Annotated in this window: 43 protein-coding genes (2 of these 43 cut by a window edge); 35 read left to right on the top strand and 8 right to left on the bottom strand. The window is 49.5% G+C overall.

The window, feature by feature from the left end; genetic code table 11:
• Positions 1 to 45, top strand: partial view of an FISUMP domain-containing protein gene (locus BUB38_RS04505; RefSeq protein WP_254794874.1) — the end only. Its footprint begins 1,347 nt before the window's first position; the window shows 45 of its 1,392 coding nt (coding positions 1,348-1,392); its start codon lies beyond the left edge, outside the window; the stop codon is at positions 43 to 45.
• A 1-nt stretch (position 46) separates the two neighbouring features.
• A complete protein-coding gene (gene epmA, locus BUB38_RS04500) occupies positions 47 to 1,027 on the top strand; it encodes an EF-P lysine aminoacylase EpmA (RefSeq protein ID WP_249269440.1) in 981 nt (326 codons plus the stop codon).
• On the opposite strand, the gene BUB38_RS04495 is transcribed toward epmA, so the two are convergent.
• Positions 1,024 to 1,530, bottom strand: a complete 507-nt coding sequence (locus BUB38_RS04495) for a TlpA family protein disulfide reductase (RefSeq protein ID WP_073157653.1) — start codon at positions 1,528 to 1,530, stop codon at positions 1,024 to 1,026. The two genes, epmA and BUB38_RS04495, sit on opposite strands and share 4 nt — an antisense overlap.
• An 87-nt stretch (positions 1,531 to 1,617) precedes the next feature.
• Between BUB38_RS04495 and BUB38_RS04490 the strand changes: the two genes are divergently transcribed.
• From BUB38_RS04490 to BUB38_RS04465, 6 genes are all read left to right on the top strand, one after another.
• Entirely contained in the window at positions 1,618 to 2,685 is a 1,068-nt protein-coding gene (locus tag BUB38_RS04490; RefSeq protein WP_073157650.1) for a type IV pilus twitching motility protein PilT, read from the top strand.
• A 6-nt stretch (positions 2,686 to 2,691) separates the two neighbouring features.
• Positions 2,692 to 3,894: a type II secretion system F family protein gene (locus tag BUB38_RS04485; protein WP_073157647.1), complete on the top strand. Its 1,203-nt coding sequence runs from the start codon at positions 2,692 to 2,694 to the stop codon at positions 3,892 to 3,894.
• Between the two features lie 175 nt (positions 3,895 to 4,069).
• Positions 4,070 to 5,233, top strand: coding sequence for a family 16 glycosylhydrolase (locus BUB38_RS04480; protein WP_073157644.1), 1,164 nt, complete (start codon positions 4,070 to 4,072; stop codon positions 5,231 to 5,233).
• Between the two features lie 146 nt (positions 5,234 to 5,379).
• Positions 5,380 to 8,022: an alanine--tRNA ligase gene (gene alaS / locus BUB38_RS04475; protein WP_083538371.1), complete on the top strand. Its 2,643-nt coding sequence runs from the start codon at positions 5,380 to 5,382 to the stop codon at positions 8,020 to 8,022.
• A 217-nt stretch (positions 8,023 to 8,239) separates the two neighbouring features.
• On the top strand, positions 8,240 to 10,216 hold the full coding sequence (locus BUB38_RS04470; protein WP_073157936.1) for a family 43 glycosylhydrolase: 1,977 nt from the start codon (positions 8,240 to 8,242) through the stop codon (positions 10,214 to 10,216).
• A gap of 93 nt (positions 10,217 to 10,309) precedes the next feature.
• The gene (locus BUB38_RS04465) at positions 10,310 to 11,065 is read left to right on the top strand and encodes a phosphoglycerol geranylgeranyltransferase (protein WP_073157638.1); all 756 of its coding nucleotides are present in this window, start codon (positions 10,310 to 10,312) and stop codon (positions 11,063 to 11,065) included.
• 91 nt (positions 11,066 to 11,156) lie between these two features.
• On the opposite strand, the gene BUB38_RS04460 is transcribed toward BUB38_RS04465, so the two are convergent.
• The gene (locus tag BUB38_RS04460; RefSeq protein WP_073157636.1) at positions 11,157 to 12,047 is read right to left on the bottom strand and encodes a LysR family transcriptional regulator; all 891 of its coding nucleotides are present in this window, start codon (positions 12,045 to 12,047) and stop codon (positions 11,157 to 11,159) included.
• A 230-nt stretch (positions 12,048 to 12,277) separates the two neighbouring features.
• Between BUB38_RS04460 and BUB38_RS04455 the strand changes: the two genes are divergently transcribed.
• From BUB38_RS04455 to BUB38_RS04420, 8 genes are all read left to right on the top strand, one after another.
• On the top strand, positions 12,278 to 12,808 hold the full coding sequence (locus tag BUB38_RS04455; RefSeq protein WP_073157633.1) for an FISUMP domain-containing protein: 531 nt from the start codon (positions 12,278 to 12,280) through the stop codon (positions 12,806 to 12,808).
• A 33-nt stretch (positions 12,809 to 12,841) separates the two neighbouring features.
• The gene (locus BUB38_RS04450) at positions 12,842 to 14,509 is read left to right on the top strand and encodes a putative transporter (RefSeq protein ID WP_073157630.1); all 1,668 of its coding nucleotides are present in this window, start codon (positions 12,842 to 12,844) and stop codon (positions 14,507 to 14,509) included.
• Positions 14,510 to 14,719: 210 nt separating this feature from the next.
• Positions 14,720 to 14,983 carry a hypothetical protein gene (locus BUB38_RS04445; protein WP_073157627.1) on the top strand — a complete coding sequence of 88 codons (264 nt, stop codon included), beginning with the start codon at positions 14,720 to 14,722 and terminating at the stop codon, positions 14,981 to 14,983.
• 12 nt (positions 14,984 to 14,995) lie between these two features.
• Positions 14,996 to 15,907, top strand: a complete 912-nt coding sequence (locus BUB38_RS04440; protein ID WP_073157624.1) for an ABC transporter ATP-binding protein — start codon at positions 14,996 to 14,998, stop codon at positions 15,905 to 15,907.
• Entirely contained in the window at positions 15,894 to 16,697 is an 804-nt protein-coding gene (locus BUB38_RS04435) for an ABC transporter permease (RefSeq protein ID WP_073157621.1), read from the top strand. Before BUB38_RS04440 ends, BUB38_RS04435 begins: the two co-directional genes overlap by 14 nt.
• A complete protein-coding gene (locus BUB38_RS04430) occupies positions 16,694 to 18,304 on the top strand; it encodes a type IV pilus twitching motility protein PilT (protein WP_083537908.1) in 1,611 nt (536 codons plus the stop codon). The genes BUB38_RS04435 and BUB38_RS04430 overlap by 4 nt, the downstream gene beginning before the upstream one ends.
• Positions 18,305 to 18,316: 12 nt before the next feature.
• Complete coding sequence (locus BUB38_RS04425) at positions 18,317 to 19,321, top strand: ATPase, T2SS/T4P/T4SS family (RefSeq protein ID WP_073157616.1); 1,005 nt, start codon at positions 18,317 to 18,319, stop codon at positions 19,319 to 19,321.
• On the top strand, positions 19,293 to 21,740 hold the full coding sequence (locus BUB38_RS04420) for a patatin-like phospholipase family protein (RefSeq protein WP_083541918.1): 2,448 nt from the start codon (positions 19,293 to 19,295) through the stop codon (positions 21,738 to 21,740). Before BUB38_RS04425 ends, BUB38_RS04420 begins: the two co-directional genes overlap by 29 nt.
• Positions 21,741 to 21,783: 43 nt before the next feature.
• On the opposite strand, the gene BUB38_RS04415 is transcribed toward BUB38_RS04420, so the two are convergent.
• Both BUB38_RS04415 and mltG read right to left on the bottom strand, forming a co-directional pair.
• Positions 21,784 to 23,109 carry an MATE family efflux transporter gene (locus BUB38_RS04415; RefSeq protein ID WP_073157610.1) on the bottom strand — a complete coding sequence of 442 codons (1,326 nt, stop codon included), beginning with the start codon at positions 23,107 to 23,109 and terminating at the stop codon, positions 21,784 to 21,786.
• 75 nt (positions 23,110 to 23,184) lie between these two features.
• On the bottom strand, positions 23,185 to 24,192 hold the full coding sequence (gene mltG / locus BUB38_RS04410; RefSeq protein WP_249269441.1) for an endolytic transglycosylase MltG: 1,008 nt from the start codon (positions 24,190 to 24,192) through the stop codon (positions 23,185 to 23,187).
• A gap of 95 nt (positions 24,193 to 24,287) precedes the next feature.
• On the opposite strand from mltG, the gene BUB38_RS04405 reads away from it, so the two are divergent.
• The 8 genes from BUB38_RS04405 to BUB38_RS04370 all read left to right on the top strand — a co-directional run bounded on the left by BUB38_RS04405 (position 24,288) and on the right by BUB38_RS04370 (position 34,566).
• Positions 24,288 to 24,725, top strand: coding sequence for a hypothetical protein (locus BUB38_RS04405; protein ID WP_073157933.1), 438 nt, complete (start codon positions 24,288 to 24,290; stop codon positions 24,723 to 24,725).
• 441 nt (positions 24,726 to 25,166) lie between these two features.
• Positions 25,167 to 28,217 (top strand): cellulase family glycosylhydrolase, encoded by a 3,051-nt coding sequence (locus BUB38_RS04400; protein ID WP_175547641.1) that lies wholly within the window; start codon positions 25,167 to 25,169, stop codon positions 28,215 to 28,217.
• A 70-nt stretch (positions 28,218 to 28,287) separates the two neighbouring features.
• Positions 28,288 to 28,989, top strand: a complete 702-nt coding sequence (locus BUB38_RS04395) for an AzlC family ABC transporter permease (protein ID WP_073157604.1) — start codon at positions 28,288 to 28,290, stop codon at positions 28,987 to 28,989.
• A complete protein-coding gene (locus BUB38_RS04390) occupies positions 28,986 to 29,303 on the top strand; it encodes an AzlD domain-containing protein (protein ID WP_073157601.1) in 318 nt (105 codons plus the stop codon). Before BUB38_RS04395 ends, BUB38_RS04390 begins: the two co-directional genes overlap by 4 nt.
• Before the next feature lie 58 nt (positions 29,304 to 29,361).
• Positions 29,362 to 30,141, top strand: coding sequence for a hypothetical protein (locus tag BUB38_RS04385; protein ID WP_073157598.1), 780 nt, complete (start codon positions 29,362 to 29,364; stop codon positions 30,139 to 30,141).
• Positions 30,142 to 30,227: 86 nt separating this feature from the next.
• A complete protein-coding gene (locus BUB38_RS04380; protein WP_073157595.1) occupies positions 30,228 to 30,713 on the top strand; it encodes a hypothetical protein in 486 nt (161 codons plus the stop codon).
• A 52-nt stretch (positions 30,714 to 30,765) separates the two neighbouring features.
• A complete protein-coding gene (locus BUB38_RS04375) occupies positions 30,766 to 31,908 on the top strand; it encodes an outer membrane beta-barrel protein (protein ID WP_073157593.1) in 1,143 nt (380 codons plus the stop codon).
• A 12-nt stretch (positions 31,909 to 31,920) separates the two neighbouring features.
• Positions 31,921 to 34,566 (top strand): fibro-slime domain-containing protein, encoded by a 2,646-nt coding sequence (locus tag BUB38_RS04370; protein WP_073157590.1) that lies wholly within the window; start codon positions 31,921 to 31,923, stop codon positions 34,564 to 34,566.
• 99 nt (positions 34,567 to 34,665) lie between these two features.
• On the opposite strand, the gene BUB38_RS04365 is transcribed toward BUB38_RS04370, so the two are convergent.
• Complete coding sequence (locus BUB38_RS04365; RefSeq protein ID WP_073157587.1) at positions 34,666 to 36,051, bottom strand: MATE family efflux transporter; 1,386 nt, start codon at positions 36,049 to 36,051, stop codon at positions 34,666 to 34,668.
• A 53-nt stretch (positions 36,052 to 36,104) separates the two neighbouring features.
• Positions 36,105 to 36,989 carry a GGDEF domain-containing protein gene (locus tag BUB38_RS04360; RefSeq protein WP_083537912.1) on the bottom strand — a complete coding sequence of 295 codons (885 nt, stop codon included), beginning with the start codon at positions 36,987 to 36,989 and terminating at the stop codon, positions 36,105 to 36,107.
• Positions 36,990 to 37,277: 288 nt separating this feature from the next.
• Between BUB38_RS04360 and BUB38_RS04355 the strand changes: the two genes are divergently transcribed.
• Positions 37,278 to 41,930 (top strand): fibro-slime domain-containing protein, encoded by a 4,653-nt coding sequence (locus BUB38_RS04355; RefSeq protein ID WP_073157585.1) that lies wholly within the window; start codon positions 37,278 to 37,280, stop codon positions 41,928 to 41,930.
• A 65-nt stretch (positions 41,931 to 41,995) separates the two neighbouring features.
• Positions 41,996 to 42,415: an SPOR domain-containing protein gene (locus BUB38_RS04350; protein WP_073157927.1), complete on the top strand. Its 420-nt coding sequence runs from the start codon at positions 41,996 to 41,998 to the stop codon at positions 42,413 to 42,415.
• 106 nt (positions 42,416 to 42,521) lie between these two features.
• On the opposite strand, the gene BUB38_RS04345 is transcribed toward BUB38_RS04350, so the two are convergent.
• Both BUB38_RS04345 and BUB38_RS04340 read right to left on the bottom strand, forming a co-directional pair.
• A complete protein-coding gene (locus BUB38_RS04345) occupies positions 42,522 to 46,634 on the bottom strand; it encodes a DUF3320 domain-containing protein (RefSeq protein WP_073157582.1) in 4,113 nt (1,370 codons plus the stop codon).
• 45 nt (positions 46,635 to 46,679) lie between these two features.
• The gene (locus tag BUB38_RS04340; protein ID WP_073157579.1) at positions 46,680 to 47,633 is read right to left on the bottom strand and encodes a glutamate--tRNA ligase family protein; all 954 of its coding nucleotides are present in this window, start codon (positions 47,631 to 47,633) and stop codon (positions 46,680 to 46,682) included.
• Positions 47,634 to 47,702: 69 nt separating this feature from the next.
• Between BUB38_RS04340 and BUB38_RS04335 the strand changes: the two genes are divergently transcribed.
• The 9 genes from BUB38_RS04335 to BUB38_RS04295 form a co-directional block, all read left to right on the top strand.
• Positions 47,703 to 49,262 (top strand): M16 family metallopeptidase, encoded by a 1,560-nt coding sequence (locus BUB38_RS04335; protein ID WP_073157925.1) that lies wholly within the window; start codon positions 47,703 to 47,705, stop codon positions 49,260 to 49,262.
• Positions 49,262 to 50,350 carry a porin family protein gene (locus BUB38_RS04330; RefSeq protein WP_073157576.1) on the top strand — a complete coding sequence of 363 codons (1,089 nt, stop codon included), beginning with the start codon at positions 49,262 to 49,264 and terminating at the stop codon, positions 50,348 to 50,350. The genes BUB38_RS04335 and BUB38_RS04330 overlap by 1 nt, the downstream gene beginning before the upstream one ends.
• A complete protein-coding gene (locus tag BUB38_RS04325) occupies positions 50,343 to 51,008 on the top strand; it encodes a TrmH family RNA methyltransferase (RefSeq protein ID WP_249269426.1) in 666 nt (221 codons plus the stop codon). The genes BUB38_RS04330 and BUB38_RS04325 overlap by 8 nt, the downstream gene beginning before the upstream one ends.
• Positions 51,009 to 51,027: 19 nt before the next feature.
• Positions 51,028 to 51,948 (top strand): MlaD family protein, encoded by a 921-nt coding sequence (locus BUB38_RS04320; RefSeq protein WP_073157563.1) that lies wholly within the window; start codon positions 51,028 to 51,030, stop codon positions 51,946 to 51,948.
• Between the two features lie 7 nt (positions 51,949 to 51,955).
• On the top strand, positions 51,956 to 52,228 hold the full coding sequence (locus BUB38_RS04315; protein ID WP_073157561.1) for an HPr family phosphocarrier protein: 273 nt from the start codon (positions 51,956 to 51,958) through the stop codon (positions 52,226 to 52,228).
• Positions 52,200 to 54,041: a phosphoenolpyruvate--protein phosphotransferase gene (gene ptsP, locus BUB38_RS04310; protein WP_073157558.1), complete on the top strand. Its 1,842-nt coding sequence runs from the start codon at positions 52,200 to 52,202 to the stop codon at positions 54,039 to 54,041. Before BUB38_RS04315 ends, ptsP begins: the two co-directional genes overlap by 29 nt.
• Positions 54,042 to 54,090: 49 nt before the next feature.
• Complete coding sequence (locus tag BUB38_RS04305; protein WP_254794873.1) at positions 54,091 to 56,418, top strand: lytic transglycosylase domain-containing protein; 2,328 nt, start codon at positions 54,091 to 54,093, stop codon at positions 56,416 to 56,418.
• A 201-nt stretch (positions 56,419 to 56,619) separates the two neighbouring features.
• Entirely contained in the window at positions 56,620 to 57,465 is an 846-nt protein-coding gene (locus BUB38_RS04300; RefSeq protein ID WP_073157552.1) for an EamA family transporter, read from the top strand.
• A gap of 95 nt (positions 57,466 to 57,560) precedes the next feature.
• Positions 57,561 to 57,671: the 5' end (the start) of a CotH kinase family protein gene (locus BUB38_RS04295; RefSeq protein WP_254794872.1), read on the top strand. 2,688 nt of this gene lie beyond the right edge of the window; only the first 111 of its 2,799 coding nucleotides appear in the window; the start codon lies at positions 57,561 to 57,563; its stop codon lies off the right edge, out of view.

Here is a 57,671-nt window from a genome sequence, read left to right as displayed (position 1 = left end):
ATGAATCCTGTTGCCGGCGGTGATGCCGCTTCTACGGAAGAATAATATGATGGATGGTAAGGCTCCCGTTTCGTTTGCTCCCACCTGTTCTCGAGAGAATTGGCTGAAACGTCAATCCCTGATGAACAAGGTCCGCGAATTCTTTACTGCTCGAGGTTCTCTTGAAGTAGAAACGCCCACTCTTTCTAACGCTGGTGGAACGGATCCCCAGCTGGATTATTTTCAGGTGGGTGCCGCTGGTGAGCCTTTGCGTTTCATGATGACTAGCCCCGAATTCCACATGAAGCGATTGCTGGCTGCCGGGTTCGGCGACATTTTCCAGATTGCAAAATCTTTCCGTAAAGATGAATTCGGAAGCCATCATAACAATGAGTTCAGTATGGTGGAATGGTACCGCGTTGGCTGGCCTCAAGAAAAACTGATGGACGAAGTGGAAGCTTTGGTAAGTGAAATTCTCGGAAAGCCCATAAACGCTCGTCGCACCCGCTGGATCGATGCCTTTAAAAATTATGCCGGCGTTGACCCTTTCTGCAAAAATCTCGGGGACTTTGCCGAGGCTTGCCGCACTCGCGAAATTCCTGTTCCCGAAATGCAGTCCATGTCCCGCGAAGACTGGTGGGATTATCTGATGGTCTTTATAATTGAACCGGCTCTTGCAAGTAACGGACCTGAATTTATTCTGGATTATCCGCCCTCTCAGGCAGCTCTCGCTCAAACCTATGTGGATTCTGAAGGACTCACCTGGGCAAAGCGTTTTGAATTGTTTGTAGATCAGGTGGAACTTTGCAATGGATATACCGAGCTGACAGACGCTGTGGAGCAACGCAGACGATTTGATGCTGACCTGGAAATCCGCAAGACCATGGGTAAGCCTCTGCCTCCGATCGACGAACATTTCTTGGCCGGTCTAGAATCAGGCATGCCTGCCTGTTCTGGCGTCGCGTTGGGCTTGGACCGTTTGTTTATGCTTGCCATGGGTAAGGAAGAAATCGCCGATGTGATTTTGTTCCCCAGCCCTGTTGCCTAGCGCAGAATTTTATCTAGTTGATATCGCATTTCTTTTTTGTCGAAAATGCCCACGTTCACTTTGACGATACTATCTTGTTGGTTGACGAGGTAGCTGACTGGAAGGACGCCTGGATTTCCCAAGGCGTTCATGATGTCGTAATTCCAGTGAATCATTGTCCAGGGGAGTTCCGCCTTCTTTTTGTATCGGGCTGCTATAGTGGGGGAGTCGTCTTCGCTGATAAGCAGAATTTTAAGCCCCCTGTTGGTGTAGTCTAGGGAAATTTCCTTGAGGCTGGGAACTTCTGCCTGGCAGGCGGGGCACCATGATGCCGTAAGGACTATAAGGGTTGCCTCTCCTTTTTGCGTCCGATAGCTTGTGATGCTGTCCTTTTGCCCGATGAGGATCCCCTTGAAGTCTGAAATTTTTGAAGGCATGGTCTGGAATGAATCATGACCGCAGGCTACCAATAAGGTGGCCAGCGAAAACATTATCATTTTTATTATGGAACCAGACTTTTTCATTCTACTATCCTTAAAATAGTGTTTTTTGGAAGAATTTTGATAAAAATAGGGTGAAAAAAACTTGCACATAATGTTATATTCTTGGATATGGCATACAATATTCAAGATCTTCTCGCTGAAATGGTGAAACGTGGTGGCTCTGACTTGCATTTGACAGCAGGAGCTCCTCCTCTTATTCGTCTGCATGGTAATCTTACGGCTATTGGTGAAACCAAGCTGAAACCGGATGAAACTATGCGAATGACCTATAGTTTGATGAACGAAGGTCAGAAGAAGTCTTTTGAACAGAACAAGGAATGCGACTTTTCCTTTGGTATTGCGAACTTGGCTCGTTTCCGTGCCAATGCGTATTTGCAGCGTGGTTGCGTGGCGATTGCCTTGCGTATTATTCCGCTGGAAATCAAGACCTTTAAGGATCTTGGCCTTCCGAAAATTCTGGCTGAATTTACGACGCGTCCCTCTGGCCTTGTGCTGGTGACCGGTGCTACGGGTTCTGGTAAGTCTACTACCCTGGCTGCAATGATCGATAAGATTAACAAGGAACGTCACGATCACATTTTGACTGTGGAAGATCCTATCGAATTTTTGCACAAGCATCAGAACTGTATGATTAACCAGCGCGAAGTGGGAAGTGATACCGTAAGCTTTGCTAGCGCACTTAAGATGGCTCTCCGTCAGGACCCTGACGTGGTGCTTATCGGCGAAATGCGTGACCTTGAAACTATTCGTGCTGCATTGACCATTGCTGAAACGGGCCATTTGGCTTTCGCAACCCTGCATACCAACTCCTGTGTGCAGACCATTAACCGTGTGGTGGATGCTTTCCCCAAGGGTGAACAGCAGACCGTTCGAACTCAGCTTTCCTTTGTGCTTCAGGGCGTTGTTTGTCAGACCTTGGTACCGAAGATTGGCGGTGGCCGTGTAATGGCATACGAAATCATGAACGTCACACCGGGTATCCGTTCACTGATTCGTGACGACAAGGTTCACCAGATTGAATCCATGATTGAAATTGGTCAGAAGTTCGGTATGAATACCATGAACATGTGTCTTTGCGACTTGGTTAAGAATCGTAAGGTGGACCGCTTTGAAGCTTTGTCTCGTTCCCCCAGCCCGGATCAGCTGGAACAGCTGTTTGTGAAGGAAGGAGTGTAGTAAGTTATGGCAGAATTCCTGTATAAGGCGACCAACAGCGCCGGTAATAAATTTGAAGGCTCCATTGAGGCGAAGGATAAGGCAGAAGCTGAAGCCCTCTTGATGCGTCGCCGCTTGATTATCGAGAGCTTGAAAAAGAAGCCCATGGAAATCAAGATCAATATTGGTTCTGGCATTAAGCCCGCCGATATTTCTCGTTTTACCCGTATGTTCTCGTCTATGAGTTCTGCCGGTCTTCCTATGCTTCAGTGCTTGAACATTTTGGAAGAACAGTGCGAAAATCCTGAATTGAAAACTGTGATCCATAAGGTGACTCAGTCGATTAACGGTGGTTCTTCCTTGGCTGATGCGCTGACGCAGCACCCTAAGGTTTTTACGACCTTGTATACCAACATGGTGGCCGCAGGTGAAGCTGGTGGTATTCTGGATGGCATTCTTGCCCGTTTGGCCGAAACTCTTGAAAACGGCGAACGTCTGAAGCGTAAGGTGAAGAAAGCCTTGACGTACCCGGTCATGTTGATCATCGTGGGTATCTTGGTGGTGATTGCACTTATGACTTTCGTGGTGCCCACCTTCGCCGCTCAGTTCGCCGCTCTTGATGCTGAACTTCCTGCTCCCACACAGGTGGTGATGAACATTTCTGACTTCTTGCGCGATAATGGTTTGCTCCTGGGTATTTTTGTGGTCATTCTCATTGTGGCTTATAAGTTGGCGATGAAAGTTCCTAAGGCGAAGTATGCCTGGGATGGTCTGATGCTTAAAATTCCTAAGCTAGGAGACCTTCAGATCAAGTCCACGACTGCAAGCTTTGCTAGAACTTTGGGCACCTTGCTTAATGCTGGTGTGTCTGTGATGGATTCTTTGAAGGTTGTGGCCTCTACTGTTTCGAATAAAGTTGTGGAACGTGCCATCGGTCGAATTTCCATCGGTATTGCTGGTGGTAAATCCATTGCGGAACCTATGGCCGAATGCAACCTGTTCCCGCCCATGGTGATTCAGATGACGGGCGTGGGTGAAAAGACCGGTAACCTTGGCGGCATGCTCCTGAAACTTGCAGACTTCTACGACGAAGAAGTGGATGCCGCAGTGGATGGCGTGGTGGGCATGATGGAACCCTTGATCATCGTGTTCCTGGGTGGTGCCGTGGGTGGCTTGCTTATTGCAATGTACATGCCCATGTTCTCTATGTCTGACTCTGTTAAGGGCTGACAAACGGGTTTTGTCAAAGCAAAAAACGCGGACGTGTTCCGCGTTTTTTTTGTTTTTAAAAGTTAGATATTTTGATTCTGTTGATACACTAAATTTATTATTGATATTCAAGTCTATTGGCTATTAGCGGCACAGAAGGGTATATTAAATCATGTAAGAAACAGCGAGGTACAACATGAAATCCAAAATCCTTCTCCCCTTCCTCACTGCAGGCGTAATGTTCTGCGCATTTACTGCATGTTCCGATGATAGCTCTAGTCCGACAGATTCGGGCGCTGTTATGAATCCCTCTGGAAACGTGGACGATCCCGCAAATCCTGGTGAAACTCCCGTAGTTCCCGGTGAAACTCCCGTAGTCCCCGGTGAAACTCCCGTGGATCCTGGCGAAACCCCTGTGGTCCCCGGTGAAACTCCCGTGGATCCTGGCGAAACCCCTGTGGTCCCTGGCGAAACTCCCGTGGTTCCTGGTGAAACCCCTGTGGTCCCTGGCGAAACTCCCGTGGTTCCTGGTGAAACTCCTGTGACTCCCGGCGAAACTCCGGTGGTTTCTGAACCTTATCGCCTGACGATTGAAAATACCTATGCAAACAACGCTTCCGTCGAAGTGGCCGATTTTGACAGCTATAATTATTACGGGGCTGAACTGACTGGAAAGGATCAGTTTACATATGGTCGTTTTGAGGCTCGAATGAAGATGGTCTCCATTCCTGGTTCTGTAAGTTCCATGTTCCTTTACTATGATCCGTCCTATATGTTGGGCGATGAACCCTGGAATGAAATTGATATTGAAGTTCTTGGTGTTAATCCCGGCATGTGGCAGGCTAACTTGATTACCCGTGAAGCGGATGTGGAAGGTGGCCGTAAGAATCCTAAGAAAACTTCCGAAACGAAGACTGGCTTTGGTTTCAACGCTACTGAAGATTTCCACCTATTTGCCATGGTCTGGACTCCGGAATATATTTCCTGGGAAATTGATAGTGTCGAGGTCCGTCGTGATGTTCTGGGAATGACTAAGGGACAGGTCGAATTTATGACTAAGGAACAGTCCTTGCGCTTCAACTTGTGGGCTTCCAAGAGTACATCCTGGGTTGGCAAGTTTACTGGCGCTGAATTGGCTGATGGTCCGGTCGCTCAGTGGATTGACTATGTTCGAGTCTATTCTTACGACACTGCAACAAAGACCTTCACTGAATCCTGGACTGACAACTTTGACGGTGAACTGGATGCCTCTCGCTGGTCTGCCGGTAACTGGGAAATGGAACACGTCATGTTGAAAAAGGAAAACTTGGTCGTGGAAGATGGATACTGCAAGCTTCTTATGACTCGCGAAGCCAAGTAAAAGCCCTTCTTGTTGAATCCTCTCTAGATAATGCCCTGCGTCGAGAAGACTCGGGGCATTTTTATATGCATCCCTAGAACAAGAGTCCTCGAATTCGTGCGCTAAAATTCTATCTTTTCCGCCGAAAAAACAATAAGGGACACAATATGCCTACTATGACTTCTGCGCAGGTGCGCGAATCTTTTATTAAGTTCTTCGAGAGCAAGGATCATCTGTTCGTCCGTAGCTCTCCCGTGGTTCCTCACGATGACCCCACCTTGATGTTCACCAATGCTGGTATGAACCAGTTCAAGGCCATCTTCCTGGGTGACAATCCCAAGGGCTGGAAGCGTGCATGCAACAGCCAGAAGTGCCTCCGCGTTTCTGGTAAGCATAACGACCTTGACGTTGTGGGTCGTGACAACTACCACCACACTTTCTTCGAAATGCTGGGCAACTGGTCCTTCGGCGACTACTACAAGAAGGAAGCTATTAGTTGGGCATGGGAACTCTTGACCGAAGTCTGGAAGCTCCCCAAGGAACGTCTCTTTGCAACTGTCTATCAGGATGATGACGAAGCATGGCAGATCTGGAAGGACGTTTCCGGTCTTCCCGATGACCGCATCATGCGCTTCGACGCTCACTCCAATTTCTGGGAAATGGGCGACACCGGTCCTTGTGGCCCCTGCTCCGAAATTCATTACGACCGCGGCGACCTTGCTACCCAGATGGAAACCTTCAAGGATCCTATCCTGGGCGTGAACGGCGAAAACGACCGCTACATCGAAATCTGGAACAATGTGTTCATGCAGTATGAACGTATCAGCGACGGCTCCCTCATTCCGCTGAAGGCAAAGAACGTTGATACCGGTATGGGTTTCGAACGTATCTGCGCTATCCTCCAGGGCAAGCGTAGCAACTACGACACCGACGTGTTCACCCCGATTATTTCCAAGGTTGCTGAACTTTCCGGCGTACCTTACACTGACGACGAAAACGGCACCCCCCACCGCGTGATTGCAGACCACATCCGCGCAGTCTCCTTCGCTATTGCTGATGGCGCTCTGCCCTCTAACGAAGGTCGTGGCTATGTGCTCCGTCGTATTCTCCGCCGCGCAAGCCGCTTTGCTCGTCTGCTCGGCCAGAAGGAAGCTTTCATCTACAAGCTGGTCCAGGTTCTTGCTGATACCATGGGCGAAGCCTTCCCCGAAATCCGTCAGCGTCAGGCTTTCGTGACCGAAGTGATCAAGAGCGAAGAAGACCGCTTCATCAAGACTCTGGATGCAGGTCTCGAACGTTTCGAAGCCATCGTTACCGAAATGGGTTCTGCCAAGGTTGTGCCGGGTGACAAGGTCTTCGTGCTTTACGATACCTACGGCTTCCCGCCGGACCTCACTGGCATCCTCGCCGAAGAAAAGGGCCTCACCATTGATGAAGCCGGTTTTGAAAAGTGCATGGAAGAACAGAAGGAACGTGCCCGCGCCAACATGAAGCAGGGCATCAACACCATGGGTACCGAAGGCTGGACCCAGTACTCCGAAGCTTCCACCAACTTTGTTGGCTACGAATTGTCCGCTTGCGAAACTAAGGTTGTCCGCTATCGCGAAGACAAGGGTGTTCTTTCCATCGTTCTGGAGACTTCTCCCTTCTACGCCGAAATGGGTGGCCAGGTTGGCGACAAGGGTATGCTGGTTTCTGCCGACTTGGAACTGAGCGTATTTGATACTGTCAAGGTGAACGACACCGCTCTCTGCCGCGCCAAGGTGGTGAAGGGTGAAGCTAACGAACAGACCATGGGTGGTGTGTTCATGGCTACCGTCGACAACGAACGTCGTATGGACATCCGTCGCAACCACTCTGCAACCCACTTGCTCCAGGCCGCTCTCCGCGAAGTGCTTGGTTCCCATGTGCAGCAGCAGGGTAGCTTGGTGACTCCGGATTCCCTCCGTTTCGACTTTACTCACTTCAACGCCATGACCGCTGAAGAAATTCAGAAGGTGGAAGACATCGTCAACGCTAAGGTCATGGAATGCTTGCCGGTGAATACCGACGTCATGGGCGTGGACGAAGCTAAGGCTTCTGGCGCTATGGCTCTCTTCGGCGAAAAGTACGGCGATACCGTACGCGTTGTGAAGATGGGTGCCGCTGGCGAAGAATTCTCCAAGGAACTTTGCGGTGGCTTGCATGTTTCCAATTCCGGTAACATCGGCATGGTAAAGATCATTAGCGAATCCAGCGTTTCTGCCGGCGTCCGCCGTATCGAAGCTGTCACTGGCCGCGGTGCTATGTCTATGCTCCGTGCTGGCGCTCAGATTGTAAATGCTCTCCGCGATCGTCTCCGTTGTAAGGATGCCGAAGTTCTGGATCGTATCCAGCAGTCCTTCGAAAAGACACAGTCCCTTGAAAAGGCTCTCCAGTCCGTGAAGCTGGAACTGGCAACAATGATCGCTGGCGACGTTCTGAATGGCGGCCTCGACGTCATGGGTGTCATGCTCTACGTTCGCGAATTCGATATGCCGGAAGATAAGTACAAGGAACTCCTGGACGGTATCCAGAACAAGCTGGACAAGGGTGCCGTGGCTGTCATTGCTAACAAGGTAAACGGTGCTGGTTCCATCGCCGTTATCGTGGGCAAGGATGTTCAGGCTAAGGGCATCAAGGCTGGCGACATGGTCCGTGATCTTGCCGCAGCATGTAACGGTAAGGGCGGTGGCCGTCCGGACCGTGCTCAGGCCGGTACCCGTGAACCTGAAAAGATTTCCGCAGCTATCAAGGACGCCAACAACTGGATCCGTGCAAAGCTGGGCTAATTAGACGAGAGAGCAGGTATGAGGGACTCCTTTGAGGTAAATAATCGCGCCGAAGGCGCCTAACTCTAGCTCAACGCTCATAACTGTTCACTCTTTACTTCCTACTAAACAAGACCTCTGCAGAAATGCGGGGGTCTGTTTTTTTTGCATAGGATTTACAGGTTAGCGATTCTTTTTTGTTTATATTTATTTGTGGATTAGGGAAAGGATGGACTATATGAGATTTGGGTACACCAAGAACGCACCTGCTTTTGCGTTGGCATTTTTATCTACAGTTTCTTCTGCCGTGGCTGCTGACTGGTATGCCAAGGAAACTCAGTGGGCCGGCCATGATCCGGACATTATCCGTTATGAAGACGGGTACGCCTTGATGACTACGGACAACCATCTGCTGATGCAGACTTCCGAAGATGCCTTGAACTGGAAAAAAGGCGAACCTGCCATGCCCCAGTTCGAGAAATGGCTTTATACCTATGCGCCAAACATGATCGATATCTGGGCGCCGGATATACATTTCATTGGTGGCGAATACCGCGTGTACTATTGCGGTTCCGAAATGGGGATCCGTTCTTCCGGTATGGGCTTTATGTCCAGCAAGGAAATCGATCCCACGAAACCTGGTTATGGTTGGACGGACCAGGGCGAGGTGATTCATACCGTAAAGAACGACGCTTATAATGCCATTGACGCGGCGGTGCTAAAGGACCTTCAAGGCAAGGTCTGGATGGCCTTTGGCTCCTGGGGTACGGGAATCCACATCATTGAACTTGACGAGAAAACAGGCAAGGTGACCAAGGGGGCGGAACAAATTAATATCGCCAACCGTGGTGGTGCCGGTGTAGAAGGGGCTAGCCTCATTGAACATAATGGCAAGTACTTCTTGTTTACGGCTTGGGATAACTGCTGCAAGACAGGTGCTAACCTTGATGGAAATTCCTACAAGACTGTTGTGAACCGCGCTAATTCCATTACGGGACCTTACCTGGACCGTTCCGGAAATCAGGCCCTGAAAGGTGGTGGAACCATTTTGCTGCAACGCTACGGACGCTATTACGGACCTGCCGGCGGCGAAGCTTTTGAAGATATTAATCGTCAGCGCTTTGTGAATCATTACTACGATAAGAACGATACTGGTCGAGCTAAGATCCAGGTTCGCGACATTGTCTATACGGAAGACAACTGGCCTGAACTCGGTCAGCCGTTTCTGGGACGTTATTTGAGTGCCGAAGCGGAACATGGAATTCTCAGCAACGTGGAAATCTCAAGCAGTTCCAAGGCTTCCAACGGCGAGTATGTTGGCTACATCAATGAACCTGACAGCCGTATTCGTCTGCCGATGATTATACCTCAGGCTGGCGATTACTTGATCCGCTATCGTTACGCCAATGACTGGACCGATGAAGGTTCCCACTTTGTGGATGTTAACGGCGTAACCCGCGAAGTGAAGCTGCCCATTACTGGAGCCTGGGGTGAATTCCCAGAAAAGTCTGTGGTCTATATTCCCGCCAAATTGAAACGTGGCAGTAACTTTGTTGAAATTACCAAGGGCAAAAGCTATGGGGAACTGGATCGACTGGACTTCCTCCGCATTATTCGCGATACCATTCCTGCAAATGGATTTGATAATGGTATTCGCCTTCGCCTAGATGAAAATGACCAGATGGCAATCAAGGATGGCGGTTACGCCATTTATGAGAATGTCATTACGGATTCTATTACAGGTCCTGCTGTTCATGTAGAAGTGAAGAATTGTGCTGGAGGATCACTTTCCATTAGAACTGAAAGCAAAAAGGGCGATGAAATTTCCAAGTGCGATCTTCCCACGTCTTGTGGGGATTCCAAGTGGGTTAGCGTAAAGTGCTCCGATTTGCCTGAGCTGAAAGGCGTGCAGGATTTCTATGTAACTGCTTCTGGATTATCTGGGGAATTGCTGGTCGGGAACATCAAATTTTCTAAGGCGGCTGAAGCCGAGGGCGATTCTCTAGAAAGAATTTCTGCTGTGAAATCCGTTGCTGGTATGCACTATGATGGAACTACACGAACCGTAGAACTTTCAAGAGATATGCGTTGGACTGTTTTTGATTTGAATGGGGTCGAGGTCCGTCGAGGCTTTAGTCGCAAGGTTGATCTGAAAAACCTTGGTCAGGGGAGCTATCTGGTTCGTGCTGGCGGTTCTTCTGTGAGAGTCCATTAAAACTCTCTAAATGGCGTGTTGCACGCGAAAGGAGTATGCTAGAAAGGTAAAAAGTTCTATATTGAACCTGTACTTTTACTTTTAAGGCGTTTTATGAAAATCGGTAAGACTGAAGCTCGTTTGAATGCAGAAATCGAAAAGCGCGGTGCGTTGTTTGCTGTGCTGCTGGATCCTGATACATCAGACGAGACTGCCTTTGTGAAGGCTGGTGCCATGGCTGCTGAAAATGGCGCAGACCTGCTGCTGGTAGGCGGCTCCTATTTGGGTAATTTCACCTTGCCGAAACAGGTGGCTGCTCTTAAGGCTAATGTGGATCTTCCCGTTGTCCTGTTCCCGGGTGGCGCTTCTCAAGTTGTTCCTGGTTTTGATGCCATGCTGTTCATGACTTTGGTTAGTGGCCGCAATCCCAACTACCTGATCGATGAACAGGTTCGTGGTGGTGCCTTGGTTCGTGCCCTGAACATGGAAGCCATTCCTACGGCTTATCAGTTGATCAATAGTGGCAAGCGTACTACAGTTGAATATATCAGCAATACCATGCCGGTACCTGCTAACAAGCCTAAGCTCAGTATGGTGAATTCCATTGCCGCAGAACTCATGGGCATGCGCTATGTCTATCTGGAAGCAGGTAGTGGCGCCGAAGAGCCCGTTCCTGTAGAACATATTGCCTACACCCGCAAGGCAACCGAAATGACCATCATTACTGGTGGCGGTATTAAGGACCCGCAAACGGCTGCTGTCCGTGTTGCTGCCGGTGCAAATATCATCGTGACGGGCACCCTGTGGGAAAAGGTCCAGGACCCGAAACTCCTTGCTGAATTCTCTGCTGCGATTCATACTAAGGGTTAACATACCTAACGTTGCAAAACGTTGTATAAAATCAAAAAGGCTCCACCAAGGTGGAGCACTTTTTTTTGGATGAGATTGTTTGAACGATTTGCTATTTCCGTTTGCGGGTCTGCTTCTGCTGAATGTATTTCGTCAAGAAGTTGTAGAATTGTTCCGTCTTGGAATTGTCCTGTTTGTTGCGTCGCAAGGAAACCACGATATCTCGCTTGAATTCGGTGTCCGTAATTTCAAGGAGCTTAATCTTTTTGTGATCCATCTTTCCCCAGGAAAGTTCTGGCCAGAATCCCACTCCGATACCTGCGGCGACAGCTTCCTTGATTGCGGTTGCGTTGTCGCTTTCAAAAGTGACATTGGCGTGGAAGCCGATTCTGTCGCAAAGCTCGTTGCAGATTTTGCGGTATTGCTTGGATCCGTAGAGTCTGATGAATTTTTCATCTTTTAGATCGAGAAGGGAAATGGAACTAAGCTTTTTGTATTGGGCTGTATTGGGAACGGCCAAGAAAATTTTTTCGGAATGGACGAAAGTCTTGTCGCTATTTGTATTATCCAGTTCCGGTTTGTAGGTGGCGTATGTCCTTACGCAAATGTCGAAAATGTTTGTTTCTTCATTTTGGATAAGGTCTACGTTTATGTCGGAATTGTTCTGCTTGTATTCAATGACGGCATTTGTAATTAATGTTGATGCCGCAAGAACGTTCAGCTTGACATTGTTGTTCTGCTTGTTGGCTGTGGCTCGCAGTTGTTCGGGCAGCTCCATCATGTTGGCGTAAAGGGGGAGCATCTTTTCGTAAAAGAATTTTCCGCTTTCTGTAAGTTTGATGTTTCTGCCGGATGTCTTGAAGAGCGCTACACCGAGCTCATCTTCCAATTTGTGTATGGCTTGGGTGAGAGCTGGCTGGACGATGCAAAGGTTTTTTGCGCTTTGAGTGACGTGCTCAGTGCGTGCCACTTCTAGAAAGTATTTAAGCTGAGTCAGTTCCATCAATAATAAATATAAAACTTATGTCTTCTATTTCCTAGGTTTTTAATTGATAATATTTAATTATTGAAATATCATAAAATTTGATGAAAGTTTTGTGTAATCATCAAAAAAAATTATCAATGTGATATGAAGAAATTATTAGTCAAACTGGAATGTTGATTCTAGATTTGGCGCCGTAAAAAGAGCTCTTAAAATTCTAATCGTCAAAAAACTCTTAAGGAGATTGATTTATGAAGCTCAGGTTTGTTGCTGCCATGGCCGTTGTAGCCTTTGCCGCCTTTACCTTCACCGCCTGCGACAAGGCCAATGCCTGCAACTATAATGAGTCTGCAAATACTCTTACTTGCCAGGAAAAAACTTACAAGACCGTAAAGACTGGTAATAAGGTCTGGATGGCAGAAAACCTGGCTCGCTTTGATTCTGATTCTAGCTTCTGCTATGGAAGCAATCATGAAAACTGCGAAAAGTATGGACGTCTCTATCCTTATGAGTCCGCCAATACAATTTGTCCCGATGGTTGGGCTTTGCCGTCTCAGGCAGATTTTGAAGGTGTTGATCTTAAAGTTCTTAATGTCTTGAATGCCGGTTATCGCTATGCTAGTAACGGTAAGTTTGCCGATGAAGGTGTCAGCGCCAGCTTCTGGACTGCAGATTCTTATGACGATGCCCGCGGAACTATGGTTCGAATCAAGGATGATTCTATCTCCTACGAACATTTCAGCAAGAGTATCGCCTACTCTGTTCGTTGCATCAAGAAGTAGCACTTAAACATTTATCAATATACAATCAAACATATGGAATGGCTAATTAATCTCTTTATCGGTACTTCTGTAGCGCAGCAGGTTGTTGTGCTCTCTTTCACCGCTGCCGTGGGCCTTATGATCGGAAAGATCAAGGTCAAGGGTGTTAGCCTGGGCGGCGCGGGAGCCCTGTTTGTCGGTATCTTGATGGGCCATGTGGGCTTGCGCATTGAACCGAATGTTCTGCACTTCATGCAGGAATTTGGCTTGATTCTTTTTGTCTACACCATTGGTATGCAGGTGGGGCCTGGTTTTATTGACTCCATCCGCCGCCACGGCCTTGTACTTAACATTTTGGCGGTAAGCGTTGTGCTTATGGGTGTGATTGTCACCCTCTGCCTTTACTTCTTTACGGATATGCATAACAACGTACCCGTGCTCATTGGAATGCTTTGTGGCGCAGTCACAAATACGCCTTCCCTAGGAGCCGCAAATTCAGCCTTTGTCGCGGCCGGGGCAGACACATCCCTGACGGGCATTGGGTACGCTGTTGCATATCCGTTTGGCGTTCTCGGAATCATTCTGGTCATGATTCTTATTCGAATCTTCTTCAGACAGGATCCGCAAAAGTCTGCAGATGATTATGCTTCTGAAATCGCAGCGACCCGCAAGGATATCGTTTCTTGCAGCCTTTCTCTGGATAACAAGAATCTGTTGGGTTCCAAGATTAAGGAAATTCCGGGAATCCGCTCCAGTGGCGTTGTTATTACCCGTCTCCTTCGCGACGGCAATGTTTCTATGCCCGACGGTAAGGTGGAATTGCAGCAGGGCGACTGCCTCCACATTGTGGGCTTCCCTGAAGCAGTTGCCGAAATGGAAAAGATTATCGGTACCCGCCTGTCGAAGCCGATTACCGAAAACGATTCCAAGTTTGAAACTCGAAGCATCCTTGTGACCAATAAGAAAGTCCTGGGCAAATCTTTGGGCGAACTGGCTCTTGAACGTTTCGGTGTGACTGCAAGCCGTGTCGTGCGTGGTGAATTCAAGTTTACGGGTCGTCTGGATCTCCGTCTGAAATTTGCCGATAAGATTCTTGTTGTCGGTCCTCGCGAAAGTATAGATGCTGCAGCAAAGCTCCTGGGTGATTCCCTGAAGGCTCTTGAACATCCCGAAATTATTCCCGCCTTCGTTGGAATTTTCCTGGGAATTATCGTTGGATCTATTCCCCTGACCATTCCTGGAATGCCGACCCCGCTGAAACTTGGTCTTGCTGGTGGCCCGCTGGTTATTGCCATCATCCTTTCCCGAGTTCGTAAGATTGGCCCTCTGAATTTCTTTATGGCGGCAAGCGCAAACTTGATGCTTCGAGAACTTGGTATTACTTTGTTCTTGACTTGCGTCGGTCTCAATGCCGGTATCAAGTTCTTTGACGTGTTACTGAAGGGAGATGGTTTTTACTACATGGGACTTGCCGCACTTATTACCTTTATCCCCTTGATGGTTGCGGGTATTGTGGGCAAGCTGGTTTTCAAGGTAAATTACCTGAGCCTGTGCGGTGCCATCGCTGGTTCCATGACCGATCCTCCGGCACTTGCCTTTGCCAATGGCCTTTCTGGAAGTGAAGCTGTAAATGTGGGCTATGCTTCTGTGTATCCGTTAACAATGCTGCTCCGTATTTTGAGTGGCCAGGTACTTGCCATTATTCTCTATAGCGTCGTGTGACGGATCTAGAAAACAGGTTCTTTGTTCTCCTCCAATCGAAATCCTTAATCCCCGGTCTCGCGGCAGACCGGGGATTTTTATCCAGTTTGCAGTTTTTTGCCCGATTTCCCCATATTTCAGGGATGTTCTCGTTTGCAATCCTTTTTTTAAAAGTGTATTTTTCAAGGAAGAAAAGAGCCGCAAGCAAATTGCGGTGTTATTGAGGTTAAAATGCGAAAAATTGTGATTGCGACCTATGTACTTCGTGGACTTGGCATCGTGTTTGTACTGCTAAGCCTGTTTGGGCATAGTGTAATTTTGAATTTGTTTCCTGGCCTTGAAGGTCAGTCGATCAATCCTATTTTCTATTCTGGCGTTGTGGTATATCTTGTTGGTGCTGCCATTTATTTCGTCATCAATAAGAAGGAAAAGGCGGAGCGACGTCGCCGCATGATTGAAGAGGCCGAAGAAAAGGCTTTTGGTCCCCGAGACTAGATTGAGATTTTTATGATAAAAATTGAGAATTTGCACAAGACCTACCGCAGTGGTTTCTTGATGAAACCGAAGCTCGCCCTTAAGGACGTAAGCTTTTCTGTGGAACCGGGTCAAGTTTATGGTTTTATTGGCCCTAACGGTGCCGGAAAGTCTACCACCATCAAGGTGCTGACCGGTCTTTTGAATTTTGATTCCGGAACGGTGCTGGTGAACGGTATTAGCCCCCGCGATGTAAAGAGTCGTACCTTTTTGGGCTATTCTCCTGAACAGCCGTATTTTTATGATTACTTGACTGGACGAGAACTTCTGAAGTTCTATGGCAAGCTTGTTGGTCTGGATGGGGTTGAACTGGATAAGCGTATTCAGTGGGCCTTGGAACTTTTGCATGCCGACAAGGACTGGATTGACCGCCGCCTCCGTTCATATTCAAAGGGTATGATGCAGCGCGTAGGAATTGCCCAGGCTATTCTCGGTAAGCCCAAACTTTTGATTCTGGACGAACCTATGAGCGGCCTCGATCCTATGGGCCGTCGTGACGTTCGTGGTGCAATCCAGCAGCTGAACCAGGATGGGGTGACGATTTTCTACTCCAGCCACTTGCTCAGCGATGTGGAAAGTATCAGCCATCGTGTGGCCATGATTGTAGATGGTAAGATTGTTCGTGAAGGTACCGTAGACGAGATTACGGAATCTTGCGGCGTTGAATACCACGTTCGTACCCGTCAGGGTATCCTCCAGTCGGAGTTGCCCGAGGGCGTAACCCCTGCAGGTCATCCTCAGGAATGCATTTGTGCTGATGATGCCGCTCGTGATCGCCTCTTGCGCTACTGCCTAGAAAAGGGAATCGCTGTGGAACGCATGGAACACAAGCGCCCCAGTCTTGAAGATATTTTGACAGAGGAGATTGCCCGTGCAGACGTTTAAGCATATTGGCGTTATTGCCCTCAATACCTTCCGCGAATCCATTCGCGACAAGATTCTTTATAATATCGGTTTCTTGGCTATCGCGCTCACCTTGTTCAGCATTGTGCTTGGTGAATGGTCTGTTTTTGACCGCTCTTACGTGATCAAGTCTACAACCCTTTCTGTTATGAGCCTTTCTGGTCTCCTGATTTCCATTTTTGTGGGTATCAGCCTGGTGCAGAAGGAAATCAAGGGACGTACGGTGTTGACCTTGTTGTCTAAGCCCATTAGTCGAGCCTCCTTTATTGTTGGCAAGTACTTTGGGCTGCTGGCTGTGGTGGCTGTGCATCTGGCTCTCCTGACTTGCATTTATTATCTGATGCTTCTGGCTACCGGGTCTGAGCCGACTTTGAGTCTGCTTACTGCGATCTACCTGATTTTCTGCGAGATGGCTGTGGTCATTGCGGTGGCCTTGTTGTTCAGCAGCTTTAGCAGCACTGTGCTTAGCGCCCTGTTTACCCTGGGTGTCTATTTTGCGGGACACTTGAGCAATCAGCTTTTGGAACAGGTCCGCTTTGCTAGCCGTATGGGCGAGATGAGTGGGGCTTCTACTGCAGTTTTCGAAAAGGCTGCCGTTGTCATTCACGCGGTTTTCCCGGGCCTTTATCGTTATAATGTTACAAGTTACGTGGTTCATGGCGTGGCTCTTCCGGATATGTATGTATTCTGGAATTCTGTGTACGCCGTTGGCTATGTGGGTGTTTTCTTGGCCATCGCTAGCTGGTGGTTTAGCCGGAGGGATTTCCTATGAGAAATCAGTATATGGCAAAGGTCCTCGTTCACAATAAGGTGGTGTCCGAGGCTCAGATTCAGGCCCATTGGGGCGAAATTACAGACAAGAAGGATATTGGCCAGGTATTGGTTGATGCCGGGGTATTGCAGCCTCCTGTGTACATCAAACTTTTGGCCTTCGTCAAGAATTTGGAAGCCAAGGCTGCTGCCGAAAATGCTGCTGCGCCTGCTGCGGAAGCTCCCGCATCTTCAACCTCGGCGAAGGTTTCCGCACCGTCTATGCGGACTATGGCTTCGAAGCCTGGTGAATCTTCTGCTTCTGCCTCGGATGATGCCGGTGGTCTTCAGATTGAAGGCAATAATCCTTACGGAGAAACGACTTCTACGACCAATATGGAAGTGGAGACTGTGACGGGGCTTGAGGCTACTAGTATCAGCACGGTGCAGGTTCAGACAGAATATGATGAAAATGCCGAAGATGAGGATGATGGCAAGTTGCCGGCTCGTTTTGCCGTGGCTACTGGAGAGGGTAAGGCAGTTGAAGCTCCCGAGACCATCCGTCCAATGACGAATTTGTCTCAGCTGATTGCGTTCGCCCGAAAGTTTAATGCGACGGATATTTACCTGTTTGCAAACCGTCCCGTTGTGATGCGTCAATCTGGTGGGCTGTTCGTTGCGTCGGAAGCTGTTCTGGATCTGGATCGCATCAACGACCGCCTGAATGAAGCTGTTGTGGGTTTCTCTGACGGTTACAAGATTATTGTCGGCAAGAACTTCAGCAAGACTATTGGTCTTGCGGGTGCTGGTCGAGCCCGCATTACGGTTACCTGGAACGGAACCACGCCTAGCATTTCCATTCGCGTGATTCCCTCGGAAGTTGCAAGCCTTGAGAATTTGTATCTGCCGGCATTCTGTAACCAGTTTGCGGATTTGACAAGCGGTCTTGTCTTGATTGCGGGCCCTGCAGCAAGTGGTCGTTCCACGACCATGACGACTTTTGCGTCGACTATTGCCGCAAACCGTGATGTATACATCCAGACGATTGAAAAGCCCATTGAACGTCTCCTGGAGAATCCTCGTGGTGCCATCGCTCAACGTGAAGTGGGACTCCATGTGCGTTCTGGTATTGAAGGCGTTGAACTCGCCATGGCCAGCGGTGCCGATGTAATTTTATTTGATCACCTGGAAACAGCCGAGGAACTGGACTTGCTGTTGCGTGCCTCTAATTCTGGCGCTCTGGTGTTTGCCGTAACGGATGGCAATAATGTACACGCCCTGCTTTCTCGATTACTGTCTTCTGTTCCCGAAAGCAACCGTACTGCTTTTGCCAATACTCTGGCTGACCAGCTTAAGGGTGTTATCGTTCAGCACTTGATTCCCATCGTCCAGAATCAGGGTTTGATCCTGGCTGCAGAAGCGATGAAGATGACTTCTCCCATGGCCAACTTGTTACGCCGTGGTGATGTGTCTCAGGTGGCTGCGGCAATCTCGAGCCAGAAGGATCAGGGTATTACCTTGGATGATTCCTTGCAGAAGTGCGTTGAATCTGGTTACATTGAAGGTGCAGAAGCTTGGAAACGTGCTTGCGATAGTCGTCGTTTCGCTTCTTATCGTCCGACAAATTAATGGAGGTTTGTGATGGCTACAGAAATTGATTCTCTGTTGGATTACGCTCTGCAGGTCGGAGCTAGTGAAGTGATTGTTACCGAAGGTGCTCCTGCTGCGGTTCGCCTGGCTGGCAAGGTTTGTGCCATTCCCGATGCTCCGGCAACGGAATTTGGAACGCTTAGAAAATTTTTGGGATCTATGGACGGAGAGTCCGGAACGATTCTTGGTGGCCCCTGGTGCAATTCCCGCTGGAGAGTTCGCTACTGCCGTGCCGCTCTCGGGAATACGGCGGTGTTCCGCCCCGTTCTTGAGGATTGCCCGGATTTTTCTGCCCTTGGCGTTCCTGAAATGCTGTCAAGCCTTCTCAGCTTGAGTGGCGGTCTTGTTGTGTTTGGCGGTCCCGCCTGTAGCGGCAAGACAACTACAGCTACCGCTTATGTGTCTGCCTTGTGCCAATCCAAAATTTTGCGTGTTAGCCTTTTGAATCCCAAGGAAGAGCTGAAGGTAAAAAGAGGCGACAGCCTTGTGCTTGAAGACTCCCGAGGTGATGTCCAGAGCAAGATTGCCCAGGCACTTCGTAGCGGCACTGATTTGATTTGGCTTGGGGATTTTGAAGGCATGTCCTTGATTCCTATTCTGAAAGCTGCGGAAGCCGGCGCCCTGGTTGTCCTTAATGTTTCTGCGGGCAATACGGTTGGCGTGCTGGAGGCTCTGCTTTCTTCGGAAACTCCGGAAAATCGCGGGTTGGCTCGTAACATGTTGGCTTCAGTTCTCAAGGCCGTTGTCGTGCAACGTCTTGTTCCTGCCGCAGAAGGTAATGGTGCTGTTCCTGCATGGGAAATTCTTTACGGTACTCAGAACGTGGCATCAAGAATCCGTAATGGCGAACATTATACCCTGCCCTCGATTATTGCGGCCTCTGCCGCTGACGGCATGTTGTTGATGGATGACTGCCTTGTGGAATTAGTAAAAGCCGGTTATGTAACGCAAGAGGAGGCTGCTAAGTATGCGGCTAACCCTGCGCGCATGGCTTAACGCATTCTGCTCTTTAAACGGGGCGGCATTTATTGCCGCCTTTTTGTCGTTGTCCTTTTGGGGTGGAGCGGATGCTTTCGCTCAGGAAGGCGTGCTACCTTTTGATGAAACACAGGAAATGGCTCTTACGGATTCCTCTTCCGTAGATTCTGTTTCCCGTGGTTCCGCGGTCATGGATTCCGTTGCGACGGATTCGGCTTTGGCGGGCCCGGTTTCGTCTGATTCTGTTTCGTCTGCCTCCATTGTGAATGATTCTTCTGCAGTGGTGACTCCGGCGTTGCCTAAAACGGTCAAGAATGTATTGTATTTAGGAGGTGGAGATCATTCTCCCTGGTATCATCTAGGTGTTCTGTATGCTATAGAAGAATTTGGAATTCCTGTGGATTCTGTCGTGGCTACGTCATGGGGCGCCTGGGTTGGTGCCCTGTGGGCGAAGGGGGTGTCTCCAGATGAAATCCAGAGAATCATGCTGGACTCTACCATCGCTCCTTATGTGGGACGTAATTTGACTGCGGAAACCGCCGGCCTTTCGCAGGAAGGTGGTGACGCTTTTGAATGGGCCTTGTCGGAAGATGGAATTCCTTCGTTGAGAAAAAGATTTTCTGTTTCAAGGACTGATGACGGTCACCTTGTTCAAAATAGAAAGCCCCTTGTGAGAGACTCCGTTCCTTCTGGACGAGCTTTGGCCAAGTTGAGGTTTCAGGAAAGTCTGTATCGACAGCCGATTCAATATGCACGCCCGTTTTCGCTGGTGGGTTGCGATGAGAACGCCACGGCGGAATTTCGTTCGGGTTCTGTTGATGAAATCATAAAGTCCCTGCCGTTGTGGTGGAACGATGGTGATGTTTCTGTTAAGCGGGCTTCCGGTGAACTTTGTCCGTTTTACGCCTTGCCTGCAGAAGATCGGTTAGATGAATTGTCTATTATCGTTGTTGCGGATCCTCTTAGAAATCCCCCTGTCGGAGATGTGCGGAATCGGTTGCTTCGTAAGATGGAATCTGCGCAGCTGTCCAATCAGCCGGGGGTGATAATTCGCTCCCATGCCATTTCTGACACTTCTCGTAATGCCTGGATTCAGGCGGGTTTTTCTGCTGTAGAACAGCGACGTACTTCTCACCCGGCGTTGTCCTCCCGCAAGGTGGATTATGGGAATGGACGTAGACCGGCTGCAAAATCCTGGTTCCGTTTTTCTCCGTCGCTAGACAGTTTACGTTCGTCTATTCATGCAGCTGTGCGGTCTTACTGGAATGAGGCGGATACGGGTTTGGCTGGCCCTCGTAATTTTGCCGGAGCTATTCTGAAAAATCCGGCTTATGACTCGTTGGATTTCTTTATGGGTGCAACGGGGGATCTGTTTGTAGAGACGGTATCGCATCCGACTTTTGATCTTGCTGTGGGCGGTTTTGGCTCGAACGTAGTTGGCCCCCAAGCCTATGCCGAAGGCTCTGTTCGCTATGTTGATCATGTGGAACTGCAATTGACTCTGGCTGGATTCTGGGGTGGAAATTCCTATGGTGTGATGCCTCGTCTTGATATTTCCAAATTGTTGGGACTCGGTTGGGGCGTTTCTCTGGATTTCGCTTTCCTTAGATTGCAACCGCTGCGGTCATATTACAACAGTCTTCCCTGGAATTTAAAAGTCGGCCATGAAGAACGTATGGATCTGAACTTGTCCATGTATTACGAAATAGATTCTCGCCAGAAGATTGCTGCAGAATTTCTTTTTGGAAGCAGGACCTATGAGCTGGACACCTTGCATTATAGAAATGGTGAAGTCGTAACATACCCGGTTTCTCCCATGCTTCATTACTCTTATGAATCGTCTGGTGAATCTGGGTGGTTTGCTGAAGATGGTGCCGGTGTTGATGTGATGGCTGGTATGGAATCTATCGGTTATCGATTTGACATCATGGACCTTGTGCCGATCTATTGGAAGATTCTTGTTGATGGTCGCCTGGTCTATTCGCCTCACCCCAACGTATCGCTGGGTATTGGTGTTGCCGGTGGAATTGAACGCTATCACGAAGATGGTTTCGGCTATGTTTCCCCCAAGTCGTTCGAATGCGGCCCGCTGGATTTGGCTTACCGTCTGCATGCTCAGGCAACCCCTTGGTCGACGGAATGGTATAACCGTGAGTTGTCTTCCCACGAATATGGTATGTTGCGAGCTAATGGTGGAGTCCATGGAAAACATCTAGGTGCCTGGATTTTTGCTGCTTATTACCATGACTTTGAAGACAGCCCCTTGGCAGAACTTGATGTAGATAAGTTTGTGGTTGAACCTGCGGTAAGGTTCGTCTACAAGTCAATGGTCCTGTATATGGGATTGAATAGAATTGTTGACAAGGATTCGTTTAAAGAGTTGAGGAATCTGTCGGATTACAGTTACTTTATCCGTGTCGGCAATTATTCTTTCTAAATGTATGACGTAAAAAAGGGGTCTCGCGAGAGACCCTTTTGCTTTATACAACGCCGAAGTTTTTCCACTTTCCGCCGCGCCAGCGGATATAGTTGACAATGGAGCGGTAGCATTCGTCGGCGGCCATGCCTAACCAAATTCCTGCAAGGCCCAGTTCTAAAGTGAATCCGAGGAATAGTGCGGTTCCCAGGCCGCAAGTCCACATCATGGCGGTGCCTACGATGGCGGGGAACTTGGAGTCTCCTGAAGCACGGAGCGCTGAGGTTATGGTCATGTTGGCTGCCTTGAACGGCTGCAGCAGAACGTCGCACCACAGGCAGATTTTGCCCAGTCTCTGAACCTCGGGGTCGTTGGTGTAGAGGGATAGCAACTCTGTTCCGAAGAGGGCGACGATGATAGCGACGATGAGCCCGCTGGAACAACCTGCAATAAGGCTCTGGTGCAGTCGACGGTTGGCCATCTGGTAATCGTGGGCTCCTACCAGATGGGCCACCAGAATCTGGTTGCCGCTGCTGAGACCCACGCTAAGGATTACCGCCAACATGGCGAAGTTGGCACTGAAAATTCGTGCGGTCATGGACACGATTCCCAGGTGAACGATAATGGCTGTAAGGACTACCTGGAACATCTGGAAACTGACCGGCTCCACGGCTGCGGGGAAACCGATACGGATCCAATCAGGAAGGATAATACGGGAACGCTTAAAATCGGTACGTCTAATTTTATGGTGAACCTTATAGCGCAAGATGCAGAACAGGATGCCAGAGGAAATCGCCCAGGAAAGCATGGTGGCTAGTGCCACGCCCTTTACGCCCATGCAGGGAAGTCCGAAGTAACCGTTCAGGAATACGACGTTCATGGCCGCATTGGAAATGATGGTGATAATGTTTCCAAGCAAGTTCCAGGTGGTTAGACCATTGGTAGCTATGAGGGCGGTCAGTGTAGTCTGCAGGGACCTGAAGGCGAAACCGAAGGCGACTACGTGAAGGAATTCCTGGGCGTATCCGGCAGCCTCTCCGGAGAGTCCCATCCATCGGACGATGTTTCCTTCTAGGGGGATGATGATGAGCATGAAGGCGATGCCCAGCAGGATGCTCCCTATGAGGACCATGGTCTGGGTGGTGCCTGCCTGACGGGGGCGCTCTGCCCCGAGGAACTGGGAAGCGATACTTGCGCCCGCCTGGGAGAACGCGGTAATGGCCATGAATAACGCTCCTAGCAGGGGACCGAGGGCTCCTACGCCTGCCGCCGCGGTTTCAGAAGTTCTAGAGAGAAACCAACTGTCCATCATGGGCTGGAATGTGGCGATTCCAAATGTGAGGAACAGGGGCCATGATAGGCTGAGCAGGGAGCGGTCTTTGACTTGCATATAACAAACGTAGCAATGGCGTGAGGCCATTGCTAGCGGGTGAAAAGGGAATTGTGTTTACAATTGTGTAGGGACTTATTCGCCTCTGTTTCTTGCGGCGACGTCCTTGTACTTGTTGTGGTCTGCCAGGGTGCTGCTAAAGAAGTGTGTCATGGAGCCGTCGTCCTTGGCCACGAAGTAGAGGGCTTCGGTCTTTGCCGGGTTCAGGGCGGCGTAGATGGCCTTGCGTCCGGGGTTGGAGATGGGGCCGGGCATCAGTCCCTTGAACTTGCGGGTGTTGTAGGGGCTGTCGCTGTTCAACTGGCTCTTATAGATGGGACCGGTCAGATTCTTGAAGATGAACCTCACGGTGGGGTCGGCGCCCAGGGGCATGCCGATGCGGAGGCGGTTGTGGAAGACTCCTGCAATAAGGGGGCGTTCTTCGGGAATGCCGGTTTCTTCTTCTACGACGCTGGCCAGGGTAAGAACACGGTGCCAGGTTCCCAGGGTTTTCCACATGGCCTGCGGCTTGCTGAGCATTTCGTCGCGGAGTTTCAGGTTTGCGGCAACCATCTGCTTCAAAATTGTCTCTTCGTTGGCGTCCATGGCGAAGGGATAGGTGTCGGGGAGCAGGTAGCCTTCAAGAGTCTTGGCTTCGAGGCCCAGGCTTTGGGCGAACTTCGGGTCCTGGACCAACTTGTTCCAGCGGTCCTCGTCCAGGTTGGGGAATGCCTTTTTCAGGTATGCGGGAATCTCCCAGCTGGCTCGGCCTTCGGGAATGGTCACTTTTTTTACGGCGTTCTTGCCGCTTTCGATAATGGCCAGGACCTGGGGAAGGGTAAGACCTGCGGGAATTTCGAACCAACCGGCCTTGAGATTGGGCTTCTGCTTGTGGCAGATGATCTTGAATGCCAGTTCATCAGACCAGATTCCGTTCTTCTGCAGAATCTGGAAAATCTTGGTGGGGGAACTGCCCTTGGGCACTTCGATAAGGGTTAAAGTCTTGTTTTGGGCCGTTTCCTGGAGTCTAGAGTTGATGGAATAGGCTCCAAAACCGGCTGCGAGGGCCAAAATTAGGGTAAAACAAAGTAAAATCTTCTTCATACGGCAAAAATTTAAAAGAAATTATGACAAAAGGGAAAAATAAAAGGTATATTCCTATCGCATAATTGAATTTTACCCTGTTTCTGAGGAAGAATATGAAGAAGGTATTGTTGATTGCTCTTGCCCTGATGGTCGGAATGTCTTTCGCCGCAGGTAAGAAGGTGAAGTCCAAGCTTGGCGACGTTGATCTGACCAAGGAAAAGGATGGCGGCGCTGTTGTATGTACCGCTGGCTTCAACGAAGAACTGACCATCGTTAAGGATGGTGATACCGAAGTGCTCGTTAAGGGTTCTTGCGGTCAGGGTTGGGTCGCTAAGTCCAAGATCGAATACGTTGCTCAGGCTGCTGGCGATAAGTCCATGAAGCTCGAAGGCGTGGACGTGGTCGGATGGCTCGATAACCCGTCTGCAGTGTTCGTGTTGGAAAACGATGACCTTGACTTCGACGGCGTGAACATCGACCGTGACTTCAAGGAATACCTCCAGCACACTATGGACCGCGAACAGACCGAAATGCGCAACAACGAAAACTAATTAAGGGAATTCCAAAAGCCCTTAAAAACGCCCTGCTGTAAAAAGCGGGGCTTTTTTCATTCTGGAGGCGGGGCGCAGACCCGCCCCCAGACTCCCACCCAGCCGTCAGATGATGTAGTCTTGAAAAGGGGAATTCCAAAAGCCCTTAAAAACGCCTTGCTGTAAAAAGCGGGGCTTTTTTCATTCTGGAGGCGGGGCGCAGACCCGCCCCCAGACTCCCACCCAGCCGTCAAATGATGTAGTCTTGAAAAGGGGAATTCCAAAAGCCCCTAAAAACGCCTTGCTGAAAAAAGCGGGGCTTTTTTCATTCTGGAGGCGGGGGTGTATTCCTCCGTATACGTTTTTTTTATTACGTAAACAAAATATGTATTGAGTTTTGTCCTTTGTAAATCTATAATGAGCCGGATCCTTGGGATTGGTGTATTAACAAAGGATGTTCAAATGAAAAAATTATTAGTGTCTCTCTTGGTAATGGCAGCTGCAGCCTTTGCCGGACCCGTAAGCTACTACGGAAAACTTCAGGCAAAAAATGCCGCCCTGTATTCTGCTAATACCGGAGATAAGGTTCAGTTGAAGGGTATGAGCATGTTCTGGGATACCTGGGATGTGGGCTACAACTTCTATAAGAAGAACGTTATTGACGCCTTGGTTCGCGACTGGAAAATTGAAATTATCCGTGTCGCCCATGGTACCGGCACTAATTTGAATAGCAATTGGAAGTCTCTGGACGAAACCGTCATTGACGCTGCCATCAGTAACGATATCTACGTCATTATCGACTACCATTCTCACAACGCTCAGAATGAAGTTGCAGAGGCCAAGGAATTCTTCACCCATATGGCCTCCAAATATGGTAAGTATCCTAACGTCATTTTCGAAGTGTTCAACGAACCCACCGGCGAAAAGATGTGGAACACGATCAAGAATTACGCCAATGAAATCATTCCGGTAATCCGTAAAAATGGTGGAGCTGACAATCTGGTCATTGTGGGTAACAGCCAGTACTCCGCTCATCCCGAAGAAGTTGGCGCAGGTGACATTAACGACAACAACTATGCCGTAACGTTCCATTTCTACGCTACGGAACATGGTGTTTCCGATGGTGCATACAGTGGCTACTCTAACTTCAAGAGTCGTGTCAATACCGCTCTCCAGAATGGTATGACTGTTTTTGTTACTGAATGGGGAACTACCGAAGCTAGCGGCGACGGTACCGTCAGCGAATCCAAGTCCAATGAATGGATGACCTACCTGGATAGCAAGAAGATTTCCTGGTGCAACTGGTCTGTAAGTAACAAGGGCGAAACCTCTTCCGCATTCATGAATCAGGGTAACTACACCAATCCTTCCAACTGGAGCGTAGACGGTTATTCTGCTTCTGGTAAGTATGTCTACAATCAGCTGCAGAACAACTACAAGACTGCCCCGTGGGTAAATGGTTCTACTCCGAATACCTCTTCTTCTACTGCTTCCAGCAGCGCTATGGCCGCAGGCTATACCGACTACATCGATGACTTTGAAGATGGCGACAAGTATGCCTTTACCGGTGGCGTCTGGTATGCCTACGATGACTCCAAGGACGATAACGGTGCCGGCGAATCTACCATCACCAACGATCCTGAAAAGGATGAAGATGGTGTTGACGGTTTCAAGGTTGTGGTGAAGGGTGATGACACTAAGGGCATGCTGGCTCTCAAGGGCATTAAGCTGGTTCAGGGTAAGAATCTGTATGCTCCTTATGTGGCTCTCGGCGTGAAGCTGAACAAGGACGAATCCGATTATGACTTGTCCTCCTGCAAGTCTATCAGCTACCGATACAAGGGTGCCGAACACAATTTCAAGGCTCAGTCCTCCAAGGTTGAAAACTTCAACTACCATAAGATTGCCTTCAAGGCCCAGAGTTCTTGGACAAAGGCCGAAATTTCATGGGAAGATCTGGACCAGGAAAACTGGGGCAAGGCAGAAATGGAAACTCACTTCAGCATTTCTACCGCATTGAACACCATTAACAAGCTGACCTGGGAAGTGAAGGGTATTGAAAACGCTAACAAGACCTATGACGCTCCCACCTACAACTATCTCTACATTGACGACGTCCGTTGCGACGGTCTGGCCATCAAGCCTGTTGCTGGTTCCGGCTCTACCACCGGTAATTCCTCCAGCTCTACTGTTTTGAACAATAGCTCTAGCTCTACCGTCGTTACCAACTCCTCCTCTAGCATTGTCGTTGGCAATTCCTCCTCTAGCACCGTTGTGACCAATTCCTCCTCTAGCACCGTTGTGGCTAATAGCTCCAGTGCTACCGCTGCCGGCTACAAGGTTTCCGGTAACCTGGAACAGACTGTTGCTCCGAACGGTACCTTCGCTACTGTTACTATTACCGGCGTAACTTCCTTCAGCCGTGACTGGGCTCTGTCCTTCCTGACAATTGAAGAAAAGAACGGTACCGTAACCATTTCTGGAACTGTTCCCGAATGGGCATCTTCCAAGTCTGAAACTCTGACCATCAATGGTGAAAAGGTCGTTGTCAAGTTGACCGTTGCTGCTGCGGGTGCCTCTTCTAGCTCTGCTGTCCAGAACGGTTCCTCCAGCTCTGCAACAGCAGGAAGCAGCGCAACTGTTGCTACCCTCGCAGGCGTAGTGGATGACTTCGAAGATGGCGACAACCAGGCTTACACTGGTGGCTACTGGTTCGCTTACAACGATAAGGGCGACAAGGGCGCATCTACCTTCGCGAACGAAGAAGACGCTGAAAATGGTGGCTATGTGGTAATTTTCCCGGCAACCAACGGTTCCACCACTATGGCTGGCCTTAAGGATGTCGTTCTGGATCAGGGTGATAACAAGTATGATCCTTATGTGGCTCTCGGTTTGAACCTGGGCGAAGAAGATGAAGCCTACGATCTTTCCAGCTGCACCGAAATTTCTTACGACTACATCGGTTCCGCTCATAACTTCAAGGCTGTCCTCAAGGGTGATGGCACGGGCGCTCTGACTGATTATGACCGCCATATGGTTGCTATGAAGGCTTCTACCTCCTGGACTACTGCCAAGATTGCCTGGTCTGACCTGGAACAGGATGGCTGGGGTGCTGAAGTGGTTCTGGATAAGTCTCTGGTTTCTGCTTTCCACTGGGAAATCAAGGCTGAAGTTGAACCCAACTACCTCTATGTGGATAACTTCAAGTGCGATGGTCTCAAGATTGTTCCGCCGGCAAGCAGCGATAGCAAGGATCCCAGCTCTTCTGCTTCTACCGTCGCTCTGAATACCGTTGTTGCTAACCCGCTGTCTGTGGCTCTCCATGGCCGTACCCTCCAGATTGGTGGTGCTGACCTTGTGAATGTTGATGTGTTCGATATGCAGGGTCGCCCCATGATGAGTCTCCGCAACGTCAATAGCGATGTTGCCCTGGAAACTCTGGCTGGTGGTAGCTACATCGTACGCGTCCGTGCTGGCTCTGCCAACATGACCAAGCGCATCATGCTGAAGTAATCTTCATTCCCTAAATTTGTTAGACGAAGTGTCCGCTAGAAATAGCGGGCATTTTTGTATATTTGGCCTCATGAAATTTACGAAAGGTGTAAAAGACGGACTTCCCATTGGAATTGGATATTTTGCCGTATCCTTTTCTTTTGGCATTGCCGGGTCCAAATTATTGACTTGGCCTCTGGTCACCTTGATCTCCATGACTAACTTGACTTCTGCAGGGCAGTTTGCCGGTTTGCAGATTATGGCTGATGCGGCAGGCACATTCGTCGAAATGGCTATTGCGACTTTCTTTATCAATCTGCGTTACAGCCTGATGGCCATTTCCCTTTCCCAGAAGGTGGCGCCTAGTTTCGGTACTGGAAAGCGATTGTTCCTGGCCATGGGTATTACCGACGAAATTTATGCCGTTTCCATGGTACAGAAGGAACCGGTCACCCCGATTTACTTTTTGGGCCTGGCCTCCTTGCCTTATATAGGTTGGTCCCTGGGAACTTTGTCTGGTGCCATATGTGGCGAAATTTTACCGGCTATTGTGACTAATGCCTTGGGGGTTGCACTGTATGGTATGTTCATTGCCATCGTGGTTCCCCAGATGAAGGCCCATAAGCCGACGATGCTTGCTGTGGCTATCGCGATAGGCTGTAGTCTCGCCTTTAAGTTTGTGCCGGCCCTAAGCGGTGTTACCGTGGGCTTTGCCATTATCATCTGCGCCTTGATCGCTTCCCTGATTTGCGCGGCTCTTTTCCCTGTCAAGGATGAGGAGGCTGAAACATGAACTTGAAGCTATACTTTATGTATCTGGCGGTGATGGCTGTGGTGACGTACCTTTTGCGCGCCGTTCCCTTTGTGCTGCTGAAGTCAAAATTGAAGAGCCCGTTCTGGCGTTCCTTTTTGGCTTATGTGCCTTACACGGTTCTTGCGGCCATGACTGTCCCTGCCATATTCTATTCAACCGATAGCAAACTTTCTGGCGCCTGCGCTCTTGTGGCTGCCGTGGTGGCTTCCTTGTTTGGCGCGGGTCTTGTTGGCGTTGCCGTGGTGGCTTGTGTTACGGTTCTTGGTGTAGACGGCCTTTTATTGTTTTTATAAAGTTTGCGGTACACTTCTAACTTTACCCCATAAATCGAAAATTAACTGTCCGTAAAAAATGACTTCTGAACAGTGGAAAAAGATTCGCGAAATTTGCGATAAACTATCAAAGGTGACTTACGAGAACCTGACGAAGATTATCCGTCTTGAACAGACGGGAAGTTCGTCTGCCGCCCAGAAGCTGGACGATAGTTTTCAGAACGATGTGGACGCCTGGATGGGTGGCGGCACCTGCTTTAGCATGACTTGGCACCTGTATCAGGTTTTTGTGGATATGGGTTTTAAGCCTCGCCTGGTCATGGGCCATAAACGTAAGGAACGGAATATCCATTGCGCGTTGATTCTGCCCGACAATGCGTCGTCTCCATTGGCTCCTGCAACGGAATATCTTTTTGATCCGGGGTACTTGATTTTTGATCCGCTGCCGATTCCCCAGCCGCCTCCCTTTGGAACGGGAACTGCGTTCTTTCCGCTGGTTCCTAACTGCGTCCGTCTGGACCGTCCTTCTGCTGACGCCATGTCCCTTTGGACTGGGGGTGCGGGCGCTCCCATGAAATTGCGTTTTGACTATCCGGTGGAGGGCGTTTCTGTAGAGGAATTTAAGCAGCACTGGAATGAAAGTTTTTATAGGGAAATGATGACTTATCCGGTGCTGAACCGCCTAGACCGCGAACGGGGCGTGCAGTACTATTACCAGAAGGGAAATCTGGTAACCCGAGATGCCAATGGCTCCCGTATGGAACGGATTGAGGTGCCCGATCGCGTGGAAACTTTGAGCCGGGTGTTCGATCTTAAGCCGGAATTGATTGAAAGGGCTCTGCATATCCTCGAAAAATAAAAGGATGTGAGGGGGATGTTTTTTGGATAGGTCTTTGAGGCTTATTATAATTTTCTTATATTCTCGCAAACTCTATAGGAGGAATCATGAAGAAGTTTGCGATTGTTTTGCTGTCCGCCCTGTCTATGGCCCTTGTGGCTTGCGGACCTTCTAAGTTGGAAATTCAGGAAATGGCTGTCCAGAGTGACGTGGTTGTCGAAGTCCGTCAGGTCCTGAACGATTCCATTAGCCTTTTTGTTGGCAATACGCTGTACTTGAACGCCAAGCAGATGGTTTCTGACGAAATGTATCCGCTGCTGGTGAGCATGCGTGATCCCGCTGAACTGGAAAAGCCTACCGCAACAGATATCCTGAATAGCGACGAAGACTTGCTGAACTACCTGCGTAGGGTTTCTCCTCAGATGGTAGCTGTGGGTTTGGTCATTGGCGAAACCGCTGCCAATGAGATCGGCTTCGAGGAATCCGATGTGGTGACCCGATTGACTGCCGTATTCCGGAAGATGGGTGGCGGTACTTTGGTTCTGTTCCACGAAAAGGGTGGCGAACTGACCGACGCCAAGAAAATTTTTTAATAATGGTGGGAGTCAACTGGGTACAGTTGACTTTTAATTTTAAGGAGAAGATATGAAGCGACTGATGGCCCTGCTGGGAATTTGCTTTGCTTCCGCCTTTGCCCAGGGAAACTGGGATTCTGCTGATGTTGGATGGGATGATGAGCCCGCCGCTCCTGCAACGGGTGCCGTTGCCGATGGGAATGCTGCTCCCGCTGAAGCGTTGCCTGCGCCTGTGGCGGTTCAGGAGGATGAAATTCCGCCTGTGCCTCCCTCACCTCAGGATCACGGTTTTGTAGAAATTGCGGAACCGGCTGCTCCTAGTCAGGCAGCACCCGCCCCGGCTTCCTCTGCCGAATCTAAAACTGCGGCCGCTCCTGCCACTGCCGCTCCTGCTGCGGCTCAGCAAGAAGGACTGCAATGGACTTTTACTGGGAATGCAAATGCTGCGGCACCTGCTGCCGTTCCTGCTGCACAGGATGGCGATAGCTTTGTTCCTTTTGGTTCACAACCTGCGGTCAACTCCACTTCGTCTGTTCCCGCAAATGATGACCGCAAGAAATTCTTCGCGGGTGTATTTGCTGCTGGAACCTATAACGATTTCTACGACACAAAGCTTGGATTCGGTTCCCTCGGTAAGAGTGCTTCGGGCTATTCCATCAAGACTTCCGGGGCCGATGATATTCTGGGCAATTTCTGGGGTCTTGGTTATAATGCCGGCCTTAGCGTGCTGTACATGCCCAGTGAATTTGCCGGTGTCCATGTGGAAGTGGGCGGGGCTTATCGTTATGCAAGCAGCGAAGCGGACATATCTGTGATTCTTACTTGGGATGATTCTGATCGACTTCCCGAAAAGTCAGACATGACCATTGAATATTACGTCAAGCAGCTTCGTATCGATGTGCCGGTATTGGCTCGTTTCGCCTTGCCGAATGTGGCTTTCCTGGAAGTGGGCCCCCAGGCGTCTTTCGCCCTTTATTCCAAGAGTAAGACTGTTATCGAAGATGATTTCGGAAAGCAGACTTTCCGCGAACATGACGTGAGCGACGTGTTTGAAATGGATGCAGTCATTGGTGTCGGTTCCACGAAGTACATCGGTACTAAGGCCCTTGACATGAGCTTGCGTTTTGTTATGGGTATCACTGCCTTAAACGATGCTGATGATGCGCCCAAGACTTGGCAGGGACAGTTTAATTTAACCTTCTGGTTCTTGTAATAGGAGGGTGACATGAAGAAGTTTATTAACAGTTTGCTGAGTGTCGCTGCGATTTTTGCTTGCTCCGAAAGTGCTTTCGCCACATGTTCTGGAACAATTCATTTTCAGAAACCGGCTGAATGGTCTGGCGCAATGGATGTCGTCACTTTGAACAAGACTTTGGCCATTACAGAAGACATGTTCAATTCGGCTACCGGTTTTTATGATATTAAGGTAAATCAAAGCGTGTATTCGAGCCTTGAGGAAAAGTTTGGTATCCAGCATATGGTTAAGGTCAACTCGGGATCTTCTGCTTATGGCCATACTGAACTGTATTATGTTCTTGCGTCTAAATGGAATGGCTACGAATCTATGTATTCTATGCTTATTCCTAGCCATCTTGATATTCCCTGTCCGACAGATGACGGCGATGTCTATGTGATGGAAAATCCCAAGAAGCCTGGATCTACTTTGATTTCTTCCCAAAAGCCTGATATCAAGTACTTCTATGTCCTTGTACCCGACGATGAAGAGTGGAAGGCTTCCGTTCCCATGTATTCCGGTGATGGTACCTATAAAAACCGCCAGTATCTGAAGGTCGCTCCCGATATGTGCGGTTGGTATTACGCAGTGTGGATGGATGAAGAACTGCCTGAAAATCTGATTTTCTTCAAGGCTGAAGATGAATCTCTTGATGATGCAATTGGTATTGATGGATGGGGCGCTTCTAAGTTGACTCCTATCGCTTCTGCCGCATTGTATGAAGGCTATGGCGTTGACGAACTGTTCTTTATTGCTGATCCGGGCGAATCCCCCGATGGCAAGGTGATTTCCTTGAATGATCCTGAAATTGAGGGTAACTGTACCTATTCCATGGCGGCTGTTCTCTATGATACCGATGCATCTCTCCATGGTTCCTTTACCTGTGATGCCTATCCTGCTGTGGCTTCTAACGGTTGCTATGTGGCTTCTGCTCCCTATGGTTTCCCGGGTGGCGGTGCTGCAAATACTGTTCCCTGTATCGGTGTGACCAAGGGTATCGTCAATGAAAATCTGGATCCTGTTACCAAGAAGCCGACTTATAATCCTGCCAGTGGCTGTTTCCCCAGTAAGGAAGCCTTTGACGTGATGTTCCGCGAGACTCCGGGCGTTAATTCCGTGCATTGTCGCGATGTGCCCTTTTCTCAGACAGCAGACGGCAAGTGGGAATATGACAGTCAGAATGAACCTACTGGCGCATTTACCATTTTGAATGACCTTCAGGATTCTGTTGCTGCCGGGGTATGTACTGGTACCTGCGCCACAGCCGCTACACTCCGTAACGTACTCGGAAATGTGAGATATGGTGCTGGTTCGCTGAGCTATGTTTCTAGCGCTGCAATTTCGTTGTTGGGTAAAGTGGAAAACTGGGCCGACATCGAACCTACGACGGGGCTTCCGTATATTGACCTGTACCCCACGGCTTCTGGTGAGTTTGATTCGGGAACGAATCCTGACGTGTACGACAATCTGTCTTGGGATTTGCGCATAAAGAGCAAGGGAAATCAGCACTTCTGCTTTGAGTCTCATGCCCACTTCGTTTATCGCCCCGGTATGCAGTTCTCCTTCCGCGGCGATGATGATATCTGGGTGTTCATCGACAACAGACTCGCTGTTGACTTGGGCGGAACCCATATGGCTGCTCCTGGTTATGTAAACCTGGATGAATTTAAGGGGGCTCAGGGTAATCTCGTTGCTGGAAAAACTTACGATATCGACATCTTCTTCTGTGACCGTCGAACCGATATGAGTAACATCCGTATCAGTACCAATATGTATCTTCAGCAGAAGAAGAGTCTAACGGTGAGCAAGAAAAAAACTGCCAGCGGAACTTACACTTATGGTGTATGCTATAGCGTAAGCAATGGCGGATCCTGCGCTGCAGCCCTGAATGGTGGTGAGAACGTAGAAACTTGCGGTAATGAACTTGCTTCCCTGGGATTGACTCCGTCTTATTATCTAGTAAGCGGAGGAACCCTGGATAAGTCTACCGCAAAGATGTTGACTGCCGGTGAAGTGAACGTGGGTGGCATTGATCTGACTGATCCCTCGGTACCTATGATCTATTATGACAAGATGAAGCTGGCTCCCGGCCGTTGGAGCATCTTTATTGAAATCAATAAATCTACAAAGAAGATCATGACCTTTACCATTGATGAAAATGGAACCTTCGAAGAAGAAATCAGCAGCTCCGATAGTGGTTCCAACGGAGGCGAATTGGACGGTTCTTCTAACAGCAATGGCGGTTCCGAAGAAAATCCTGTTGCCGGTTCATCTGCTTCTGCTACCGAAGATGGTAAGAATCCTGAAGGAGCAGAAAACGGTAACGGCAATGTCGATCCTTCCAGCTCCAGTTCTAAGGAAAATGGAAAGAATGACAGCAGTGATGAAAAGGATGATGAAGACCGCAATTATGCTGAACCTACATTCCGCGTAAAGATGGTTGCTCCCTTTACTTTCGTGATTGTCTTTAACGAAGAGATCGCATCTCAGCCCAAATCCTACGAGGTGATGGATATGCTTGGATCTGTTGTAGCTTCTGGGACCGTTTCAACGAGCGAGACTAAGGTGGTCGCTCCTAGCAAGGGTACCTTCGTCGTCCGTTCCGGCCGTCACCATGAAATTGTGAAGTTCAAGTAAAGACAATCTAACGGTTTAGATAAACATTAAGCCAGCGCAAAGGCGCTGGCTTTTTGTATGTCTATTGATAAACGTTTAATTAGTTCAATGGATTGCTGGTTAAACCATTCGCTTCCATTCCTTACGGAGCATATACAAACCGATAAATGCGGTTCCCACGTCGGCTACGGGCTGGGCGCAGAAAACTCCGGTTAGGCCGAAGAACAGCGGGAGGATCATCAAGAAGGGGATGAACAGGATCAGCTGACGGCAAGCGTTTAGGAACATAGACTTGCCTGCCTTTCCGGTTCCCTGGAAAAAGCTACCTGCAATCATACCGCACGGGACCATGAAAATTGTGCAGGTGAACAGGCGCAATGCCTTGGCAGCCACTTCCTGCATTCTCAGGTCGCCTGGGGCGAAGGGGGCTACGAAGGCGGGGGCCTGCCACTGGACCAAAGCCCATGCCAGAACCATGAAAATCATGGCGTAAAGGTAGGCAAACTTGACCACGCTCTTGACTCGGGTGTAGAGCTTGGCTCCGTAATTGTACCCCACGATGGGCTGGGTTCCGTTTACAAAACCAAGCAGGGGCAGCACGATAATAGAGACGATGCTGTTCAGGATGCCGAAAGCGGAAATGGCCATGTCGCCGCCGGACATGGTGGAGGTGGCTTCAATGCTCTTGTTTCCGTAGGTAGTCAGGCTCCAGGCGAGAATTGCGTTCATGAGGCTGTTGCAAATCTGCATTACAGAAGGAGGCAGGCCCAGAATGTAGATCTTGCGCACAAAGGGGGCGCGCAACTTCATGTAGCGGCGATTGATCTTCACCGGCGTACTCTTTTTCAGGAAGAACTGGGTGATGAGAATGCTGCTGACCAGCTGGGAGCAGATGGTTGCCCAGGCGGCGCCCTCGATTCCCCAGTGGAGGCGCATGATAAAGATGTAGTCCAGTGCCACATTAGTGACGGCGCCGATAATTTCGCGGAACATGGCTGTCTTGGGGTGACCCATAGAACGGATGAAGTGGTTCATGCCCGGGGCCACGGTCTGGAAAACTGCACCCAGCAAGATGATGCGCATGTAGCTGCTGGCTACGGGGAGGGTCTGGTCGCTGGCGCCGAACAGCCTGAGGAGGGGTTCCATGAAGATTTCGCCAAAGGCGAAGGCTCCCACTGCCATTATAATAAGCAGCACAAAGGAGTTGTTCAGGATGATGGCTGCCTGCTGGTACTTCTTTTCGCCCAGACGGATCGAGAAAAGGGTGTTGCCGCCTACGCCCACGATCATGGACATGGCCATAATGAATAGGGCGATGGGGAAGCAGAGGGTGATGCCTGCGATGCCCAGGCTGCCCACGCCCTGACCTACGAAAAAACGGTCCACTATATTATATAGTGCATTGACCACCATACTGATGATGGCGGGAACGGAAAACTGCAAAACCAGCTTGGGGATGCTGGCTGTTCCGAAGGAATTCAGTCTTTCTGAGTGTATTTTGGTCATTTCGGGAGCGCAATTTAGAAAAAGGCTCCCTGTAAGGCAAGATTTGGAGGGTTTTACTCGGAAACCACCTGATTTCTGCCGTTTTCCTTGGCGATATAGAGAAGTTTATCGCTTGAGGCTATCAGATCTTCCATTTTACCGATTTGCTCTCCCTGTCTGCTTGACAAACCTAGGGAGATTGTCACGGGAACAATCGTGTCTTTCCAGGAAAAATGGTGACGCTCGATGGCAGAACGGAAACGTTCGGCACTTTTCTTTGCGTCTTCGACACCTACGCCAGAGAGTAACAGCACGAATTCTTCACCGCCGTAGCGGGCAAGAAGGTCGGATTCTCGCTTTTCATCCTTGATGATGGCGGCCACTTCCTTGAGAATGGCGTCTCCGCACTGGTGTCCCCAGGTGTCGTTGACCTTCTTGAAGTGGTCGATGTCCAGCATGATGCAGTGGACGTAATAGTTATTGCGGCGGGCCAGGGCCAGTTCTCCCAGGCTGCGGTCCATGAAGGTTCTGCGGTTGTTGATCTGTGTCAGGGGGTCCTTCGTGGCGGCTTCATACAGTTTTTGGTCAAAAGCTTCTTCGGTGGGGTCCTTATAATCGACCTTCAGCACCATTTTTCCGATTTGCAGTCTATTGTCGGATTCCAGCTTGCAGGTGGTGACCGGATTGCCGTCTACATAGGTTCCGTTGGTGCTGCCCATGTCGGAAACAGTAACGAAACGGCCGTCAAAGTAAAGTTGACAGTGCTTACGGCTGACCAGTTCATCGTCCAGTCGAACGTTTGCGTCGGTTCCGCGGCCAAGGACTGTTATTCCCTTGGACAGGGGGATCTGCTTAAAGTGGGTGGGCGGGTACAGGACTATCAGGTGGGGGCGCATTTCCGCTGTGGGAAACTTGATCGTGTTGCCAGCGGTGGCGATTGTCTGGTCCATATCCTGCATAAATCTCTCCTGGAATTCCGTATGAAAATCTAACAATTTATGAGAGGGTTTGCTCAAAAAAGCAACTAAAAATGAAATGTAAAATTTTGTTATCGCGATTTTGCGTGATGTATGCACGAATATGCGACATATCCACCATTTGTATACAGAACGTACCGCTTTTTTTACTTAAATTTCAAAAAATGAGTGGCATTCTGCGCTAGAAAAGGATAAATTTCAAGCCGGTGTGGCATTTCGGAATGGCCGGTCTTTCCGTTATGCCAAAGAATGTTGGAAGGAAAACCATTGATGGATAATAATACTATGAAGAACAAGAAGAATACTCTCCTCGCGGGAGCCTTTAAGTGGATTCTGGGTACATGTATGGTGCTCATGGGAGTGCAGAGCGCCTGGTCTAGCTGTTCCGGTACGCTGCATTTTCAGCCGCCTCTGGAATGGGGCGCTAATAATGCCCCGACAGTGACTTTCTACACTGCTATGAATAACAAGCAGAAGGTTACGTCTGTAATGACCTACAATGCAACGACTGGTTATTACGAATATGACCTTTCCAAGATCGGTGGTGAAGCCTACGACTCCACGTTCACCGTGTATACGATGATGTCGGATTCTACGATCCGCTATATTACGACGGCCAAGTGGAATGGTATCCCGAAGGATAATGCCAAGGATCCCAACTATCCCATGAACAACCGTGACTTCGCCTGCCCCAACAGCAAGGGTGATGTCTACATTCTTGAAAACCCCAAGCAGGCCGGCAAGACTCTTATCTCTTACGGTAAAAAGCCCAACATCAAGTACTTCTACATCTTGGTTCCGGACGATGAAGAATGGAAGGCCTCCGTACCCATGTATTCTGACAATGGAACCTACGCTGGTGGTAAGCCCTTCAAGGTTGACCCCACCATGTGCGGATGGTACTACGCTGTGTGGATGGACGAAGATCTTCCCACTTCTTTTGTTCTCTTTAAGGATTCCGACGAAATGTTGGCCGACGCAATCGGTGTCAACGGTTGGAACAACACTCTTGAAGCCATTGACGTTGAAGCATTCTTCGATGCATACGGTGTAGATAGACTTTACTTTATTGCTGACCCGGATGAAGCTCCGGATGGCAAGCTCTTCTCTGTAGTTGACCCTGAAATCGAAGGTAACTGCTCCTATACTTTGGCTGCAATCCTTTATGATACCGATGCCGCCCTCCATGGCGCATTCACTTGCGATGCTTATCCTGCTGTGGCTTCTAACGGTTGCTATGTGGCTTCTGCTCCCTATGGTTTCCCGGGTGGCGGTGCTGCAAATACTGTTCCCTGTATCGGTGTGACCAAGGGTATCGTTGGTGACTTCCTGGATCCTCTGACCAAGAAGCCGACTTACAATGCTGCTTCTGGTTGCTTTGTAAGTCAGGAAGCTTTTGACGTGATGTTCCGCGAAACTCCCAATGTCAATGCTATGCATTGCCGCGACGTGCTCTTTACCCAGTCTTCTGACGGTATGTGGGAATACGATAGCTATAACGAACCCACCGGTGCATTTACCATTTTGAATGACCTTAAGGACTCCGTTACTCTCGGTACTTGTGTTGGTACTTGCGCTACTGCTGCTGCTACTCGTAAGGGTTTGGGCAACGTCAGATACGGTGTCGGTACTCCGGCTAAGGTTTCCGCTGCAGCTAAGGCTCAGCTGGGTGTCGTGGCCGACTGGTCTGACCTGGAACCCAAGAGCGGTCTCCCCTATATCGACCTTTATCCTGTGGCTGCCGGCGAATTCGACTCCGGTACCAATCCCGACGTTTATGACAACACTTCCTGGGATGCCCGTATTTCTGGCATGAACAACCAGATGTTCTGCTTCGAGTCTCACGCACACTTCGTTTACCGTCCGGGTATGCAGTTCTCCTTCCGCGGTGACGATGACATTTGGGTCTATATCGATAACAAGTTGGCAGTGGACCTGGGTGGTACCCACCTTGCCGCTCCTGGTTACGTGAACCTGGATGAATTTACTGGTGCTCAGGGTGCTCTCGTTACTAACAAGACCTATGACATTGACATCTTCTTCTGCGACCGTCGTACTGATATGAGTAACGTTCGTATCAAGACCAATATGTACATCCAGCAGAAGACTGCCCTTACCAAGGAAAAGACTGAAAACTACACTCCCAAGAATCCTGAATACCAGATGTGCTATACTCAGACTGGTGAAGGTTCTTGTGCTGCTGCAGTTTCTGGTGACGATAAGGCCATCGAATGCTGCGGTGCTGACTTCGTTAATAAGTCTGAATGTACGAACTTCAAGTTCCAGTACTATCTGGTCGCTGGTACCAAGTTCCCTTCCGATCTCTCTTCTGCACAGCTTCTGACCAACGATGCTTCTATTCCGGGTATTGACCTGTCTAACCCGGCTGTGCCCAAGTTCACCTACGAACAGATTGCTCTGCCGCCGGGAACCTGGACTGTCTGGGCCTATATCGATGGCGACAAGAACAAGGTTTATACTTACAAGTCTCAGGGTGAAGTGGAAGTTGTCTTCAATAACGCTACCGCCCTGGATACTACCGAAGCAGAAAACCCCTGTACAAAGGCAACCTGTGGCTTCATGGGTGTTGAAAAGTCCAAGTACGAAGTGGTTGACTTCGCTATGGGTAGTGATTTGGTCCCGGTTTATATTTCTGCAATCCAGGTATCCTCTGATTCCGTGCTGATCAAGCCCAATGACGCAAGAAGCGTTAGCTACACCTTGAAGTCTACTACTGATCGCGCTGATGGAAAGAACTACCTGCAGTACTTCGTTAAGGAAGCAGATGGCTCCTTTACCCCCATTGATCCGGGTGTTGCTCGCAGCTTTGGCCCCGATGGTGGTATTGATACCGTCTATGTCACTGTTGACCTTGGTGATATGAATTACTCCATGGAAACCTACAAGATTTCTACCGCATCTGGTAAGCAGGCTCTGTCTCTGACCTTCTACCTGCCGCAGCTTGCCTTCGTAGATTCCAGGGATTCCAACTGGAAGGAAATTACTGGTGATGATCCCGCCGCTCCTGGTTTCGAAGAACGTTGGACTGATACCGATCAGGACTTCAACATGGTTATTCTGAAGCCCTCCAAGCAGGCCGATGGTTCCTTTGCCTACTACAAGTGCGACGATTGTAACGTTGGCTTGACTATGGCTGCCGGCGTGGCATCTGAAGGTCTTGTACTTTCTGCATCTGAACCCTTCGAAAATGGCTTTGCAAGAGTGCAGATCCGTTGCAGCGGTAATGAATGTAAGACCTATCGTTATGATGCTGAAAATCCTGCTAACAGCAACCCGGCCAGAATCTCCATTTCTGGTAACGGTAGCGATGCTATCATGGCTCACTACCACCCGATTTACTTCCGTGAACCGCCGGTACCTGTGCCGCAGTTTGCTGATATCTTCGACGTAAAGGGTGCTCCTGTTGAAGCTATGAAGATTTATAGCGACTATGTTGCTAGCGAATATCTGGACGGTGTGGGTGACTCTATCGCCATCTACTTCAACCGCAATATTCATAAGGACTCTCTGCCGGAACAGATCTGCATCTTGTGGGATTCTGTTGCTGCTGATACGATTTATCCCTATAAGGACGGTATGTCTACCCTTAAGGCTGACTCCGTTAAGTACTGCAATGTTATCGTCAATAAGACTCAGTACTCCTGCTTGAATCTCGATGCAGCTACTGGCTATTGCGACAATCGCCTCGAAGTTGGCGGCCTGACCCTTTCTAGCCGCATTAAGACTGCTGGTACCGGTAAGGTTTACTCTTATGCATCCTTCGATGATAATGGTAAGCACATCAAGCAGGGCTTTGAAGGCAACATCGTGGATCGTATCGCTCCTGTGCCTATCGAAGCAATCGTGATTTCCCAGAAGAATAAGGATGGTGAACTGAATGGTTACGACAACTTGACCGTGATTCTCTCTGAACCGGTGACCTTGCTGGATCCGACCAACACTACTTCCTTCGACTTCTACCTGAATTCTGCAACTAGCCTTGACTCTGTTGCCAAGTTCGCTTCTGCAACTGGTCCGACTGGTACTGTGGTGACCTCTTCTATCGTTCCTGTTCCTGGTTCTCGTGAAGATGGCTACGGCAAGATTGACGTGATTTACAAGACGTCTAGTAACGCTCTGTCTCCCCATGCTGGTGACTACCTGCGTCTGGGCGGCGACCTGACTAAGCTTATCTGGCGCGATAACATGGATTCCACCGCTTACGGTGCAAATGAAATGCGTACTTCCTTTGACGTAGATTACCACTGGAACTCTCCCACTGGTTACAACGAAACCAAGCGTCTGCCCTCTCGTTGGGTGCTGGTTACCGGTGACGCCGAAGTGGGTGTTTACGATGTGAACTTCGCCTACACTGGCAATGCTGCTGAATGTCTCCTTGATTCTTGCGCAAGCCCGATTACCGCGATCCCTGTCTCTTCTCTGGACGGAAACGAACAGGTCATCAAGAGCAAGTGGGGTATCCCGGGTCACTTGGTCAAGTCTGATATGAAGGCTCTGTACGACAAGAAGAAGGTTGCTAACGAAGACGTTGATATGAGTGACTTCTACTTCTACTACAAGGTTGAATACTTCACCAACCTGGGTGCTTATGTGGCAAGTTCCTCTGCAAAGATCTACTGCGATGACGATCTGAACTTCCAGCACAACAAGAAGTACTTCTTCGGTGGTGCTGGCAAGAACTGTACTACTCATGGCACCAACTACTACATCGGTTGGAACATGACTTCTGATAAAGGTCGCTTGGTTGGTACTGGTGCATACATCACCAAGATCGATACCTACGTCAGAATCAACGGTTCTAAGGAAAACCGCAAGGACAAGACTTCCATGTTCGGTATCAAGAAGTCTAAGAATGCATATCCCATTGATCGCACATGGGAAGACTTCAAGAAGAACAACTAAGTCTTGATAACAAGTGCTTTAAAAAGGGGCGGATTTATCCGCTCCTTTTTTATTATATTTTCTCCATGCGAAAAATTTTAGCTGTTGTATCGCTTTTTGCTCTGGGTGTTTCTGCTGCGTTTGCTGCCGAACCCACTGATCTGGATTCCCTTTTCAGGGGCCATGAATATAAGCCTGTATTGAATGCGTCCCTCAGAGATTCTGCTGATTCCCAGCAGAGTGCCGCCGTGGTTAAGGCAAATACCAAGTCCGGCAAGTCTGACGGTTACTATATGCTGCAGTTCGAAGCTGTTGCTGACTTTGATGCGGCTCAGCGTCGTCGTGCCCAGCTTTCCGCTAGCACGGGTTATGCAATCCAGGTTGTATTCGATACTCCGTTCTACAAGCTTCGTGGCGGTGGATGGACTACTAAGAAAGCCGCTGAAGATAAGGCTCGCGAACTTTCTGCCTACAATATCAATGCGTTTGTAGTAAAGGTTAAGTAGAAGGGAATTGTCGGACCTTTGGGGCTGTGAGATTCCTTGCTGCAAAGATTAAAAAAGGTACTGCGGTTGTCCGCAGTACCTTTTTCTTGTATAACCGTTAGACTTTTTACACTAGCAGGCCAAGTGCCTGTTTGATAGCGTGTTCGTCCATGCTGGAGGGGAGCAGGGCTCGTTCTTCAGGACCAACAAAAACCAGGTTCCTCTCGAAGTCCGGGCGGCCGCTCCTGTTGCGGGGAACCAATTCCTGGGGCTTGAGGGAATAGTAGAAGGGGCCGGTCTTGACGAAGCGCTTTTTCTGAAGACCTTGGTTCAGTGCTTCGGTCAGTGCCTTTTGGAGTACAGGACCTGCGCGATCCACGTGATGCAGCTCCAGAATTCGCTGGATCAGGATCTCTTCGTGAATCGGTGCCTCGTGATCTACGTAGAATTTCAGCTGGGTGATAATGGCTGCAGCCGGCAGTTCAGCAATAGGCTTGTCGTGGGGCGTGCCCTCGATCTTGGGGTGTTGCACCTGGTAGGCCACCACCTGCGGTCCTTCGCTGACGGGCATTTCCAGTTCGTCTTCATCTTCCGGTTCTTCGTCGCTGGCGGGAGGCGGAGCGATACTTTGTTCAATGGCGAGCGTTGTTACCAGGTGGCTGACTTCATCCTGATTTGCCATGTACCAGAAGGGGAGCCAGAGCGCCAGGACCTTCCAGCCAGTCTGTTTCAGGATGGTAGGACGGATATAGTCGCGGTCTTCCACGGATTCACGGAAACGTTCCGTAGTGCAGTCGTCTTCGATGAGTGCTAGGAAGCGGCTAGGATTATTGGCGTCTGCCACGACCGGTCCCACAGGAATGCCTCCCTTGGTAAAGGAGTCTTCGACCTGGAAGTTTTCTTTCTTAAGGGCGTCGATGATGGAATCGTGAATGTCGGACCCTGCTGTATGAAGGTCGTTCTTTTCGGTGAAGTCCTTGGCCTGCAGGTAGGTGATCCAGTCCCAGAAGAGATTGTGCTTGGCATTGCCCTGCTTGGCGAGGTCCGTTTCGGAAATGTAGACGTGGGTTTCGTGCTTTGCCAGAGTGGAACAGACGGCTATCTTGTTGTCGCCGTTGACTCCAGTAACGCCTTCGGATTCGGCGCAAACAAGGATCACGTCGCGGAAACGTCCCGCGGCTCGTTCCGGGGTCTTGACGTAATAGCGGATATCCGGATTCTGCTGTGTGAAGAATCGTGCCGTTGCGGAACCTGCCGCCACCATATTCTTGATGCATTCCTCGATTTCGTGGCAGGTCGTCTGATGGAATGCCACGATACCTAGGGTCTTGCTGGGGTTCTTTTCTGCATGGCGGATGGCTGCCTGTGCGATTGCATTCACCTTGTTCTGGACGACCTTGAACTTGATACCGGTGAATTTTTCGCGGCTGGGAACAGGCAATTGTCTGATGCCGCGGCTATAGATTTTCTGGTTAGCGAAACTTACCAGGGTCGCGTCGGAATACTGGGTCGAGAACCACAGTTCGCGAGTAGAAATGCCCTGGCGAAGAGAGGCTGACAGAATGCTATCGTGGAACAGTGTCGTATGAGAAATCGGCGGTTCCTGGAAGGCGTCGTAAGTGAGCGGTTCCAGAGCGGGATAGTGGGGGTCACCCACAAGAATAATCTTGTTTGCGCTGAGCAGGGTAGGAATGGATTCTACGACAGAGACGCATTCTGCATCAAGAATGATGGCGATGTCAAAGTGTCTGTCTTCTGGCAGGCAGAAAGAATCGCTGAGACTGATGGATGTCAACCTTTCGGGCGAGGCTTGAAGAGTGTCGTGTAATTCCCTGAAGTTCGCGTTGCAGAAACGGTCCTGGATGTCTCTGTATTCCTTGCCTTTCTGGGCGTGTGCCTTGGGATTCAAGGAGAACAGTTCCGGGAAAACCTTGGTTGCTGTCTGCACCTGGGAGCCTGCCCAATGATGAGCTACGGCCTGCGGGATTTCCCGATTGGCCTTGCTGGGATCCTTTAGGAATGCTGAAAGGTTGGGGCAGTTGTAGTCTGCGATTTTCTTTGTAAGGGCAGACAGTTGTAGATGGGTGTCCAAGCTATCCCAGTTCTTGTTCCAGGATTTGATTGTGCCCAACCACTTTTCAATGCTTTGGCTTTCTAGAGGTTCCTCTAGGTTCATTTCCTTGGTAATCTTGCGGATGGCTTGCTGGAGACTGCGTACGGCTTCGCAAAGATCGCCCAACTTGGGCTGTAGGTCTTTGAAGAGACTCCACTGTTCAAGAATTTGCAGGAGCAGTTCAAAACGAGGATTGTCCTTGTGCTTGTCGCGGAAGTCGTACAAGTACTGAATCTTGGTATTCAGTTCAATCCAGTTGGAACGTTCGTAGAGCCAATCTTTTCCGAGGAGGTGATTGCCCAGAACGGCTGATTCCTTGTATGCCTTCTTGTTGTCCTGCAGTTCCAGAAGGGTGTCTATCAGGTCGATAAGCTGGGCGTCGGACTGGACTTCCTTGGGGTTGCGGAGAACCTGGAGGAGCTGGCGCCTAGAAGAACGGTAACGGTCTGACAGACCCTTTAGGGTGGCCTTCTGACTTTCAACGAAGTCTTCGCGTGCGGTAAGGATGTTTTCGTCTACGGCATTGTCGGTGTAAATGTCGGACGTCTGACGGCGGTAGCGGACCCACTTGTCGCCCGCTTCGGGCAGCATGGACAATGTTTCTCTGTAGGCGTCCCAGTTGCTGGAACGGAGCTGCCATTGGTCGTAGGTGGGTGTGCTTTCGCTAAAGTTGTCTTTGAATAGTTCAAGGATATCGGAGAGACCGGCCAGGAAGATTCCTGTGGGGAACAGGCCTGCTTCCTGAAGTCGTTTGAGGATGGTATCCAGTTCACTGGCCCGTTCGGCGGCGCGGTTCAGTTCATCGGCCAGAGAGTTTTTCTGCTCTGGTGTGAGGCTAGGAACCTTGACGCCTTGGAAGGCTGTACGGGCTTCGATGCCGTTTTTCTCGAAGTATAGCTCAGTCAGCTCTGCAAGATCTTTTTTAAGGGCTTCGTACCTTTCGAAGCTAAGTTCGGGCACTCCCTGGAAAATGGTCTCCGGGAATTTCTGCTTGGGGGCTCTGGCCTTGATGAATTCCTTGAGAAGGCCCGAAAGCATGATGCCGGATGGCTGCAGGGGCTTGTTGACTGCGTCATAGTAGTCTGAAAAATCCTTGCGGGCCTTATGGAGTTCCTGGGCGACAGCATTGCGGTCAACGTTGGCGAACGTGCGGAAAGGCGGTTTCCATGTGTTCAGAAATTCCCTGGCTGTGGTTGCTCTGCGGCTGACCACAAGGACGTTCTTCCCCTGGGCGACAGAATCGGCTACGATGTTGGCGGCAACCTTCATCTTTGCGGTGCCCGGCAGCGCCTGGATTGCGTAGGCTTCTACTTCTGGATCCAGGGCGTCTATGGCTGCCTTGCTAGTATGGGAATCGATGGTATAGAGGAAGTGATGTTCACAGGGATTGAATACCTGATTGAAATCTTTTTCCTCGAAGATGGATTCCTTTACCTTAAAGCCGTCTTCTCGAAGAAGGGATGAAAGTACCGGGGCTGTGTCAATTTTCTTGTCGTTCCATCCCTGTTCAAAACGGTTTTTCAGGAGGAGTCGACCGGTGTTGAAAAATCCCAGGCAAAGACCATGACGAGTGAACTTCCAGCTCTTCATGGATGCGATGGACTTTTCGAACATGGAGAAGTACAGCAAGAGGCTGAACTGCCCATTGATGATTGCATCGCCTGCCTTGGGCAGGGGGACGGAATCCTTGAGGCGTTCCCTAAGGACTACGTTCTCAATAGGAGTCCTGTTGGAAATGTAGAGAGTCTTCTTTGTCGTGTCGACATCGAGGGGGATTAAAAGGCTTGGTGCAAGTGCGTTTCCGTCCCACTTCAGGAAGCCCAGAAGAAGGTACAGGTCCGATCTGCCGAAATCTTCGTCTTTTTCTTTAAGGACGGTGCAGACGGATTCAATGGTTTCAGCTTTCTGCTGTGCGCTAAATTTGTCGCTCACAGGGAAGAAGGAATCCAGCGGCAGCGGGCCATTGGAATTTTTCCACTTTTCGAAGAAAAGGTCGCCAGCCTCCATAATAAGAGGAGATTGGAAGTCACCCTTGGTAGAAAAGTTCAGTAAACGATCTTTTGAATCAAAAAGAGCTGCTTCTTGACGAATTTTCGATATGATTGCAGAAGGAGACACTTGAGCCATACTATGAATATAAATTTTTTCCCCCGCGTAAAAATTACGTAAACTTTATAAAGTATGGATTATTTGTTCAACTGCCGCATTTAGGGGCTGTGGGGTGGGGGTATTTTGGAAGCCTGCCTTGTAAAGTACTCGGCCAATGAGGGCTTCGGGGGTTATGCCATCTTCCTTATCTTGCCGAATACTGTGAGCTAGCTCACGTTTGGAAAGCTTCTTGCCGTTGGGATCCACGATTAGGGCATGGTGCAGGTAGAAGGGGCGCTTGTAGGCGGGCATCTGTATGCGGGTGGAATCGGCACAGACGTTGGCGATTAATTCTGAGAGGTAAATCTGACGTGCCGTGGAATTGCGGATGTCTTCGCCTCGAACGATATGGGTTATTCCTTGATGCAAATCATCGACGCAGACGGCGAATTGGTAAGTCCAGAAACCGTCGCGATCCCGGATGGGAAAGTCTCCGCATTGTTCTGACGGATTCTCGCTGAAGTCTCCGAGACGATAGTCCTTCCAGTTTATTATTTTGTTAGAAATTCTAACCCTGAGGCTATGGGGCGCAAGCCCCATCCCATTATTTTCCGGTTCCTTGTCTCCCACCTGAAGGTGGCCAAACGCCTCTCGTCTCTCATCTAAAATTCGGCATTTCCCCTGGTAGATAATTTCTCCAGTTTCGCTTCTGGGATTTTCGGCCTCCAGCTGCTTACGGCTGCAGGTGCAGGGGTACACTAGGTCCTTCTGGGAAAGTTCTTCCAGGACAGCCTGGTAGATGTGATGACGTTCGCTCTGGATGCTTTCGCTGTGGTGCTCAAAACCGAGCCATTCCAGGTCTTCGCGGATGCCGTCGATGTAGGCTTGGCGGGCTCTTCCCTGGTCGTGATCTTCAATTCGCAGGTGGATGTGCAGGTCCCATTTCTTGGCGGCGGCCCAGACGTAAAGTGCCGAAAGCAAATGGCCTTCGTGGAGGTAGCCGGTGGGGCTTGGTGCGAAACGGATTTTTCCTGACATGGCCCAAAGTTATAAAATACTGAATCCTGAAAAATGGGCGGTCGTTTCTTTTGCTATCTTGAGGGGCAAATGGCTAATAGACATTCCAGATTTTTTTATGGTGCCGCCGGTGTTTGCGTGTCTTCCCTGGCGATTGCCCTTGGTGCCTGCGCTTCTGCTCCGGCAACTCAAAAGGCTGACGAAACGGTTCCTGTGGAATCCGCTGTTGCGACCGACGTTGCAAAGGCTGAAACGGTAGAAACGGTTGAAGTTTCTGCAAAAGAAAAACTTCCCGGGAGCTATAAGGATGTTCAGTTCCCCGAGTTCCAGTATGTGGCTCCCCATCCCAAGGATTACCGCGTAGAAATCGCCTCGGGAATCGTGGGCTATATCGTTAGCGATAGAAGTCTGCCTTTGGTTGACTTTACGGTCTACTTTGATGAATCGGATGTGCCTAGCTCCTTGAAGGATGAGGCGGCCAGTTCCATGGTGGGTTCCATGCTTCGCCGTGGTGGCGGTGGTGGAATAACTCCCCATGCCCTGGATGATTCCCTGGAATTCATTAGTGCTGGTCTCAGTTCCTCTGTTGGAACTTTCAGCTCCATGTTCGATATCAACTGCCTGTCCAAGGATTTTCCGGGCATGATGAATATGGCCCGTCAGGTTTTTACGGCTCCCGCCTTTGATGGGGAACAGCTTGAAATTATAAAGGCTAACTATGTGACGGCCTACGACCGTCGATACGATACCCCGGCTAAGGTTCTGTCTGCCTTGAAGAGCAAGGTTAATTATGCCCCCAACGCAAGACTTTGGGATGCCAACGCCGAGGAATACAAGGCTGTCACTCCTGCCGATGTGAAGCGTCTGGCAGAAGGTGTCTACTCTTCGAAGAAAATCATTTTCGCCTTGTCTGGCGATGTGGATAAGGATTCTGCAATTGTTGCCCTAAAGGAATTCTTTGCGAACTGGAAGGTGGATTCTGCCAAGGTAGCTCGCCCGAAGCCTGAACCGCTGACCTTCCTGAACAAGCCTGGAATTTACGTGGTGGACAAGGATATTACCCAGGCCAACATTTCCATGAACCAGCCTTTTGTAAAGCGTCCTCATGCGGATTACTATCCGGCTGCAGTGGCCAGTTTCATCTTGGGCGGCGGAAGCTTTACTAGCCGTCTTATGAATCGAGTCCGCAGTGATGAAGGTCTTGCCTACAGTGTCTATAGTTCCGTCGGTAATGATTATCGCGATACGGCCATGACCACCATCGCCTTGCAGACCAAGGTGGAATCGGTGGACTTTGCCATGAAATTGATTTTTGAAGAAGTGGAAAAGCTGGCCAAGGAAGGTCCTACCGAAGAAGAATTAGCCCAGGCCAAGAAGTCCCTGATCGAAAGCCTGCCCAGCCTGTTTGACAGCCCTTCTTCTACGGCAATCATTTTTGCCAAGGGCGAACTGCTTGGAAAGTCCTTTGACCATTATCTGGATTATGTCAAGGAAATCAACGCTGTGACTCCGGAACAGGTAAAGGCCATGGTGGCAAAGTACTTTGACAGGTCCAAGATGACCGTTTCCATTGTGGCTCCTGTGGCAAAACTTGAATCGATTAAACCTTTTACCGTTGTCCCCCTGGATAGCCTGGAATTTCGTAACTAGTGATAGCCGGTTTCTTTAAAATTGCTGGTTTTGTGCTGCTTGTCCTTGGACTTGCGTTGCCGGCGTTTGCCCAGGATTCTGGAACGACGAATTCTGCGGCTTCTTTTGTTACCGCGATCTCGGCAGATTCCCTGAAGAAAATCGGTAAACATGAATTCCTGAAGAAAAAACTCGGGAATGAAGATGACCTTCGTTCTCTTTGCTCGGGGCTCAAGGCCTGCCTGAATGTGGATTTTGAAGGTTGTTTCGAAGAAGACTTGAAACCATGGCCTAAGGTGAAGTACAACGATGAATTCTGCGCTCCCTACAAGGAAATTGTAAGTCGTGGTTTCAACCCTGATCCCAAGCAGCCTATGGTGCATGAGGTTTTCGCTCGCCTAGGACGCAAGTATCGTGCGATTTACGTGAACGAGGGGACCCTTCCGCTAAATGAAGATGTGATCAGCTACCTCTTTGACAATATGCCTTTTACAGCACAGCTGATTAATGCTTACCTGGATGAAAACTACACCCTCGAGTATACTCATTGGAATCGTCGGTTCTTTAATGGTAGCAATGGCCGCAGCCTTTCTGGAGAATTCTACTGGGCCTTGCAGGATAGTGCCGGTACTAAGCTGGGCTTGCGCAACTTGTTCTTCGGATACGGACATGCCAAGGTCTTGAAATGGTCCCTGCATGGTACTGCAATTGCCTATTTGGACATGGATCCCGTTTCGAGGACGAAACTTAAGTACAAATTAACGGCTATTGTGTTCCCGGCCAACTCCGTCTTGAATTCCATTATGCAGATGGGTGTGTTCAAGAAAGTGGTAAATGAAAAGATCGACCATATTGTGGGAGATGTGAAGAAGGCTGCCGGCAAGTATTTCTCTGGGGACAAGGAGCCCATGCTGAAAAATGCATCCCTGAAGTCAGTGGATAATATTCAGTATGTTCTGGATTTTGAAAGCGTGGTGAATGGGGCGCCCTGGAAACTAGGCGACTTCGAAAAGGTTCAGAAGGAACGCGTCGCGCAGCGTAAACAGGATTTGGACGCAGTTCCAATTATAGTGAAGGACAATCAAGTTTTAGAGGAAAAAAATGAGTGATTTGATCGAAAAGGAAAGCTTGGAATCCCTGCTGGCCCGTGTGACGGACCGTCGAAAGGAACTGTTGACTTCTGTCGTTGACCGTCGTACAAGGCATTTCTGCATGGTGCTGGAAGATCTGTTCGATCCCCATAACATTTCTGCAGTGATCCGTACGGCTGAAGTCTTTGGCCTGCAGGATGTGCACGTGATCGAAGAAGATAACGCCTATAGCGTGAACAAGTCCATCTTGAAGGGTTCCTACAAGTGGATGAGCCTTTACCTTTACAAGAAGCGCATGCTCTGCATGGAAAAGCTTCGTGCCAAGGGCTATAAGATTGCCGTGGCCAGCACCAATACTACCAACTCCGTTCTGGATCTGGACTTGAGCCAGCCTACCGCTTTTTACCTGGGCAGCGAGTTCCATGGTAACCACCCGGACACCCTGGCCCATGCCGACTATGAATTCAAGCTGCCTCAGTATGGCATTACCGAATCCATGAATGTTTCTGTGGCTGGTGGCGTGCTGATGACCTATCTGGATGTATACATGCAGAAGGAAGGCCGCGAAAAGTTCCTGCTCCCCAAGGCAGAACGCGACGCTTTGCTGTATGATTGGCTGGATCGCCATGTAAATGGCATTGAAAATAATAGTCCTATCAAACGTATCGAAGAATAATAACTAGATTAAAAGCCAAATGAAAAAGTATTCTGCACTGTATTTTTCTGTGGGCCTGGTTGTAATACTGGCGCTCATTATTCTTGTATTTGGCGTATTTTTCCTGAACGAAAAGGATCCTCGCGAAACATTCAACACTTACTACCTGCGTTTTACCCAGGTCAGTACCCTTGTGCTGGATGACCCTGTGAAGGTGAACGGTGTTCGTCTAGGTAAGGTCGAGAATATCGAACTTTCTGGACACCGCGTGGTGGTGACGATCCGACTTCGTACCGACGTGAAGATTCCCAAGGATTCCGAAATCAGAGTGCAGAATATCGGTATCATGGGTGAACGTCAGATCGGTATGATTCTCGGCGATTCCACAAGCTACTTCGTCCCGGGTGATACCATTTCGGGTCAGTTCGACGCCGGTATTGCAGAAGCCATCGGCCTTGCCGGTGAAGTTTGCGATAGTACCAAGGTCCTTCTGGAATCTGTAAAGAAGGCTCTGAACCAGACTATCGTCAATCCGGAATTCCAGGATCGTTTCAAGACCCTGCTTGTTAAGGCTGAAAAGCTGGAAGACCGTCTGATGCTTATGCTGAATACCACCGATCCCCAGCTGAAGAAGAGTCTGGAAGGCTTGAACCAGGTGACGGAAAAGGTGAATGGCCTTATTGATGGTGTAAAGTCTCCCATTGACAATATGTTTGCAAGTACCGATAAGGTGATGGGTAACGCAAATAATTTGATTGGCGAACTGGAAGGTGTGACCAAGCACCTAGATGATTTGGTTGGAAGAGTCCAGACTAAATTGGAATCCAAGGACAACACCGCCGGTATTTTGTTGAACGACAGAGCCCTGCATGACGACATCGTGAAGACGGTTCATTCGGCTGATAGCCTGTTCCGTATTATTCTGCAGGACGGTCTGGACGTCAACGTGGATATTTTCTGAGGAAAAAATGATAGTTAAGACATTAGTGGTCACAAACAAGTTGGGTATTCACGCGCGTCCCGCCGGTATGATTGTTGATATTACCGGCCAGGCTAAGAGCGACATCTCCATCGTTTTTGAAGGTGCCAAGGCAAACGCCAAGAGCATCCTGAACGTGATGATGCTTGCTATTCCCGCTGGTTCCGAAGTAAAGTTCGAAATCGATGGTGAAGATGAAGAGAATGTAGCTTCCTTGCTGGAAGGTTTGTTCAATGACCACTTCAACGAAGAACCCTGCTAAGAATGATGGCTTGAATCCGGTTCACGGTTCGTTGCGACGCACTGTACTGACCGGCGTTCCCGCTTCTCCCGGCTTCGCTATGGGCCGGGTTTTCCCGGTTTCGAACCGAGAAATTTCTGTAGTAGAGGAAACTCTTCCTGAAAGTCGACTGGCAGACGAAGAACAGCTTTTCTTGAAGGCTGTTAGCAAGACTGCCAAGGAAATCGCCCAGATCAAGGAAATATCCGAAAGCCGCGCAGGCATGAAGGATAGCCTGATTTTTGCAACCCACCTGATGATTCTTCAGGACCCCGGGTTGGTAAATGGTATTATCGATAAGATTCGCAAGGACCGTAAGAATGCACGCTGGGCTGTGCATGTGGTTCTTGGGGCTTACATTGACCGCTTTGAATCTATTGATTCTGCGGCCATGAGAGACAAGGCGGCTGACCTTAGGGATTTGTATAATCGTCTGATGGCCGCCATGGAAGACTCCGGACCTGTGCTGGAGGATGTGGCTCATGAAGAAGGCGTTGTCCTGGTTGGCCATGAACTTCTGCCTAGCCTGTTGATGTCCATTAAGCCGGGGCAGGTGAGCGGTCTCGCCATGGATACCGGTGGCCGTACTAGCCATGTGGCCATTCTTGCACGCTCTCTCCAGATTCCCCTAGTCTCTGGTTTGCGTAACGCAGCCGCCATTATCAAGGCTGGGGACGTCGTCATTGTTGATGGCTCTAGCGGCAAGGTTGTCGTAAACCCCAACGAAGAAGACATTAAGGATTTCCGCGAAAGGCAGGAAGTCTTTGAACGCCAGCGTCGCGAACTGTTTACCATGCGACAGCTGGAACCTATGACCCGTGATGGTAAGTATATTACCCTCCACGCCAATATCGAAATTCCGGGTGAAGCAGATAAAGTAACGGATTTCGGTGCGACGGGTATTGGCCTTTATCGTTCTGAATTTTTGTTCCTGCGCAAGGATGCTCCCACGCAGGATGAACAACGCGATGCCTATCGCTATATTCTCGAGACAATGTCTCCGTGCCCAGTGACGATCCGTACTCTGGATGCTGGTGGTGATAAACTGGTTAGTGGCATTAATGCAGTGAGTGAGTCTAACCCCTTTATGGGCTGGCGCTCCATTCGTGTGTGCCTCGATCGCGAAGATATTTTCTGTACCCAGCTGAAGGCCTTGCTCCTGGCAAATACCAAGGGCAACCTGAGACTTTTACTGCCCATGATTTCTGGCATGACGGAACTTCGCCGTGCAAAGGCATGCATCAAACGCTGCCGTGATGAACTTGAAGCCGAAGGTAAGAAGTGTGCCAAGGTGAAGGTGGGCGTGATGATTGAAGTGCCTGCCGCTGTCATGATTGTTGACAAGCTTGCCAAGGAAGTGGATTTCTTCAGCATTGGTACAAACGACTTGATTCAGTTCACCCTCGCTGTGGACCGTACCAACGAACTTATTACAGACATGTTCCAGCCGCACCATCCGGCGGTGCTTAGCATGATTTATGAAACTGTCAAGGCCGCCCATCGTGAAGGTATTCCTGTGGCGGTTTGCGGTGAAATGAGTGCTGACCCCATGAGCGTCTTGCTGCTGGTTGGCCTTGGAATTGATGAACTTTCCATGACTCCATGGAACGTCATGTCTACGAAGAAGATTATTCGATCCATCAACTTTGAAGATGTCAGGGAAACGGCTCTGACCGTGCTTCAGATGGACGATGCCGAAAGCGTAAACGCCTATCTTCACAAGAAGTATGCGCAGGCTATTAGAGACCTGGGCGTGCTTAGTGTGGTGGGCCAGGCCGATAACAGCAAGAAGTAAGAGAAAAGTGAAATTTGGTGTTTTTGTTGCAATAATAAGCATGTGTGCAGTGGGCGCATATGCTCAGGTTGACTCCGTCCAGACGGATTCTGTTCAGAATAAACCTATTATAGATAATGCCGTTCCGCAGCCCTTTCAGGCAACTGACAGCCTTGTGGCTTCTATGCCTGTGGAACCTGTAAATCCGTATGCAGAACTTGAACAGATTCCCCCAAATCGATTCCAGGACATGGTGGTTCGATATGATCGTGCCCGCGCCTTGAGCCTGGACGAATCCCAGCCTAGGGATGTTCGTGACTTTGCCAATGCGGCCCAGTTCTTCTATAAGGAACAGTGGGATAGTGCTTTTGACGCTTACAGCAAATTGATGGGCCGTGATACGGCCTTGGATGGTGCCGTCGTTCTCCGTATGGCCAAGGCTAAGTTCCAGCAGGGTGACTTCAAGCAGATGCGCGAAACCCTCCAGAAGAACAAGGCCATGGAAAAGGATGCCTCCTGGGACCGTCAGGCAAGCCGCCTCCGTATCGAGGCCGCCATGGCCGATTCTACTTTGAGTGATCGTGCCCATGCAGATTCCATCAAGGCCTTTATTGATAAGTATCCTAAGTCTGACGATGCTTCTGCCCTTAAGTATCGTTATGCCAAGTATCTGGAACAGTTCAAGCAGCTGAAGAATGCGAAACGCGTCTACATGCAGTTGTTGACAAGTTCTACTTCTTATAAGGATTCTGCTTTCTCGGCCATTCGTCGCCTGCGTAAGGTTCAGGGCGCTCCGGAAAGCTTGTCGGAGAAGGTGGCCTATGCCAAGATGGCCTGCGCCAAGGATGAGGCTGCTAGCTGCCTGACCTTGCTGGATTCCATTCAGATTCTTGATGCGGCCTTGCTTGCTAAGTCTCCGGAATCTGCGGTGGCTCTTCCTGAAGATTCTATCCAGAGCAAGTTGCCTGTGAGCAGCCTGGACATGGATACTCGAATTAACCTTTGGGAAAAACGCGCTGTCGCTCTTCGCGGCTTGAAGCGGGAAGATGAGTCCATTAAGCAGTTCCGATTCTTGCTGGATTCTGTGGAAATGCGTCCTCTGTGGATTCAGTCTACCCTGCGTCTGCTTCGCAACAACTCTAGCAAGTATGCCCGCGAAATTAAGATGTTCGATTCCCTGCTGGCCGACGTAAGCAAGTACAGCAAGGAAAACGCCAACAATTTGTGGGTTCGTGGCTTTGAATACGAGCAGAATCAGAAGTATGATAGCGCCGTAGTTTGCTACCGCGAACTTTCTCACAAGCGTTTCAAAAATAATGTTAAGCGTCAGTGGGCCAAGTTCCGCATTGGCTTTGTCTACTTCAAGCAGGAAAAGTGGCAGGAAGCTATCGATGCTTTCACCGATGCGACCAAGGATCAGTTCCTCTGGAGTGGAAGTGGCGCCCGCATGTTCCTGGGGGATGCCTACATGAAATTGGGCAAGGATTCCCTGGCCCGCGAAGCCTACCTAGATTGTATCCGCGATTTCCCGCTGGCCTACTACGCTCATCGTAGTCGCATGAAGCTGGTGGAATACAAGCTGATGGATGCGAAGGACGTTCCCTATGCCCATGGTATTCCCATGTCGCCCGAACAGACTTTGGCCTGGATTCGTGACTCTCAAAAGCTGGGCAGGCCTGACGCTACTTATAGCCCGGAACGTTATAACCGCATAAAGACCTTGTTCCATTATGGCTTTACGGATCAGGCATTCGCTCTTTACGATGAAGCTCGCAAGAAGAATGCTAAGCGTCTGGACTTCCTTTATGAATATGGTCAGCTGTTCTATGAAGTGGGCGAAACTGCTGCCGGTTACCGTCTGGCTCGTCAGTTCCAGAACAATATGGACCGTCGCCGTCTTATGGCTCCGCCCATTGCCGTCCTGCATTACCTGTTCCCCATTCCTTATCGCGATCAGGTGAAGTTCCATTCCGGTGATCGCATCGACCCCTTCTTCGTGTATAGCGTTATGCGTCAGGAATCCATTTTCAACTTTGAAATTGCTTCTCCTGTTGGCGCCTGCGGCTTGCTGCAGATTATGCCCGCTACAGGAAAGACCCTGGCAAAGTTGGAAAATATCGAGAACTTCGATCCGAAGCAGTTGTACAATGCCTATATGAACATCCGTCTGGGCATCCGTTACCTTGTGGATCTGAAGGCTGAGTATAACGATGACTATATGTATGTCCTGGGCAATTACAATGCAGGTCCCAAGCCCACCAAACGTTGGCAGGCTGCAGGCCAGGGCCTCCCTTGGGATGTCCGTGCTGAAGATGTGAGCTATTGGGAAACCCGCGACTACGTAAAGCGCGTCATGGGCAATTACTGGATCTATCAGGAAATTTACGACGAACTGTAAGACGCGAGGCGACAGGTACGAGGTATGAGGGCGGAGCCTGGGGCTCCTTTGAGGTAAATAATCGCGCCGAAGGCTCCTAGCTTATTAACTCATAATTCGTAATTGATATCTAAACCGCTAGATTCCTCGACTCCACTTCGTTTCGCTCGGAATGACACTCAAGGAATCTCATCACTCATCACTCTTCACTATTAACTCCCCATGCTTTTTCTTCTTTTGACCATTGGCCCCGCGTTTCTTTTTGCCTGCGGAAATATCCTTGAAAAATCGGGTGTTTCCACCGTGGGCAAACGTACTGGTGGTGTGTCTAATCCTTGGCAGTTTCTGAAAGGCGTCCTGAGTAATGGCTTTTGGTGGTTGGGCATCAGCTGTTCCGGCCTTGCGACTATTGGTTATTACATAGCCATGGCACGCTATGACTTGAGTCAGGTGCAGCCTATGATGGTGCTGAATCCGGTTTTGACGGCATTGATGGGTTTCGTTATTCTGAAAGAAGTTCTGACTCGCCGTATTGTTGTAGCGATCTGCTTTGTGGTGGTAGGCCTTCTTTATTCTGTAGAATCCCTTGGCGAAGCGACCAGCGTACAGGATGTTTCTATGTTGTGGGCTTATGCCGGGGTCGTTTGCGGTGCTACCTTTGTTGCTCACCTTTGGGTTAAGGATCGCGAAATGGTGGATTCCCTGATTATGGGTGTGGGTTTTGGAATTTCGGCTGCATTCTATAAGAGCCTCGCCATGGATTTTGACCTTGACAATGTGACTCTTTCTTCCGTGGGAGTCCTTCTTCTAGACTTTAGAACTTTGGGTTATATTGTCACTTACGGCATTGCCTTCTTGTATTCCCAAGTTTCTTTTTCTCGGGGCAGAGCCCTGTTTATTATCCCGTTCAGCGCTGCTGTCGGTGCTGCTGTTCCTACGATTGCGGGAGCCTTGGTCTTTAGCGAGGCATTCCCTCTTGGAAAGATGATTTCTGTTGCGCTTGTTCTTACGGGAGCGGCCCTGTTCGTGGTTCGTCGCCCTCGTTTAAAGAAAGGCGAAAAGGCCTAATGATTCGTGAAAGATCTGTTTGCCCTTGTGTGATATAGATTGCAAGTCCCGCCCTTAGGCGGGCATTTCTGTATATATTTGAATCGGGTATGCTTATGTTAGACTATAAAAAAATTTGCCTAAATTCTTTGGTAATTGAATTCTGGGTGTTAATGCTGACCTTGGTGTTTGTAGCGTGTTCCAGCGAGAGTGGTGAAACCAAAAGT

This window comes from Fibrobacter sp. UWH5, from assembly GCF_900142505.1.
In the GTDB taxonomy this organism is placed as follows: domain Bacteria; phylum Fibrobacterota; class Fibrobacteria; order Fibrobacterales; family Fibrobacteraceae; genus Fibrobacter.
Note: the sequence above shows the minus strand (reverse complement) of the source record. Positions and strands in the feature narration are given on the sequence as shown.

Excerpts from the sequence above, each read along its gene's own strand:
- epmA (WP_249269440.1), top strand. The coding sequence starts at position 47 with ATGATGGATGGTAAGGCTCCCGTTTCGTTTGCTCCCACCTGTTCTCGA.
- BUB38_RS04495 (WP_073157653.1), bottom strand. The coding sequence starts at position 1,530 with ATGAAAAAGTCTGGTTCCATAATAAAAATGATAATGTTTTCGCTGGCC.
- BUB38_RS04490 (WP_073157650.1), top strand. The coding sequence starts at position 1,618 with ATGGCATACAATATTCAAGATCTTCTCGCTGAAATGGTGAAACGTGGT.
- BUB38_RS04485 (WP_073157647.1), top strand. The coding sequence starts at position 2,692 with ATGGCAGAATTCCTGTATAAGGCGACCAACAGCGCCGGTAATAAATTT.
- BUB38_RS04480 (WP_073157644.1), top strand. The coding sequence starts at position 4,070 with ATGAAATCCAAAATCCTTCTCCCCTTCCTCACTGCAGGCGTAATGTTC.
- alaS (WP_083538371.1), top strand. The coding sequence starts at position 5,380 with ATGCCTACTATGACTTCTGCGCAGGTGCGCGAATCTTTTATTAAGTTC.
- BUB38_RS04470 (WP_073157936.1), top strand. The coding sequence starts at position 8,240 with ATGAGATTTGGGTACACCAAGAACGCACCTGCTTTTGCGTTGGCATTT.
- BUB38_RS04465 (WP_073157638.1), top strand. The coding sequence starts at position 10,310 with ATGAAAATCGGTAAGACTGAAGCTCGTTTGAATGCAGAAATCGAAAAG.
- BUB38_RS04460 (WP_073157636.1), bottom strand. The coding sequence starts at position 12,047 with ATGGAACTGACTCAGCTTAAATACTTTCTAGAAGTGGCACGCACTGAG.
- BUB38_RS04455 (WP_073157633.1), top strand. The coding sequence starts at position 12,278 with ATGAAGCTCAGGTTTGTTGCTGCCATGGCCGTTGTAGCCTTTGCCGCC.
- BUB38_RS04450 (WP_073157630.1), top strand. The coding sequence starts at position 12,842 with ATGGAATGGCTAATTAATCTCTTTATCGGTACTTCTGTAGCGCAGCAG.
- BUB38_RS04445 (WP_073157627.1), top strand. The coding sequence starts at position 14,720 with ATGCGAAAAATTGTGATTGCGACCTATGTACTTCGTGGACTTGGCATC.
- BUB38_RS04440 (WP_073157624.1), top strand. The coding sequence starts at position 14,996 with ATGATAAAAATTGAGAATTTGCACAAGACCTACCGCAGTGGTTTCTTG.
- BUB38_RS04430 (WP_083537908.1), top strand. The coding sequence starts at position 16,694 with ATGAGAAATCAGTATATGGCAAAGGTCCTCGTTCACAATAAGGTGGTG.
- BUB38_RS04425 (WP_073157616.1), top strand. The coding sequence starts at position 18,317 with ATGGCTACAGAAATTGATTCTCTGTTGGATTACGCTCTGCAGGTCGGA.
- BUB38_RS04420 (WP_083541918.1), top strand. The coding sequence starts at position 19,293 with ATGCGGCTAACCCTGCGCGCATGGCTTAACGCATTCTGCTCTTTAAAC.
- BUB38_RS04415 (WP_073157610.1), bottom strand. The coding sequence starts at position 23,109 with ATGCAAGTCAAAGACCGCTCCCTGCTCAGCCTATCATGGCCCCTGTTC.
- mltG (WP_249269441.1), bottom strand. The coding sequence starts at position 24,192 with ATGAAGAAGATTTTACTTTGTTTTACCCTAATTTTGGCCCTCGCAGCC.
- BUB38_RS04405 (WP_073157933.1), top strand. The coding sequence starts at position 24,288 with ATGAAGAAGGTATTGTTGATTGCTCTTGCCCTGATGGTCGGAATGTCT.
- BUB38_RS04400 (WP_175547641.1), top strand. The coding sequence starts at position 25,167 with ATGAAAAAATTATTAGTGTCTCTCTTGGTAATGGCAGCTGCAGCCTTT.
- BUB38_RS04395 (WP_073157604.1), top strand. The coding sequence starts at position 28,288 with ATGAAATTTACGAAAGGTGTAAAAGACGGACTTCCCATTGGAATTGGA.
- BUB38_RS04390 (WP_073157601.1), top strand. The coding sequence starts at position 28,986 with ATGAACTTGAAGCTATACTTTATGTATCTGGCGGTGATGGCTGTGGTG.
- BUB38_RS04385 (WP_073157598.1), top strand. The coding sequence starts at position 29,362 with ATGACTTCTGAACAGTGGAAAAAGATTCGCGAAATTTGCGATAAACTA.
- BUB38_RS04380 (WP_073157595.1), top strand. The coding sequence starts at position 30,228 with ATGAAGAAGTTTGCGATTGTTTTGCTGTCCGCCCTGTCTATGGCCCTT.
- BUB38_RS04375 (WP_073157593.1), top strand. The coding sequence starts at position 30,766 with ATGAAGCGACTGATGGCCCTGCTGGGAATTTGCTTTGCTTCCGCCTTT.
- BUB38_RS04370 (WP_073157590.1), top strand. The coding sequence starts at position 31,921 with ATGAAGAAGTTTATTAACAGTTTGCTGAGTGTCGCTGCGATTTTTGCT.
- BUB38_RS04365 (WP_073157587.1), bottom strand. The coding sequence starts at position 36,051 with ATGACCAAAATACACTCAGAAAGACTGAATTCCTTCGGAACAGCCAGC.
- BUB38_RS04360 (WP_083537912.1), bottom strand. The coding sequence starts at position 36,989 with ATGCAGGATATGGACCAGACAATCGCCACCGCTGGCAACACGATCAAG.
- BUB38_RS04355 (WP_073157585.1), top strand. The coding sequence starts at position 37,278 with ATGGATAATAATACTATGAAGAACAAGAAGAATACTCTCCTCGCGGGA.
- BUB38_RS04350 (WP_073157927.1), top strand. The coding sequence starts at position 41,996 with ATGCGAAAAATTTTAGCTGTTGTATCGCTTTTTGCTCTGGGTGTTTCT.
- BUB38_RS04345 (WP_073157582.1), bottom strand. The coding sequence starts at position 46,634 with ATGGCTCAAGTGTCTCCTTCTGCAATCATATCGAAAATTCGTCAAGAA.
- BUB38_RS04340 (WP_073157579.1), bottom strand. The coding sequence starts at position 47,633 with ATGTCAGGAAAAATCCGTTTCGCACCAAGCCCCACCGGCTACCTCCAC.
- BUB38_RS04335 (WP_073157925.1), top strand. The coding sequence starts at position 47,703 with ATGGCTAATAGACATTCCAGATTTTTTTATGGTGCCGCCGGTGTTTGC.
- BUB38_RS04325 (WP_249269426.1), top strand. The coding sequence starts at position 50,343 with ATGAGTGATTTGATCGAAAAGGAAAGCTTGGAATCCCTGCTGGCCCGT.
- BUB38_RS04320 (WP_073157563.1), top strand. The coding sequence starts at position 51,028 with ATGAAAAAGTATTCTGCACTGTATTTTTCTGTGGGCCTGGTTGTAATA.
- BUB38_RS04315 (WP_073157561.1), top strand. The coding sequence starts at position 51,956 with ATGATAGTTAAGACATTAGTGGTCACAAACAAGTTGGGTATTCACGCG.
- ptsP (WP_073157558.1), top strand. The coding sequence starts at position 52,200 with ATGACCACTTCAACGAAGAACCCTGCTAAGAATGATGGCTTGAATCCG.
- BUB38_RS04300 (WP_073157552.1), top strand. The coding sequence starts at position 56,620 with ATGCTTTTTCTTCTTTTGACCATTGGCCCCGCGTTTCTTTTTGCCTGC.